20 protein-coding genes (1 of these 20 running past the window's edge) are annotated in these 45,699 nt (G+C 71.9%); 7 read left to right on the top strand and 13 right to left on the bottom strand.

Going from position 1 to position 45,699, the window contains the following annotated elements; genetic code table 11:
- Positions 1–516, top strand: the 3' portion of a protein-coding gene (locus ABEA87_RS04250; protein ID WP_345626206.1) for a response regulator transcription factor. 117 nt of this gene lie to the left of the window's left edge; the window shows 516 of its 633 coding nt (coding positions 118–633); its start codon lies beyond the left edge, outside the window; the stop codon is at positions 514–516.
- 35 nt (positions 517–551) lie between these two features.
- Here ABEA87_RS04250 and ABEA87_RS04255 read toward each other — a convergent pair whose 3' ends face one another.
- Both ABEA87_RS04255 and ABEA87_RS04260 read right to left on the bottom strand, forming a co-directional pair.
- On the bottom strand, positions 552–1,220 hold the full coding sequence (locus ABEA87_RS04255) for a hypothetical protein (RefSeq protein WP_345626207.1): 669 nt from the start codon (positions 1,218–1,220) through the stop codon (positions 552–554).
- Positions 1,221–2,214: 994 nt separating this feature from the next.
- Positions 2,215–2,955 (bottom strand): hypothetical protein, encoded by a 741-nt coding sequence (locus ABEA87_RS04260; RefSeq protein WP_345626209.1) that lies wholly within the window; start codon positions 2,953–2,955, stop codon positions 2,215–2,217.
- A gap of 119 nt (positions 2,956–3,074) precedes the next feature.
- On the opposite strand from ABEA87_RS04260, the gene ABEA87_RS04265 reads away from it, so the two are divergent.
- The 3 genes from ABEA87_RS04265 to ABEA87_RS04275 all read left to right on the top strand — a co-directional run bounded on the left by ABEA87_RS04265 (position 3,075) and on the right by ABEA87_RS04275 (position 14,182).
- Positions 3,075–3,206 (top strand): hypothetical protein, encoded by a 132-nt coding sequence (locus ABEA87_RS04265; protein WP_345626211.1) that lies wholly within the window; start codon positions 3,075–3,077, stop codon positions 3,204–3,206.
- A gap of 331 nt (positions 3,207–3,537) precedes the next feature.
- Complete coding sequence (locus tag ABEA87_RS04270; RefSeq protein WP_345626213.1) at positions 3,538–12,045, top strand: hypothetical protein; 8,508 nt, start codon at positions 3,538–3,540, stop codon at positions 12,043–12,045.
- Positions 12,046–12,076: 31 nt separating this feature from the next.
- Positions 12,077–14,182: a hypothetical protein gene (locus ABEA87_RS04275; RefSeq protein ID WP_345626215.1), complete on the top strand. Its 2,106-nt coding sequence runs from the start codon at positions 12,077–12,079 to the stop codon at positions 14,180–14,182.
- Between the two features lie 13 nt (positions 14,183–14,195).
- On the opposite strand, the gene ABEA87_RS04280 is transcribed toward ABEA87_RS04275, so the two are convergent.
- A complete protein-coding gene (locus tag ABEA87_RS04280; RefSeq protein ID WP_345626217.1) occupies positions 14,196–14,876 on the bottom strand; it encodes a hypothetical protein in 681 nt (226 codons plus the stop codon).
- Between the two features lie 21 nt (positions 14,877–14,897).
- Positions 14,898–16,043, bottom strand: coding sequence for a branched-chain amino acid ABC transporter substrate-binding protein (locus ABEA87_RS04285; protein ID WP_345626219.1), 1,146 nt, complete (start codon positions 16,041–16,043; stop codon positions 14,898–14,900).
- A 62-nt stretch (positions 16,044–16,105) separates the two neighbouring features.
- Here ABEA87_RS04285 and ABEA87_RS04290 point away from each other — a divergent pair, with 62 nt between their 5' ends.
- Entirely contained in the window at positions 16,106–16,582 is a 477-nt protein-coding gene (locus ABEA87_RS04290) for a COG4315 family predicted lipoprotein (protein ID WP_345626221.1), read from the top strand.
- Here ABEA87_RS04290 and ABEA87_RS04295 read toward each other — a convergent pair.
- The 9 genes from ABEA87_RS04295 to ABEA87_RS04335 all read right to left on the bottom strand — a co-directional run bounded on the left by ABEA87_RS04295 (position 16,548) and on the right by ABEA87_RS04335 (position 43,360).
- Complete coding sequence (locus ABEA87_RS04295; protein ID WP_345626222.1) at positions 16,548–17,870, bottom strand: sensor histidine kinase; 1,323 nt, start codon at positions 17,868–17,870, stop codon at positions 16,548–16,550. The two genes, ABEA87_RS04290 and ABEA87_RS04295, sit on opposite strands and share 35 nt — an antisense overlap.
- Positions 17,867–18,532 (bottom strand): response regulator transcription factor, encoded by a 666-nt coding sequence (locus ABEA87_RS04300; RefSeq protein WP_345626224.1) that lies wholly within the window; start codon positions 18,530–18,532, stop codon positions 17,867–17,869. The genes ABEA87_RS04295 and ABEA87_RS04300 overlap by 4 nt, the downstream gene beginning before the upstream one ends.
- 32 nt (positions 18,533–18,564) lie before the next feature.
- Positions 18,565–20,283: an RICIN domain-containing protein gene (locus ABEA87_RS04305; protein WP_345626226.1), complete on the bottom strand. Its 1,719-nt coding sequence runs from the start codon at positions 20,281–20,283 to the stop codon at positions 18,565–18,567.
- Positions 20,284–20,360: 77 nt separating this feature from the next.
- Positions 20,361–21,737 (bottom strand): EsaB/YukD family protein, encoded by a 1,377-nt coding sequence (locus tag ABEA87_RS04310; protein ID WP_345626228.1) that lies wholly within the window; start codon positions 21,735–21,737, stop codon positions 20,361–20,363.
- Between the two features lie 76 nt (positions 21,738–21,813).
- Positions 21,814–25,872 (bottom strand): type VII secretion protein EccCa, encoded by a 4,059-nt coding sequence (gene eccCa, locus ABEA87_RS04315; RefSeq protein ID WP_345626230.1) that lies wholly within the window; start codon positions 25,870–25,872, stop codon positions 21,814–21,816.
- Positions 25,869–28,598 (bottom strand): right-handed parallel beta-helix repeat-containing protein, encoded by a 2,730-nt coding sequence (locus tag ABEA87_RS04320; RefSeq protein WP_345626232.1) that lies wholly within the window; start codon positions 28,596–28,598, stop codon positions 25,869–25,871. Before ABEA87_RS04320 ends, eccCa begins: the two co-directional genes overlap by 4 nt.
- A gap of 226 nt (positions 28,599–28,824) precedes the next feature.
- Positions 28,825–29,148, bottom strand: coding sequence for a YbaB/EbfC family nucleoid-associated protein (locus ABEA87_RS04325; RefSeq protein ID WP_345626234.1), 324 nt, complete (start codon positions 29,146–29,148; stop codon positions 28,825–28,827).
- Positions 29,149–29,234: 86 nt separating this feature from the next.
- On the bottom strand, positions 29,235–42,725 hold the full coding sequence (locus tag ABEA87_RS04330) for a hypothetical protein (protein WP_345626236.1): 13,491 nt from the start codon (positions 42,723–42,725) through the stop codon (positions 29,235–29,237).
- A 17-nt stretch (positions 42,726–42,742) separates the two neighbouring features.
- Positions 42,743–43,360 (bottom strand): hypothetical protein, encoded by a 618-nt coding sequence (locus ABEA87_RS04335; RefSeq protein ID WP_345626238.1) that lies wholly within the window; start codon positions 43,358–43,360, stop codon positions 42,743–42,745.
- Positions 43,361–43,473: 113 nt separating this feature from the next.
- Here ABEA87_RS04335 and ABEA87_RS04340 point away from each other — a divergent pair, with 113 nt between their 5' ends.
- Together ABEA87_RS04340 and ABEA87_RS04345 are read left to right on the top strand one after the other, a co-directional pair.
- Positions 43,474–44,121 carry a hypothetical protein gene (locus tag ABEA87_RS04340; RefSeq protein ID WP_345626240.1) on the top strand — a complete coding sequence of 216 codons (648 nt, stop codon included), beginning with the start codon at positions 43,474–43,476 and terminating at the stop codon, positions 44,119–44,121.
- Between the two features lie 28 nt (positions 44,122–44,149).
- The coding region (locus ABEA87_RS04345; RefSeq protein WP_345626242.1) for a hypothetical protein at positions 44,150–45,699 on the top strand (1,550 nt) is incomplete at its 3' end.

Below are 45,699 nucleotides of genomic sequence, written 5' to 3' on the forward strand. Positions count from 1 at the left end.
GAGGACAATCAGGTCACGATCATCGACCTGCCGCAGGTGCCGTACCGGCCGGCGCTGGAGATCATCGCCAAGCTGGCCGTGAGCGGGCCGCCGCTGGTCTCCTCATCCTGGGATCAGCCGCCGACGCTGCTGGCCGCGATCCGGGCCGGGGCGCGGGGGCTCATCACGCGTTATTCGGACCATCGTTCGGTGACACAAACACTGCTGACCGTGGCCGACGGCGGGGTGGGGGTCTCGCCAGAGCTGGCCGACAGGTTTCTGGCCGAGGTGTCCCGCCCGGCCGAGGTGGACGACAGCGGGCTGGCACCGCGCGAGGTGGAGACGCTGCGGTGGATCGCGCTCGGCTTCACGCACACACAGATCGCCACCCGGATGGGTCTGTCGCCCGCGACGGTGAACACGTACGCCAAGCGCATCCGGGCCAAGCTGAACGTCAGCAACAAGGCGGAGCTGACCCGCGTGGCGATCGAACTCGGGCACCTGGCTCAAGGCCAGCGCCGATATCCCGCCCGCTGAGGGCCTCGCCGCGCTTAGCAGCTGGACGGGCGCGGTCAGGTCGGGTTGACGCGCAGGGCCCAGCGGGATCGGGCCACCTCGCCGATGATGACGGGCGTGGGACCGCCGGAGGCCCGGGAGAGGCGGGCGGCGTCGGCGTCCGGACCGGTGAGACGGCCGCATACGACGATTCCGGGTGAGTCCAGTCCCCCTACGTCGGCCATGCTCGCCACCCGCCGGCAGCCGGCCGGCAGCGTGTCGCCGAACAGTCCGTCGCCCACCACCGCGACACCGTGACCGCCGGCCAGCACCTGCCGGATCAGCCGCAACGCGTACTTCTCGCAGTCCGGTAGCGCGCCGGTCACGGTGAACACGTCGGGACAGCACCCGAGGTCCAGGTGCAGGCGACGACCGTCCCGGTCGCCGAGCACGACCGGCAGTGCCGCGGCCGGCGGCGCCTGTCCGCCCGACCGCCACCCGTAGGCCCGGTCGGGACGGTCGCCGGCCACTCCGACCAGCGAGACCGCCACCTGGCTGCCGTCCACGACCAGGTCCGCGACGAGATGGCCGGTCGGAGTGTCCTCGTCGGAGGGCGGCTGCCCCCCGACGTTCGTCCCGACCGAGCCGCCGCGCCCGGCGGGAGGCGGTCCGGTCGGGGACGGTTCGGCTTCGGGCGACTCGGCCGGCGCCGGTCCCGCGGACGATGATCCGCCCGGTTCCGGCACGTCGACCTTCCCGACACCGCCGGCGCCCTCCGAGGACCAGGCAACGTCGGGCTCGCCGGAGCCAGAGTCGTTGCCAGCCGGACGAGTTGGAGCCCCCGGGTGGCCCGCCGCGCCGGAGCCAGCAGCAGTGGCCGGTCGCGTCGGAGTAGTCGGAAGGGAATCCTCCGCCGAAGGCGTACCGCGCTCGGCCGGACGGGAAGACTCGCGGTCGGCGCCGCGCTCCCCGTTCTCGGACGGCCAGTCCGGCGCCGCAAGCCGCGCTGGCGGCTTCGACCGCTCCGGTCGCGCGGGCCGAGCCGGTGCACTCGGCCGCGCAACCGGCGATCCCGGCCCGGCCTCGCCCGGCCGCTCCGGTCCCCGGGGCCGATTCAGCGACTCCACAAGACCGTTCCCCCCGGGAGGAGGCGGCGACGCGGGCGCGAGCGGCGCAGCCGTTGCTTTCTGCTCCTCCCTCGCCCGCTTCGGCGCCGCCGCGCGCCGCCCGCCCCGCACCACCACCACGGCGGCGATGAGCAGGACGAGCGCCGCGCAGACGCCGCCGAACAGCACGAGCTGTTGCTTCTTGCCCGCGCCCGCCGTCGAGGCCGTCGACGAGGTTGCCTCCGACGGCGCCGGCCCGGCCGCCGGCGGCGACGCTACGGCCGACACCCTGGGTAACAGTCCAGTATGGACACCCGTACCCTTGGCGTCCGGCGGCAGAATCAGAATCCAACCCGGTGACAGTACGAGCGGATCGGTCAGCTTCCCGCCGTCTGGCTGCGTGCGCCCCTCGTTCAGATCGAAGATCTCTCCGGACCGGTTGCCGTTCCCGAGCGTGTTGGCCGCGATCTCGTAGAGGGATTCCCGCTGGCCTCCGGAAGGCTTGGCCACGACGTAATACCTCCCGGTCCCCGAAGGCGTCGGGCTCGGAGCTGCCACGGCCGCCCCCGCACCGAGTACCAGGCCGGCGAAGACCAGCGCCAGCAGGACGACGCCCGCGCGCGCTCTGCGACCCTCAGCCACCGCAGGTCACCCGCAACGCTGAGATAGCGATACGGTCGCCCGGCTTGGCCGGCACTCCGCGGTCGGTCAGCCGGACCGCGAACTCGCTCCCGCGCAGCGGGAACGTCCCCGCCGCGACCCACTGCCCACCGCTGCTCGACTGGTCGATGGTGAAGTCGGCGTAGGCCGCTCCGGCCCGGCCGGCCATCACCGCGTAGTGCACCGCGGTGGCGCCGGTGTCGGCGGCCGTGGTGCTGCGCGGCACGTAGAGCTCCACCCGGCACTGGCTTCCGGTCGTCGGCACGAACCACCACTGCACGTACTGCGCGTTGTCGTCCGTCGTCGCCTTGCCCGACATCGGAATGGTCTCGAACGTGCTGCGACAGCCGCTGGCCGACCAGCCGCCCTCGGCCACGGTCCTCCACTGCGCGCTCCGCCCGATCGCCTCGAAACCGTGATCAGTGGCGCCGGTGCAGTCCCAGCCGGCCACCGCGGTGTAGACGGCGGCGCCCGCCGAGGAGGATGCCGTGACGGCGCCGGCCGAGACTGGCTTGACGATATTCCAGAAGACACCGGCGACCACGGTGAGCAGTGACACGACCGCGGTGACGGTGATCAGCGTGGGCAGGGTGACGCTCCGCCGTTCGCTGGCCGGCACCGGACCGGCGTGTTCCACGAATGCGGACACGAACTCGGTGCGCCGGCGCACCGCCCGCCGGGCCGGCGTCTCGGCCGGCTCGCTGGTATCTATCATCAGTCGGGTACGACGGACGGGGCCCCGGCCGCGTTCACTCACCCGTCGCCTCGGCGTGCTGGCCGAGGTGCCCGCAGCGGCGTCGGGCCGGCCGGGGGCCTCGCGGCACAGCTGTGGAGATGCAGGCCGTGCAGTTCGGGATTTTCTCGGTGAGCGACATTACTCGGGATCCGGTGTCGGGGCAGACCCCGAGCGAGGCGGAGCGCATCGACGCCGTGGTGGCAACGGCTTCCGGCGTCGTTGGTGGGTGACCCCCGGCTTGCCACGAAGTGCCGAATACCTGAATTTCCGGCAGCGCACAGCCGTACCCGCGTGGCCCCTGGTGGGTGTCTCACCGCGACGACGGCGTTCGTTCGACGCTGTCCCCATGGGACGGTCATGCGACCACTGACCCGCGACAACGGTCGACGTGTGTCTCTTGTGGACTGACCTGATCCGTCGACGATCCGGATAGCCTCCGGCAGAGCGGGACACTTGATCAAGGCGCTTCGTCGCTCGGTGCCTCTGGCTATGCTCTCCCGTATCGACAGCCTGTGAGCTACGGGAGGCAGTGCGGTGCCCGGCGGTTGCGATGACATCCTGTTGAGTGCGACGCCAACCGGGGCGCTGGTCCTCACCGGCCAGCTGACTCAGACCGGCCATCCGGTGGCGGCGGCCATCGCGAACTCCGCCGATCCGGCCGGCGCCGCCAGGCTGGTCCACCTGGTCGAGGAGGATCCGCTGGCCGGGCACGGCCAGCGGTATCTGGGCGGCCAGCCCAACGGGAACGCCCTGGTGGTGGTCTCCTGGCTGGACCAGGCCTACCCCGACGAGGTGGGCCTCGCCGACCACGTGGCGCGGGTACAGGCGCGGGCGGATTTCTACGGCCTGCCGGTGCAGATCCCACCGGTACCGGCGGGGCTGCCCGACGGGCTCCTGCGGCAATCGCCGCGCCTGGTTCCGGTCGACGTCCGTGGCGAACAGGCGCCGTGGGAGGCGGCCCAGGCGGTATGGGTGCTGCCCCGCGCCCGGGCGGCGATGCGCGAGGCACTGCACGAGGCGCTGGACCTCGCCGCCGACGCGGACGGCCCCGAGCCGTCCGGGCAGCGCCTGGCGCAGTACCTGGAACGGGTGGCCGAGATCCGGCAGTCGCACGGGCTGTCCGGTCCGACCGGAGACGATGAGTTCGACTTCGCCTTCGGGGCGTACGTGGCGCGTTACGGCTTACCCGCCGGGGCCGACGCGGACGCGCTGCGACGCTCGGTGCTGCCGATGACGCCGCGACAGCTCGCCGCGGCGACGGGCGCCACCGACGGTTTCCGGCAGGTCGACGCGGGGGCACTGCTCGCCGCGCTGCGGGCCGCGCCCGGTTCGGTGGTTCTGGTGTCGCACCAGCTCAACACCATGGCCCGTCCTCGGGTCTCGATGCTGGTCTCCGGTGGTCTCGGCGCGGGGTTGCGGTGGGTGGAGCCGCGCGGCGGCAGCGCGGCGGTCCGGGTGAATCCCGCGGGCGACGACTGGCGGATGGTGGCGCTGAGGGACCGGGCGACCCGGGTCCTGGTCTTCGACCCGTCCGGCGCCCTCGCCGCCGAGGTACCCGTACCACCGCCGCCCGCGCCCGCGGTACCCGCCGATCGCCAGGCCGGAAGCGAGCCGACCGAGCCGCAGGCGCCCAGCGGCCCGCGACCGGCCTCCGGCGGGTCCTTCCTGGGCAAGAATCTGCGGCGGGTCGTGTACCGCCCGCCCCGCGCAGACGGGTTCGTCAAGGGCGGCAGGGCCCGCAAACGGGGTGCGCTGCCGCCCGGCGACCAGAACCGCGTGGCGCGGCTGCGGCGACGGTTGGCTGAGTTGCTCGCGCCGCGCCCCGATGCCGGACCTGGCATCGGCCCGGCCGACCTGGTCGCCGACCTGGCCGGCATGGGCGTGCTCAGCGACCAGGGCAGCCCGAAGGCGATCGCCGCCCAGGGCGACGCGCTGATTCGCCGGTTACCCGCCACGAGCGGCCCGGCGGTCGACCTCGTCTGGGCCCGGTTGTTCGACTCGCGCGCGGACACCAGCAGCGAGAAGGTCGTCCAGGCACTGGAGCTGGCGACCAACTCCTTCATCGATGTCACCCCCGACCTGCTGGGCGCCGAGGTCACCGCCGACGGTGAGAACCTCACGTTGCACCTGCTGACCGAGTCGGGGACCGTGCGGACCGCGGACCGCGAGGGTTTCGTCGCGATGGCGATCCGGCTCATCGACGACCCGAACGGGGAGATCGGTGCATCCCGGACCTCACCGGTCGAAGTACGGCGCCAGAACGACCAGCTCGAGCTGGTGGTACGGCGCGACGCCAGCGACGCGGCGCTGCGGGTGGGCGTGGCCGGGGCGCTGGCCCAGTGGCTGGCCACCCAGCCGGCGCCGGGTGCCGGCGCGGCGGCCCCAGCACCCGCGACACCGGACGACAACGAGGCCGCCGCGCGGCGCCACATCGCCGAGCTGACGGCGCTCAAGCAGCTCGGCAACGCCCGGTCCCGCTTCGGTCGGGCGCGCCGCGCGGTCTTCCCTGCGAAGTTCCACAAGCAGGTGATCGATCGAGCGGCGCGGGATGTGCTAGCCCGTGCGCGGACGTTGTTGGCCAGCCAGCAGCTCAGTGAGGGCACCGCCCGAGCCCTGGCCGACGCGCTGCACGGCCGGGTACCCACGTCGACGGCGAGCCCGCTGTCCACCGATCCCGGATTCGACCTGGCGCTGGCACGCCGGATGCTCTCGGCCATCCCATCGGTCGCCTCCACGGTCGTGTCCGGTCAACTCGCCGGCCGGAGCGCGGGTTTGACGGCGTCCGCCGCGGGGAGCAGCGGGGTCGGCGGGCTCGCCCAGGCCGGGGCCGACGCCGTCGCCCAGCGGCTGTTCAGCGGGGCGAAGCCGTCCGGACCGAGGCAGGAGTCCGAACCCGGGCTGGTCAGCCGCGCCCCGTTGCGCCAACCGGCCCGCGCGGGGCTGGTCGGCAACCTGGTCAAGCAGGCACCCGCCGGCCTGAGCCGGGCGCTGGTCAGCCTCGTCGCGCTGGGGGCCACCGGCTCGCCGACGGCGGGGGCGGAGGGGCTTCTCCTGACCTTCGGATCGGGTGGCGGCATGGGCCTGCTCGACTACCTGATGTTCCACGAGACCGCGGTCGGCGCGAAACGGTTCAAGCATGAGCTGGAACGGACCGTGGACCACGTCCGCAACGACGCCGTGGAGCGGCTGTACCACCTGGTGCGGGAGCTGATCCGCAGGCAGGAGCAGCGCAACGTGGCCGGCCAGGGCGGGGATCGGCCGGTACTCACCGCCCGGGAGCAGCGGAGCCTACGAGAGGCCCGGCTGCTGGTGGCGGACATGATGCGCGGGATCCAGCAGGAGGTGACCAGCCTGCTGGAGGAGAGGCAGGGGCTGCTCCGTCGACCGCTCAGCGAGTTCGCCTGGCTGCGTTCGAGGCGGACCGCCGGGAGCGGATCGGTCGAGAGCCCGCAGGGCCTGCCCGTCGCACCCGGCGCCAGCAGGTACGGCCCGTCGCAGACCTATGACCAGATGGTGCGGGGTGTCCGGCGCGAGTCGACGAACCCGTTGGTCGACGCCACCTGGTGGGGTGGATTGGCGACGGCGGGGCAGGTACCCCAGCTCATCCTGGGGATGCTCGAACAGAGCGCGGTCGGTCTGCTCGACGTCAACGTAGTGTCCGCCGCCATAGCCTCCGTCATCTACGGAGTGGGCTGGGGCGCCCTGCGCCCCGTGGAGGCGTTCCTCGCGCAGGTCGCGATGTCCTGGGACACCCGGCAGCGACTGTCCTACGTCGGCGACGGACTGAGGTACCTGCTGCAGGCCTACGGCGACGAACAGCCGGCCCGGTTCGACCGTGGCGAACGGATCGACGTGACCGAGGACGGGGCGAGCGCCTCCGTGCCGGGCACCGCGGCCACGCGCCCGCCGGGACGGGAGAAACTGGCGCCGCCGGTGCCCATCGATGAGACGGTCAAACTGAAGCAACGCCGGTACATGCGGCGGCTCGGCGCCGCGACCGCCTACGGCCGGGCCCTGCGAGAGGCAGGAAGGCCGGCGGAGGTCTCCAACCGGCTGCAGCTGCTCTACAAGCACCTGCTGTCGACCATGGTCTACGCCCCCACCTCCGCGCTGTTGGGCACCCTGGTGTTCCCTCTGGCCGGCCCGGTGCTCGCCGCGACCGTGGTGGGCGGGGTGGTAGGCCGGATCACCATGGCCGCCGGGGAGAATCTGGTACGGACCAGAGTCCCCACGTACCAGCTCTTCAAGCTCAAAAACACGATCGAGGAGCAGAGACGGCGACCGATCAACCGGTCGAAGATGGTGGCGCAGATCGAGGAGCTGGCCCAGGTCGCCGCCGAGGCCCACGAGCAGATCCAGCCGGTGGAGCGGGTGCCACGGTCGACCCGGCGATTCCTGCGGTGGACGGTGGCCCCGTACGCGCAACGCCGACTGCGACAGGGATACGGCCTCATGCGGTGGGCCGACCGGCGGGTCGCGGACGCGCTGCGCCGCCAGGAACCGCCGGTGCTGTCCCGGGGGCCGGCCCCGGCCGGAAACCTGCGGCTGGCTCCCCGGGACGTGTCGAACGCCTGGAAACTGCGGGAGTTGGCGCGCGAGTGGGACCGGGTGGGCGCCCCGGGGTACAGCGCGCGGGCCGACCTCGACCCGCAGCGCATCGGCGAGCAAGCCGTCGTCCTGCTCGACAGGCTGGGTCTGCGCGCCGAGCAGGATCCAGACGCGCGGCGGTGGAACGCGGCCGCCGCCTACCTGCGCCGCGGCCGGCTGGGCCACGACATTGACCGGTCCGGGCTGCGCGAGCTGCGCGGCCTGCGACCGGGCAGCCCGGCGGGGCAGATCGCCCCGGATGGCGTCGGGGCCGACGGGCTGGTGGCGGCGATCAATGCCGCCCGGGCCGAGGACCGGCTCGCCACCCAGTTGTGGGCCGCCATCGATACCGGACACGCCGGGCCGGCTCAGTTCCACGTACGCGGCGGCGGCCTGGTCAAGGTCTTCCCCCAGGGCGGGCACCGGTTCCTGCTGTCGGTGTCGGCCGGCACCGCTCAGACCGACAACACCCGCGCCGTGCTGCGGCCCGCCCACGACGACCTCCTGCACATCACCACCGGCACCTACCGCGACGAACCGCTGGCCCTGTCCATCAACCCGCGGGAGCTGGAACAGCCGGCCCGGTTGGCCGAGACCCTGGACTGGGCGGTGCGGCAGGCCGTCGCCGACCAGGCCCGGTCCCAGCGGGTCAAGGCGCTGCTGGAGCAGCCGGAGCCGGAAGACGTCCTGCTGTGGCGCACCGATCCGCAGGGCCAGCCGATCCCCGGCGGGGTGCACCTGCCCTCCTCCGCCCAAGGCACCCCCGCGGATTTGATCAGGGCCCAGGCGATCGGGGCCCTGCCGACCTTCGAGGGCTGGCGGGTACTGTCCGCCGACTACGATCCGGTCACCCGGAGGGCGAACCGTACCGTCACCGACCTGGACCAGCAGGGCCGCTCGGTGACGAGCCAGCAGACCATGACCGAGCAGGAGTTCATCGACTGGTACGCGAGCCTGCCGGGCAGCGCGGATCACCCGGTGATCCTGCTGCTGAGCAACGGCGCCCGGTACCGTGACCACCATGGCTCGCTGGCTCGCCGCTTGGGCCAACGGATCGGCCAGGACGTGGTCGCCAGCGCGGATGACGTGCTGCTGGACGAGGACAATCGGCTGCGCGCGGTACGGGTGCGGCCCCGGACCGGCGGCTCGGTCGACCCGGCGACCGCCCGGCCCGGCATGTGGTGGCACCTTCCCGCCGACCGCGGGCGCCAGGCGCCGCTGGGCAGCGAGCTGGCCACCGGCATGGCAGCGGTTCTCCACGTCGCCTCGCACCTCGATGACGTGCCGGCCACGCATCCCGCGGTGGCCTGGGCCGCACCCGACGCCCCACCCGAGACGCCGCCGCCGGGCCCGGGGTTCTTCCTGGACGACGCCCAGCGGGTACGCATCGGCACGCCCGCCGGCGTGCCGGTCGGCTGGTACGCGATCGGGGGCGCCTCGGCGCACCTCGCCCTGCGCTGGCTGTGGCTGGGCGGACCGGCCCGGCCGGTACCCCTGAACGAGCTGGCAGGCGACGACCTGCGCTCCCCCGGGCTGGACGCGGCGCAGTGGCCGTCGGGCCCCGACGAGCAGGTCAACCTGCTGCGGGCCATGCTCGCCCGGCGCACGAGACGCCCGGTGACCGTGCATCCGCACGACGCGCTGCCCCCGACGCTGGCCGAGGGTAGCCGGCTCATGTTCGCCGGCGTGGGCGGGCAGGTGGCCGCGGCCCTGGTCCGATCCGGCGGCGCCCTGCTGGCGTACCGGCCGGCGAGCCCGGACCGGGCGGCCATCGAGGTGTCCCGGGACGGCTTCGTGGCCGGCAACGGCCCCGGCCGGTATCTGGTGCTGGACCCGGTGCCGGGCCTGGCCACCGACCCGGACAGCGTGGTCCTCCCGTCCTGGTCGGATGACGGGCCGGCCGCCGGCCACGCGGACCTCGACCACACCCTCGCCCCGGCCGTGATGGCCAAGCGGGTCAAGGAGCACGAGCAGCCGGCGGGCGGCATCGACGTCAAGGGCGCGCTGGTGGCCGGCACGGAGGTGAGTCTCAATCCGGCCTGGATGCCACTGTCCGACTTCGCCCGGGAGGTGTGGGAGAAGCGCCCGGCGGCAAGGTGGCTGTTCGCCGTGACAGACAACGGCGAGCCCTTCATCGGCGTATTGAAGGCCGATGAAGCCCTCCTGCCGGAGGAGCGCGACGCGCTGCGGGGTGCCATCGACCCGGACCTGGACGAGTACCTCGGTTACGAGATGGGCCACGTCACGGTGGGTGCGCGCTTCGACGAGGCGGCTCTCGAACCGGACCTCGCCTTCGTGGGTAGGGTCCGGATCGCCGGTGAGCTGCTGCGCCGCGACGGAGCCTGGGTGATCAACGACCGGTCCGGCCGGTACATGCATTTCAAACTGCGCCCGAACACGACCCGGGACCAGGCCGTGGGGTGGCTGCGCGCCGTGGCCCAGCAGGTGGCCGACCAGACCGACGAGCCGGTGCGGCTGGAGTTCGTCCGGAACGCGGAGCCTCGCATCATCGAGGTGAGCACATACCTGCGGGGGCGATCGGCACTCGACGCGTCGCGGCCGGACGGCTCTGGGCCGCAGACCGTTGTGCGCTACCGGTTGGCGGCCCAGCCGAAGCTCTGGACCGCGCTGTTCAAGGTACATCTCGTCGCCGGCGACGGCGTCGGGGAGACCGAGCTGGACCAGGTGCGTCGCGATGCCCTCAGCGGCGTGCGGACGTTCCTCAACGCGCCCCGCTACAAGGTGGTGACCGGCGCCGACGGCACGAAGGCGTCGCTGAACATCCAGCTGGACTTCGTCGACGCGGCCGATGAGGCACACGCGGTGATCGACGTCGGCGCGGGCCAGGCATCGGGCAGGATGACTCAGCGCCGATGGTTGCCCGGCGCCGCGCCGGAGGCGTACGCCCAAGCCGTCGCCCTGTACCTGGGGATGCCGCGGTTGCCGCTGGGCGAGCTGGCCTCCGTGCAACTCGCCGGATTCCTCGACGTGGCCACCCCATTCGTCGCGGCTGACCCGCCCCCGTCCGCGCCGGCCGCCGCGGTCGATACCGGGGCCGTCGCTCCCGAGGTCGTCACACCGCGGGTTCCCACGCCCGAGGCGGCGCCGTTCCCGGCTCCCAGGGGCGCCAGATTGCTGGACGGCGTCATGCTGGTGGGTTCGCAGAGCGCCTGGGAGCCGTCGAGCAAGACCCAGGCGACGATCGTCGCGGCGGCCCAGGCATCCCGGCGACCGGTGATCGCGGTCAAGGTGCAGCCCGATGCCACGGTGGAGGAGCTGGAACCGCTCGACGAGTTGCTGCTGCGGTACTCGCGGTTCGGCACCCGGCCGGTGGTGGTGACCCTGGCGGAGTCGCGGGAGGCCCTTCGGGTGATGCAGCGGTACGAACCGGTGCTGATCCGCGGCCGGACCTCCAACTTCGATGAGTGGTGGGAGCTGCCCGAGCCGGACGGTACGATGCGACGCGCCGGACGGGGCCGGATTGACGAGCTGCTCGCCGCGGCCGACCCGGTGGTACCCGACGTGCACCGCCTGGCCCTGCCTCCGACGCTGGCCGGCCTGCTGGCCCAGAACAGCTGGCCGGAGCGGGAGCGGTACCTGCGCGCGCACGCGGACGACCTGCTGCAACCGGACGTGACGGACGCCCTGCGGGTGCTGCGCGACCGCTATGCCCGCCAGCGCGCGGAGTTCGTCGAAGAGCACCTGGACGAGATTCTCGACGGCGCGGCCAGCCAGGGGCGCGCGGAGTTCACCGACGAGCACCGGGCGGAAACCGTCGATGGCGCGGCCGGCGAGAAGTCGCAGCGGCTCCGCGAGAAGGCCAAGCGGATCAACCGCGAGCTGCGGCTGCACGACGTGCGGGCCGGACTGGTCGGGGCGACCCACGCGATCCTGCGACTGGTAGAGGCGGCGGGCGGGGTCGCGCCCGCCTCGGAGCCGAGGTTCGTGCTTCCGGAGGCGGCAGCCACGGCGCACACCGCAGCGCCGCAGGCCGGAACGCCCCGGCCCATGCCGAGAACGCCGCTGCGCGAGACATTCGCGTTCGACTTTCTCGCCTCGCCGCGCCCCACCCGCGCCCGGTGGTACGAAACCCTCCTGCGGGTCACCGCGGAGGGAATACTGACCGCCGCGCAGATGGCCGATCTGGCCGGTGGAGTCGTCGACGCGGGGCCGGACGATCACGGCCTGACCCACGCGAAGGTATTCCGGGCCATCCACCTGGTGATGCGGATGACCGAGCCGGAGCTGACCGCCCAGGGCTCCGGGGACCTCGTACGGCGGGAGGTCAGCGGTTGCCGGCTGACGCCGCAGGAAAAGTTGGCATGGGTGAACCAGATCGACGATTTCATCGCCGCGACCACGGGGGTCAGACCCCCCGGGTTCACCGGCTCGCCGCAGGACTCGAAGAAGACCGTGGACGCCGTCGGCGGGGCGCGCGCCGAACTGCTCAACCTCATCACCGAAACCCTCGCCACCTGTTAGCGAACGGCCCGTCGCATCGAGTGGAGGCACAATGACGACGACGCTCCCGCTGCTCGGGCTCGGCCTGAGTGACCTGTGCGGGGACGGCCGCACGGTGGTCGGCGAAACGGCGCTGCTTCTGCTGAACGAGCCGCCCCGGTCCGGGGACACCCGGGTACTCGCGCGGGACCCGGGCCTGTCGATGCCGGCGGTCTCGCAGTTCTCCCTGGTCGACCTCGCACCCGGCGCGGCGCTGGTGCGGCGGTTCCTCGAACTGCGACCGGTCGAGTCGCTGGATCGGCTGGTGGAGACCAGACCGCCCGCGGAACCGACCGATCTGGTGTCGCTGGCCGAACGCGCAGACCTGCTCGGGGTCCCGGTTCAGACCCGGGCGTCGAACCTGCCGGCCAACCGCGAGGCCAAGCCCCCACTGGCCGCGCACCGCGTCATCGATCTGGATGACTCGGGAACGATGACCGCGCCCGGCACGGGCGACGTGGTCCGCGTCGTCCCCACGAGAAGCCTGATCAGCCGACCCCCGTTTGCCGACCAGCCGGATGAGGCGATGGCCATCATCGCGGCGAAGCCGTACCTGTCCGGCCGGATCGCGTTCGTCGACCACGGCGTGGAGCTGGGCCTGCCGGCCAGACTGGTGGACAACGCGCATGCGGAGGCGCTGCGCCGGCACGGCATCGACGACGTGGTCCGCGGCCTCGACGGCCGGTTCGACGAGGTGTTCGGGCTGGCCGGGGTCGCCGGCGAGGCGCTGGACGGGTACGTGGACCTGCTCTACCGGATGGAGCGGGCGCCCGTGGGTACCCACGGGCTGGTCGCGGTGGAGGACGGCGACGACGCCCGGGTGTACCTGGCCGTGCGCGACCCGAACGGGGTGTCCGTCATCGATCTCGGAACCTCGTGGGCGGCCAGCCTCCCCACCGATCCGACCCGGGTGAGCCTCGCGATGCTGCCGGAGTCCCTGACGGTGGCGCAGCGGCTGGACTCGCTCGCCCGTGCCTGGGTCGATCCCCAGCGCAGCGGGTCGCGGTCGGGCGACCGCCCGGCGGGTGTGGAACTGTTCGGCTGGACCAGCGGTGACAGCCCCCGGGCGATCGAGGTGATCGGCTCCGTCGCCGATGAGCCGGCCGGCCTGATGCAGAAGATTGCCGAGGCCGCCGAGCAGATCGACCAGCCGGTCATCGTGTTGGGCGCACGGCGGTCTGGCGAGGCTCCGCAGGCGGATCAGCTGATGCTGCTGCGCGAGCGCCTGGAGGCGTTCGTCGGCCTGAACGGGCAGATGCCGGTCGTGGTCACCCGCGGCGCCGAACCGGACCGGCCGGTCGCGGGGTCGGAGGCCACGCTGGTCGACATCCTGGACCTGTACCAGGTCTCCGTGCTGTACCAGACGCCCACGCCCCCGGCGGCGCTGGGCGAGCGAGGTCCGGGCGCCGGTGCCGGCCTACTGAACCTCGGCAACTGGTGGGTGCTCCGGGAGCCGGGCGAGGCCGGGCACACCGAGTCTGCCGACACCTTGACCCCGGGTCTGCTGGCGCGCGGCGCCGCTCCGGACCGCCGTCCGGCCTTCGCGGTGCCCAGCCGGTCCGTCTCCTCGTTCCTGACCACCCCGCTGAGCGATCTGGCGGCGCTCGAGGCCAGCCTGGACAGCATCATGGCGAACTCGTCGGCCCGCCGTGCCGAGGTTCAGGCCGCCGTTGCGCGGGTACCGACCAAGGACGCGCATGGAGCCCTGGTGGAGTTGGCCGTCCTGGGGCAGGGCGAGGCCGCACTGAACGTGGTCCGCGCGAACGGGGGCCGGGGCGACGAGATCATCGAGCCGCTGCTGAACATCGGGCACCCGGACCCACAGGCCCAGGACGACAACACCTTCACGGAGGTGCTGTCGCAACTGGCCACGGTGGCCGGCGAAGGGCTCAACGACTCGGTCAGCCAGGCCATCCTGTCCTCGATCGCAAAGTTGATCGCGAAGACGATGACCGAGCCCCAGCTGAAGGTCGAGATCGCCAGGCACAGGGACCAACTGCCCCGCGAGGGGCACGTGCGGCCCGACTGGGTACGCCGGATGAACCGGCTGATGCGGTCCTGGCCGGCGCACCAGGAGATCCTGAGCTGGGTCGCGCAGGCCATCCTGGAGTGCCCCTAACCTGCGACTACGGCTAGATGGCAAGGGTCAGGAGGCGGCGAACGTCGGCGGCGCTGCATACCGTAACCGTGCGGCGGCCACGGGGGCACGGGTCCGTCGCGGCGGTGACGCCGAGGGTGTGGGCGGCTTGGCAGAGCATGTCGGCGGCGTACCGGACGGGGATGTGTAGCACGAACGCTCTGCCGCCGGTGGCGTTGCCAAGCAGCAGGGCCATCCGCCACAGCGCCACGGCCGCCGTCGGGTCGGCTGCGGTGGCCGGGAGCTCGGTGAAGTCACGGCGGTAGCGACGCCACGTGCCGGTCAGGGCGCGGCCGACCCGGTGGTAGTCGGCGCGGGCCACACCGACCCAGGGGCGCTCAGGACCATCGGCGACGAACGCCCAGGTGAGGCCGGTCAGGACGCGGACCAGGCGGGTGGCGACAAGATCGTTTTCCGGATACGCGATGGGTAGGTACGCGGGGGCGGTCGCGCCCCGAGCCATCGCCTCGGCCAAACGTTCCGCCTCCGCGCCGCGCGGACGCAGGTGCTGCCAGGCGAGAACGGCCTCGGCCAGACCGTGCTGGCCGACCGGCGCGTGGGCAAGTGCGGTCGAGGTCGTGCCGGGCGTGGGCAGGCGGGAGGGGACCGGCTCGACGATCGGACGCGGGCGGGACCGGGACAGATCGACGGGCGGGACGACGGCGGTAACGGTCATGGCGGCGGCCCTTCGGCTCAGCTACGGAATGGGACGGTCCGCCACGATGGCGTCGCCCCGGACCCGGTAGGTCCAGACGGTGACGGATGAGCCGACCAGCTCACCCGTTGCGGTGAACCGGATGGTGGTGGTGATGCCGGGCTGGTCGTAGCTGCGGACGTACGCGGCCAGCGAGGTCCGGCTGAGGTGGCGCGACCCGATCCCCCGAAGCAGAACCGTGGCCGCGTCGTACGCCTCGGCGCTGTCGGTCCCCGGCTCTAGCCCTCCGAACGCCGCGCGGTAGGCCCACGTGAACGTGGCCGGCAGCGTCTCGGGTGGGCGGCACGGGCACGTGATGATGGCGTTCTGCGCCGCGTTCAGGCCGGCCCGGGTCAGGAAGCCATCATCCTTGACGCCGTCGCCGGCCACGAACGTCGCGGTCACACCGGCCGCCCGGACCTGGCGCAGCAACAGGCCGGCCTCGTCGTAGTACCCGCCGAAGAAGATGGCGTCCGGGCCGGCCGCCTTGATGTGGCTGACGATCGTGGCGAAGTCGTCCTGCCCGGCCAGGACGGTGCCCGACTCCACCACCCGCTCCCCCAGCACGTTCATCACCTCGGTGGCCAGGCCGTGCCCGTATTCCGAACCGTCGTCGATGACGAAGACCTTGCGCGCCTTGAGCACGGTGGCGAGGTAGCGGCCGGCTGCCGGGCCCTGCACGGCCTCGCTGCCGATCAGGCGGTGGAACGTGGACCACCCATGGGCGCTGAGGCTGGTCTCGGTGGCCGACGGCGTGATGCTGGTGACCCTGCCCTGATTCAGCAGCGGCACGGCCGCGTCGGCCTCACCGGAGAAGGCCGGCCCGACCACGCCCAGGATCCGCGGCTGGGCGACGAGTTGCTGGGCCAGCCCGGCGGCCTGCTTCGGGTCGCCCTGCGAGTCGAAGTCCACCATGCCGACCCGGCAGTCCGGGTGGACGGCGTCGTACTGGTCGACGGCCAGCCGGGCGCCGTCTTCGAGGTTCCGCCCGAGGTTGGCAGACGCACCGGTGAGGGGCCCGAAGACGGCGATCTGAGCGTTGCAGCGGCCCACCGCCGTCGTTCCGAACGCGTCGGCCCGATCCCCGCACCCGACCAGAGGGGACAGCACAAGCAGAGCCACGACTGCCGAAGTGGCCGTGCGACGCATGTCACCCTCCCTTGCGCGAGCGCTTTGAGACATGGTGAACGAGGGAGGATGAGGTTTTCGTGATGTTGGTCAACCGTGCGTTGATTCCGGTCGCGGTCGTCGCCGCGCTGTTCCTGAGCGGTTGCGTCGAGTCCACGGTGCCGGTCGAGACACCGACACCGGCGCCCTCGTACGTCCGGGTGTCCGGGCTGTTCGCGGTGGCCACGAAGATCGAGGGTGACGTGGTGATCGACGGGCGCGGGTACGTGCTGTACCGGTCGGCGCTCGACCGGTCGTCGCCCACCCGATCGGTCTGCACCGGCAGCTGTACGGATCTCTGGCTGCCGGTCCCCTCGGCACCCAACCTGCGGCTGGAGGGGATCAACCGGGAGCTGGTCGGCACGTACCGGCGGCCGGATGGACGGACGCAGCTCACACTGGGTGGATGGCCGCTGTACGAGTATGCCGGCGACCGTACCCCTGGCGACACTGGCGGCCGAGGCATCGCCGGCAGCTGGTGGCTGGTCAGGCCGGACGGTTCCCTCGATGACGGTCACTGAGCTCGGGCAGGGTGAGCACGGCCGCCGCGCCGCCGCCCGCGGCCGTGCCCAGGCGCAGGCTGCCGCCGTGCTCCGCGGCCACCCAGGCGGCGATGTTCAGGCCCAGTCCCACACCGTCGGCCGCCCCGGTCCGGAACCGCGGTCGTGAGGCGTCCAGCGACCAGTCGGGCAGGCCGGGCCCCCGGTCCTCGATGCGCACCTCGCCCGGCCGTACCGTCACGATCAGCTCGCACGGCGCAGCCCCGATCCGGCCGTGCCGGATCGCGTTGGTCACCAGGTTCTGCAGGGCCATCCGGATGAGCGTCGGGTCGCCGTTGACGACCGCCGGAGCCGTGTCCACGACCGCGACGTGCGGTTCGGTGACGATTTCGGCGACCACCTCCTCGGCCAGCTGATCGAGCCGGAACGGCTGCCGTTGCAACTCGCGCAGGCCGGCCACCAGCCGGGCCCGGACCAGCAGCGCGTCCACCGAGTCGGACAGCCGCTCGGCCGAGCCCAGCACCTGTTTGAGAGTCTGCGGGCGCCGGGCCAGGTCGGGGTCGGACAGCGCGCCCTCGGCCAGCGCCCGGATCACGGTGAGCGGGGTGCGCAGCTCGTGCGCGGCGTCGGCCAGGAATCGTTCCTGCTGGGTCAGCGCGTCGGCCGCGGGCCGGGTACCGCGCCGGGCCAGCAGATGACCGCCGACGCCGGCCACAGCCATGAAGACGGCCCCGCCGATCAGCAGCCCCAGGGCCAGCTCGTGATGGGCCCGCTGGCCCGGCCGCGGGTCGCCGGCCACCACCACGGTTCCGGCCACGTTCTGCGTGACGGCGTTGCGAAACGGGACGGCGAGCAGGCGTACGCGATCGTGGTCGACGTCCGACACTTGGAGGCTCAGGTCTGCGCCCGTTTTCCACACCTGACGGGCCGGAGCCAGCAGGGCGGCCGGCGCGATGACCGGAAGGCCGGCCGGATGGGCGAAGACCAACGTCACATCCGTACGCATGCCCTCATAGACGAACACGCCGGTCGAGCCCTGGGCGGCCGGATCGGTGAACAAGTTGTCGAGATGCAGCGCGGCCGAATCGTAGGACAACAGCGCGACGGCCGTGCTGGCCGTGCGCTGCAATTCCGCCGCCTCGACCTGGGCCCGCTGCTGCCCGTCGATGACCAGCGCGACCGCGCCCATCCCGGCCAGCCCGGCCACATTCAGAACCAGCAGCAGCACGGTCAGCCAGACCCGCAGCGCCGCCAGCCGCGCCGCGGTCTGCAGCGGGATCGGCCGGCGCCGACGGTCCGCCACGGTCACGGCACGGAGAGCAGGCGGTAGCCGGCGCCGCGCACGGTGGCGATGAGCGCGGGCTCGCCCAGCTTGCGACGGAGCTGCGCGACGATGACGTCGACGACGTTCGAGGCCGGGTCGGCCAGCTCGTCCCAGCAGTGCTCGATGAGGTCGGCGCGGCTGACCACCGCCGGGTCCCGGAGCATCAGCATCTCCAGCACGGCGAACTCTTTCGGCGTGAGGATGAGCAGCACGCCGGCACGCCGAACCTCACGCCGGGCCGTGTCCATCTCCACGTCGCCGACCCGCAGGATGGCCGGGCGGGTGACGCCTCCGCGCCGGCACAGTGCGCGTACCCGCTGGACCAGCTCGGTGGTGAAGAACGGCTTGGCCACGTAATCGTCTGCGCCGGCCTCGAAGCCGCCCACCCGATCGTGCTCGTCGTCCAGCGCGGTCAGCATGAGCACCGGCACGGTCATCCCCTGCTGCCGGCGGCCGTACAGCTGGCCGGCCGAGTCGCCGTCGGTCAGGATGCGGTCGAGGATCAGGCAATCGTACGCGTTGACGGTCAGGCTCAGGTCGGCGTGCGCCCAGTCAGCCGCCTCGTCCACGGCCAGCCCGGCCGATCGCAGCGCGGCCGCGACGGCCGCCCGGACCTGGGCGTCATCCTCGACTATCAGCACCCGCATCGCCGGAGGGTACCGTCCTGGTCCCGCAGGGGTCAGGAAGCCACCAGCAACCAGCGCTGATCCTTGGCGTATGTCTGCAAGTCCCACTGCTCGACCAGGTAGCCGTTCCAGGTGCCGTCCGGGTTGGGCGCGCCCAGGTCGTCGCCGAGCAGGTCCATCACCTTGCCGGAGTGGTGGTTGGTGATCCAGACCTTGCTGCCGTCACCGGAGGCGGTGAGCTTCCATTGCTGGTTCGGGTCCGCCTTGTCGGTGTCCTCGACGATCAGCTTCGACTCGTTGCTGACCGAGTCGTTCTCCACCGCCAGCGACTTGTGCAGGAAGTTGTCCGTGATGATCACGTAACCACTGGCCGGTGCGGCCGAGATCTTCCAGTACTGGTCCGGGGCGTGCTGGTTGGTCCAGAGCTGGACCCGGGTGCCGGACGGCAGCGTGCTCACGTTGTCGCCGGGCAGATCCAGGATCGCACCGGCCCAGCCGTCCTTGATCTGGTACGTCTTGGACGGGTCGTAGAGCAGCTTGGCCGGCGGAGCTGGCGTGGCCTTCTTCGTGGCCGTGGCAGTGGCCGTGGCTTTGGCTTTGGGTTTGGCCGTGCGCGACGGCCTGGCCGTGGCCGAGGCCGGCGGTTTGGCCGACGGCGTGCCCGACGGTGACGCCGACGCACCCGGTGAGGGCGAAGCCTTGGTGCTCGGGTTCAGCTGGCTGTCCTTGCGGAAGACCGGGATGTACTCCTGCACGGCCTTGGTCAGCTGGGTCACCGTGCTCTCGGGCACGCCCCCGGCCTGCCGGACGGTGTCGGCCCCCCACTGGAAGGCGGCCAGCGCGAGAGTGTACGGGTCGGACCCGACGAACCCGGAGAACTGGCCGGCCAGGTCGCACATCGCGGAGCCCAGCACGGCGATCGACTGGTTCGCGTTCCAGACGGACTGGCTGCCGCTCGCGTACTCGTTCCACATGTTGGTGCTGAACTGGGCGATCCCGTCGCCGTTGTCGGTGTGCAGGTTGGCGTTGAAGTTCGAGGTGGCCTTCAGCTGTGCGGCGATCCGGGCCGGCGTGACCTCCGGGCAGATGCTGCCGGCCGCGTTGATCGCGCGGACCAGGTCGGACGGCGCGGTGACGGTGACTACGGGCGCGGTGGGCGCCCCGCTGGGCTGCGGTGACGGCGCGGCATCGACATCGAACTGGGGCTGGTCCGCGTACCAGGCCGCATACCCGGTGGCCTGGTTGACGAAGGTCTGCTGCGCGTCGGGAACGCCCTTGGCCTTGATGACCGCGTCGATGCCGCCGCGCTGGGCCGCGATTGCCGGACCCCACAGGTCGCCGTCCAGGCCGGCCGCCCGCAACTGGCCGACCATCTCGCAGGTCTGGTGACCGAGCGCGAGAATGTTGGCCTCGGGGTCGTCGCGCTGCGCGTCCGCCGCCGGCTTCCAGTCGGACCAGTCGGTGTCGGTCACGCCGGCCAGGTCGGAACCGGTGGCGGTGTCGATAAAACCGGTGAGCGCCATCAGTTGGCCGGCCACTCGTGCCGAGGTGAGCGTCGGGCACGACAGCGAGGCTGTCACGACCGAGGTCAGTTCGTCGGCCGGTACCGGCTTGCCGGTGATCTTCTGTGCGTCCGCGATGGCCGGCGGCACTCCGATGGCCACACCGGCCAGCAGGACGACGACCACGCCCAGGGCGGTCAGCTCCAGGCGGCCACGCCGGGCGGCGGTCAGCTGACGCCAGGCGCGCGAAAGGTTCCGACGACTCGTCACGCACGGTACGACGGGTGAGGAATCTTCCGCGTTCAGGGCTTCCTCGAGAATCTGCTCGGACCGTGCGCGGGCACGCGTCAGAACATCGTGCGGCCCATCGTGAGCAGCTTGCCGAAGACACCGAACACGCCCATTGCCAGTGGGGTCATCGCCATGGTGGCGATCACACCGAATACGTCCATGGTGGAGCGCCGGACCGGGCCGGGCTTGCCGGGACCGCGCGGCGGCTCACTGCCGACCTTCGGTGTCAGCAGGCACAGCGCGGCGCCGAAGCCCACCACCACAATGCCGGCCAGCACCAGGACCGTACCGATCCCGCCGGGCCCCACCCCGAGCTCCCGAGCGATCGCCATCAACAGGCCGAAGCACCCGATCGCGGTGGAGGCGCCGATCGCCACCACCTCGCTGGTGAACGCGGAGTGCCGGACCCGGACCAGCAGCACCAGACAGACCGCGGCGGTCAGGGCCAGCGCGAACGGGCCGCGCGACGCGGCCAGCATCGGTAGGGACACGGCCAGTGCGGCGGCCGGCCCGGCCAGCACCACCGCGAGCACCTGGCGGGAATGCCCGACCAATTCCACCGTCAGGTCGTTGCGCGAGATGCGGCGGCCCTGCTGGCGGCGCCGGCTCCACGAGGCCACGAACGCGGCCAACCGGCGGGCGATCGCCAGCACGCTCATGGCCACCACGGCGGTCACCGCGGCCGCGCCGACTCGGTCCGCGGCCAGCCCCCGGATCAGCAAGGCCGTCGCCAGGCCCAGCAGGAGCTCGATCTGGACGGCGAGCAGCGCACCCTCGGGCAGCGTCGCGAACGCCAGCAGCCCGGCCAGGTTGGCGCCGATCAGGCCACTCTCCCACGGGTATCCGTCGGTGGTGAGAATACGGCCGGCCAGCAGGCCGCCGGCCGCCACGATCGGCACCGCGGTCAGGGCCACGCAGAGGCGCAGCGCGTGCGCAACCACGTCGCGCTGCTGAGCCAGACCCCATGCGCCACCGATGAGCAGCACACCGGCCACGATCAGTGCGCCCGAGGCGCCGGCGCCACCACCGGTGCGCCACGCGGTCACCACCGCGGCGGCGGTCAACCAGAGCAGACCGGCGGCGATAGTCGCCGGGCCCGCGTGCAGTTTGGTCCCCCGCAACCGCTGGGTCTGCTCGGCCACCACCTCATCGACCTCGGCGACCACCGGCGCCTCGGCCGGTTCCCGGGCGGTGTCGCGCAGGTAGAGCACCTGGCCGTCCACCACGCCCACGTCGGCCAGCGCGCTGTCCAGCGGGAAAGCGGCCTCGCCGGCCACCGCGAGCGACCAGACCGGCGGCATCACGTCACTGTGTTCCTGGCCGCAGATGGTGGCGAGGCGGGTCGCGTACTCCCCGATCGGGGTCCAGGACGGTACCGCGACATCGACGCGCCGGCGGTCACCGACCACCGTGATCCGGCTCTGCTCACTCATGCTGGATCCTCGCTCCGCTGCGGTCCAACATGAGGCACGACCGCCCCGCAACTCTGGTTCGCTCGCTGGCGCTCGCTCACTGGTCCCCTTTGTCGTGCTCGGTATCTGGCGCGGCGTCGGATACCGCGACCTGGATGAGGCGGTTGGGCTGGCCCCGGTTGATCAGCACGCCCCGGCCGGGTGGGCGGGCCTCGGCCCGCTGGTCACCCAGGATCACGCCCTCGCGGTGGTCACCGGAGAGGATCAGGCCGGTGCCGCCCATGTCCCGGACCCGGGCGACGACGTGGTCGCTGACCGTGCGGCTGTTCCCGGTGACCCGGCGGGTCAGCACCAGGTGCAGACCGATCTCCCGAGCCTGCGGGATGAACGCGGCGAACGGGTTCATCAGCGCGTTCGACCCGCCGGCGACCAGGTCGTAGTCGTCCGCCACGACGTAGATCCGTGGGCCCTCCCACCAGGACTTCTCCTTCAGCTGCTGGGGAGTCACGCCGGGCGGGGGCAGCCGCTCCTTCAGCTTCTCGGTGACCTGCTGGATGTACGTCTGGGCGGTGGTCGCGTCTCCGGCGTACGCCCCGAGATGTTCCTTGGGCACCACGTCCAGCAGCGAGTGCCGGAAATCGAACAGCACGATCCGCACGTCCCAGGCCGACTGTCGGGCGGTCAGGCCGCTCAGATACGTGCGCAGAAACGTCGACTTACCCGACCCGGCGTCCCCGTAGACCAGGAAGTGCGGATCCTCCCCGGACAGGTCGAGCCACACCGGCCGCAGGTCGTCCTCGGCCACGCCGACCGGCACGGCGGTCGCCGGCTGCTTGCGGTCGATGCCCAGTTGCCGTACCCGGACCATCGCCGGCAGGCGCCGCACCTGCGGGGCCGGCCGGCCCGACCAGCCCGCCGCGATCTTGCCGAGCATGTCCTCCTGGGCTTCGCGCAGCCCGTCGGCGGTGTCCTGCCCATCCAGCCGAGGCAGCACGAACTGGCAGTACACGCCGGGGCTCATCAGGCCCCGGCCGGGCACGTTGGCCGGGAGCCGGGCCGCCGCCCGCCGGGCCACCTCGGACTCGGTCGGGTCGTTGAGCCGCAGTTCCAGCCGGGTGCCGATGCTGTCCCGCAGGGCCGGGCGGATTTCCATCCACCGACCGGCGGTGATCACCAGGTGGACGCCCGCGCCGAGGCCCCGGGAGGCGATCTCGGCGATCGCCGCGTCGGCCCATTCGTGCTCGGCCCGCATCGCGCCCCAGTTGTCGATGAGCAGGAAGACGTCGGCCGCCCGGGTGCCGGCCGGCAGTTTGCCGTCCCGCCGCTTCTCCCGGAAGTCCCCCACCGACTCCACGCCCAGCGTCTGGAACAGCTTCTCCCGCTCGATCACCAGGCGGCGCGTTTCGGCGACGACCCGGCTGACCAGTTCGGGGTCGTTGCGGCCGGCGACCGAGCCGACGTGCGGGGCGGTCGCGTACGGCTGCAGCGTGCCACCGCCGAAGTCGATGCAGTAGAACTGCATCTCTTCCGGGCTGTGGGTCAACATCGACGAGAGCATGATCGTACGCAGCAGCGTGCTGCGCCCGGTCCGCGGCGCACCGACCACGGCGAGGTGCCCGTGTGCCCCGCCGAAGTCCATCATCAGCGTCTCCTGGTCCTGCTTCAGCGGCAGGTCGACCAGCCCGATCGGGACGGCCAGCGTTCCGGCCACCGGCCAGTGCTTGGCGCCGTATCCGCGGTCGGCCTGCACCGAGACCGCGCCGAGCAGGTGGTCCAGGGCCAGTGCGGTGGGTAGCGGCGGCAGCCACACCTGGTGCACCGGGCTGAGCGCCTTCATCCGGTCGACCACGACCTGCAGCTCGGTCGGCCCGTCCCCGGTCGGGAACGGCGGCTCCTCGGGCTCGGCGGCGGCCGCTCCCCCGCTGGTCCGCAGGTCGAACGGCACCACGGTGTCGTCCACCTTGTTGGCCTCGGCCCAGCGCTGCTCGGCCGCGATGTACGGGGCGGACACGTGGGCGACCCGGAGCCGCTGGTAGATCGTCTCGTCGACCTTGAGGTAGGCCGAGCCGGGGATCGGTGGCAGCTTGTACGCGTCGGGCGTGCCGATCACCGTACGGCTCTCGGCCGCGCTGAAGGTGCGCAGGCAGATCCGGTACGACAGGTGCGAGTCGAGCCCGCGCAGCCGGCCCTCCTCCAGCCGCTGGGTGGCCAGCAGCAGGTGCATGCCGAGCGACCGGCCGACCCGGCCGATCTGCACGAACAGCTCGGTGAAGTCCGGCCGCCCGGACAGCAGCTCGCCGAACTCGTCGACCACGATCAGCAGGTACGGCAGCGGTTCCAGCGGCTCGCCGTTCGGCCTCGTGGCCCCGGCGGCCCGGCGGATCTGGTACTCCCGGACCGTGTCGAGGTTGCCCGCGTCGCGCAGCATCTGCTGGCGGCGTTGCTGCTCGCCCATCAGCGCGGCCAGCACGCGGTCGATCATCGCGGCGTCATCGGCCAGGTTGGTGATCAGGCCGCCCACGTGCGGCAGCCCGGCCAGCGGGGCGAACGCGGCCCCACCCTTGAAGTCGATCAGCACGAAGCTGAGCAGTTCGGGCGAGTGCGTCAGGGCGAGGCCGGTGGCCAGGGTACGCAGCAACTCGCTCTTACCCGAACCGGTGGCCCCGACGACCAGGCCGTGCGGACCGGAACCGTGCTGGGCCGACTCCTTGATGTCCAGCACCACCGTCTGCCCGTCGCCGTCGGTGCCGATCGGCGCGCGCAGCATCCGCGGGTCCCCGGCCTGCACCCAGTGGCTGGTGATGTCCACCGCCAGCACATCGCCGCCGAGCACCATCTCGGTCAGCGACGTGGTCCGGGTCAGTACCTGCTCGCGCTCGTCGGACAACCGCAACGGCGCCAGTTGCCGGGCGATGAGCTCGGCCAGGCCGGGCGTGACCATGTCGGGCAGGCAGTCGTCGGCCGGGATGGCCACCAGGTCGAGGTGGCCCTCGGGGGCCAGCCGGCCGTCGTCGCCGACCCGGATCCGCAGGTCGACCCGGCTCGGTTCGTCGGCCTCCTTCTCGACCAGGAAGATCAGCGTGATGCCGGTCCGCGGACCGGCCGCGGCGACCAGCGCGGCGAGCACGTCGGAGCGGCCCCACTCGGAGACCGGGGCGAAACCGGTGAGCACGACGACCAGCCGGGGCAGGTCGGGCGGGGCCTGCCGGTCGCCCAGCGGCCGGCGGTTACCGGCCAGCTCGACCCGCTGGCGCAGCGTCTCGCCCAGGAAGTCGATCAGCCCGGCCGGGTCCTCGGCGACCAGCGAGACCACGCCGGCCGCGGCCCGAGCCTTGGGCTGGATCGTGTGCGGCAGCCACTTGGCCCACTGCCAGCGTTCCTCGCTGCCCTCCACCCGCTGCTCACCGCTGGTCTCGACCGCGATCAGCACGTCGTCCGGCGCGTGCAGGGTGGCGATCTGGCAGAGCAGCGCCCGAGCCGTGTTCTCGGTGTCCAGGGCCGGGCCGAACAGGCTGACCACGCCGGCGGCAGCCAGGTCGATCACCATCGGCTGGTCCTCGACCCGGCCCAGGCCGTCAACCAGCCGGCGGGCCGAGCGCATCGACTCCCAGTCGTAGTCGGTCAACGGGTCCAGCTTCGGGTCCAGCTCGATCGGCGAGGCCAGCTCGACCAGGCCGCGGCCCAGCCGTACGCGCAAAAAATCGCCGTCGTCGCGTCGGCGCTCCCAGACCCGGTGCCGGTTGACGCTGATCGACCACAGCCGGCCCGGTTCCGGGTGCGCGATGGCGGCCACCTGGCGCTGCGCGGCGGAGACCTCGCGCGCCTGGTCCCGGGCCAGATTGAGGTGCGCCCGGTACCGGATCCGCTGCTTGCGGGTCACCTTGCCGCTGGCGCTGCGCTGCCGGATCCGCATGGCGACCACGGCACCGGTCGAGACGAGGAAGAACATGACGCCGATGATGATCAGCGCCGGGCGGCCGAAGGTCACCATGTACGCGGCCATGCCGACGCTGGACAGCAGCGGCAGCACCAGCGTCCAGGCGCCGCCGTTGGGCCCCTCGTCCGGCACCTCGGGCGGGGTGGGCAGCGTGTGCCGTTCGGTCGGCAGCTGCGGGATCAGCAACCGGGCGGGGCGGTGGAAGGCGAGCCGGGTCACCGCGGGTCTCCCTCCGGCAGGTCGATCGCGAGCAGGGTGCTCAGGTCGTCGTCATCGGCGTTGAGCAGCTGACTGATCCGGCTGGCGTGCCGCTCGGTCATCAGCTGGAACACCTTGCGGGCGAACCGGCCGTTGCCGAAGCCCTCGTCCCGGGGCTGGACCGTGAAGTAGGACAGCAGCGCGTCCCGGGCGTCGGAGTCCACCGCGTACTGGAACTGCTTGGCCTGGGTCTCGACGATCTCGACCAGTTCCTCCGAGGAGTAGTCGTCGAAGGTGAGCGTGCGGGAGAACCGCGAGGACAGACCCGGGTTGGCCGCGATGAACGTCCGCATCTGGTCGGGGTAGCCGGCCACGATGACCACCACCCCGTCGCGGTGGTCCTCCATGAGCTTGACCAGCGTGGCGATCGCCTCCTGACCGAAGTCGCTGCTGTTGCCGGCCGGCACCAGCGAGTACGCCTCGTCGATGAAGAGCACGCCGCCCAGCGCCCGGCGGAACGCGGCCTGGGTCTTCGGGGCGGTGTGACCGACGTACTCGCCGACCAGCGTGCTCCGGTCGACCTCGACCAGGTGACCCTTGGTCAGCATGCCGAGCGAGGCGAGCAGCTGACCGTACAGGCGGGCCACGGTGGTCTTGCCGGTACCCGGGTTGCCGGCGAAGACCAGGTGCCGGGACAGCGGCGGCGGGGCCAGGCCGGCCTCCCGGCGCCGTTTGACGATCTGGACCAGGTTGATCATCGTGCTCACGTCCTGCTTGACCCGCTCCAGCCCGATCAGGTCGTTGAGCTGGGCCAGCAGCGACTCCAGATCGGACTCGGCGGCGGCCGGCCCGGTCGGGGTCTCGGTGCCGGACGCACCCGGACCGGCCGGGGCACCGGTCACGCCCGGGGCGGCCGGGGCCGCAGAGGGGGCCGGGGCGGACCGGGCCGGCGGGTCGGACTGCGGGATGTTCACCTGGCCGACCCCGGTGCTCCAGCAGCCGGAGAACGTGGGTGCGGCGCCCTCGGCAAGGTTGAGGTCCTCGTCCACGTCGTGCACGTGGACCCGGTGCAGCAGCGGGTCGGCCCCGCCTCCGACGAAGACCGCCGGGTAGCGGGTCTTGGCGATGTCGCAGTCGATCAGCCGGCCGTGGGCGCCATCGGCCGCGTAGACGCCGTTCTTGGCGCAGCCGGTCACGGTCAGCCCGCGGATCTCCGGGGCGGCGCCCTCCCAGATGGCCACGCCGGTGCCGTCGACGCCGCGGACCGTGCAGTCCTGCAGCATCGGAGTGGCGCCGGAGTCGACCAGTATGCCGGTCCCGCCGACTGTCTCAATCGTGCAGCCGCGCGCGACCATCGACGCGCCCGGCGCGATCTCCAGGCCGCTGCGCTTGACCTCGCGGATCTCGCAGTTCACCAGCAGCGGCCGGTGCGGGGTATCGACCCTGACGCCGACGCCCGATCCGGTGACCGCCAGCGCCTGCATGGCCGCGTCGGCGCTGCCGTCCACCTGGACACCGCCGTAGCCGGCACCGCTGATCTCGCCGCCGAAGACCCGCAGCAGCGACCGGTCCGACGCCCGGATGCCGAACTCCGGGGTCTGGTCCACCGTGCACCGCAGCAGCGCGGCCACCGCGGTCCCGGTCAGGTGTACCGCGCTGTAGGCCGAGCGGCGCACCTGGGCACCGTCCATCAAGACCCGGGATTCGTCGGCGGCGAACAGCCCGTTGCCGGCCGAGTCGGTCAACTCGCCGCCGGACATCCGGATTTCGGCCCGTCCGCGCAGGGCCAGCGCGGTCTGCTTGCCGGCCCGCAGCGACGTGTCCAGCAGGGCCAGCCGCGCGTCGGCCAGGGCCAGCGCGCCGGCGCCGCCGCTGCCCTCGACCGTGCTGCCGATCAGCGCGACCTGTCCGTTGCCGCTGACCGCCACGCCGGTGCCGGCCGCGCGGGCGATGGTGCAGCGCTCGGCCCGTACGCCACCGGCCGCGCCCTCCTGGCCGGTCTTCGCGTCGCCGCCGCGCTCCGGCCGCAGCGGCGTCCACCAGTCCGATCCGAACGGGGCGCTGCCGGTGACCCGCAACCCGTCGGCCGCCGAGTCGTGCAGCACGCAGTCGGACATCCGGGCCTGGCCCGACTCGGCCACCTCCAGCGCCGCACCGGTCGTGTAACCGATGTCGCAGCCGGTCAACGTGACCACGGCGGACCCGGTGGCCAGCACTCCGCGACCGGCGACCTTCTGCATCCGGACGCGGTCCAGCGCGACCCGCGCGGTGTCCTGGGCGACCACCGCGTCGCCCCCGATCTCCTCCAGGATCAGGCCGGCGGTCTCCACCTGGGCGCCGCCGCCGACCCGGACCGCGGTCCCGGTCGTACCCCGCACCTGGCAGTCGGCCAGCCGGGCCGCGGCATTGCCATGTACCTCGACCGAGCCGCCGCTGACCACGGCCGACTCCAGATCGAGCCGGCCGCCGTGCACCGCCACGGTGACCCCGTCCGCCCCGGCACCGCGCAACGTCAGGCCGTGCACGGTGGCCGAGCCGGACCGGACCGCGACCGCCGGCCCCTCGCTGGCGACCAGCTCCACCGTGCCGTCGTCGCCGTCGGCCAGGACGGTCACCGATTTGTCGATCACCAGATGCTCGTGGTAGACGCCGGCCGCGACCGCGATGATGCTGCCGTCCCTGGCCGCCCGTACCGCCGAGCCGATCGTGCGGTGCCGGCTCCAGGCCCGGTTCGAGACCCGTTCCATCCGGGCTCCCGCGGAAGCGGCGGCCCTCCGGAATCCGGTGCCGCTCACGCCGCGCCCACCCCGCTCTCCACGACCAGCTGTCCCCTTCGCCGAGTCCCCTGTTCGGGGGATCACGCGATATCCGTCCACGGGTGCGGTGCACCGTTCTGGACGACGGGGTCGCGGGCCACCGCGTTCATCAGATCCGGTGGTCGGCTTCGGGCCGTGGGCTCAGCCGCCGGGCGCGTCAGCGGGTACGCAGGCCATCCAGCGCGGCGGTCAGCGGCCCGGTGCGCTCGGCGGCCCGGTCCCGCAGCTGGCCGGCGGCGTCACGCAGCGCCGTCAGCAGGAGCCTCTCCAGTTCATCGGCCTCACACTCATCGATCAGCGCCGGGTCGAGGTGCACGGACAGGAACTCGCCGCCCGCGGTCACCGTCACGGCCACGTCACCGCCGGCCGCCGTCCCGGTGACCTCGGTCCGGTTCATCGTCTCCTGGAAGTTGGCCACCTCGGCCTGCAGCGCCTGCGCCCGCCCCATGAATTGGCTCAGCTGTTCCCTGTTGATCGCCATGACCTCTCCCAGCCGCTCGGCAGTGCTGTCGCCACCGTTTCACCGCGCCCGGGGACGTCGGCCAGTCCCTGATCGGGGACGGCCGGTCAGCAGGTCACCAGCGCGACGCCGATTTCGCTCAGGGCGGCCCGCTCGGTACCGGTCACCGAGCGCCTGACGAGGGCGTCGATGAGCGGCTCGCGGGCCGGCATCTCGTTCTTCCAGGTCGCATGGATCTTTTCCACGGCCTCGGCCACGTTTCCGGTGAGCGCGAGGTGGACCGCCCCCACCGCGACCGAGACCGGATAGTCGCGCTCGGGGTGGGCCGAGACGCCCCTGATGAGGCGGCTGAAGGCGAGCAGCGTACCGGTCGGAGCCTCACGGACCGCGTCGACCAACAGCCGCTCGCGGTCGGACGCCTCGACCGTGTCGAGGAAGGCGACGCCCCGGTCCAGCCACTCCTCGCCGTGGTGGGCCAGGCTCTGCAGCGACCAGTGGACCGCCGCCCGCTCGCCGTCCAGGCTGTCCGGGAAGTCCTCCACCGGGGCGGGCGCGGGCACGGAGCCGAGCCGGTCGTACAGGTCGGCCCGGAACAGGTCCTCGGGATCGACCTCGATCGAGCCGGTGTCCAGCTCCAATCCGGACGGTGCCTCGGCCGGAGGCCGCGTGGCCAGCGGGGTGAGCTCGACCGGCGGCAGCGTGGTCGGCAGGTGCCCTATCGCATCGGAGGTGGTCGTGCCGGTCGTGGCCGTCGAATCGGCGTTCGGCGCGGTCTCGGAGGCCGGCGCCACGTCCGTCTCCACCCCGTCGACCTGCACCCCGAACAGCAGCGGCAACCCGGCCGCGACCGCACGCAGCGTGTCCGCGTCGTCGGTGAGCAGGCCGAGATCGACCGTGACGCCGGCCAGCGAGGTCGCGCCGGCCGCCGACTGCAGGTACGCCATGAGCAGTTCGAGCGACCCCGGCCCGGCCACCACCCAGAAGTCGCCCTCGGTGGCGGTCGGCCGGGCCGGCGGCCCGAGGTCGGTGCCGGCGGCCAGGTAGACGCCGTCGGCCGTAGGAATCAGCCGGCCGCCGGGCGCGTGGCCGGCCTTGGTGAGCTCGGTCCGGGCCGAGCCGCTCGCCTTGGGCCCGCTTTGGCGAGCCTCGGCGGCCACCGCGGCGGCAAGGACCGAGCTGGTCAGGTGGGCGATGCCGACCGAGGTCTTGCCGGCCACCTCGCGCAGGAACCGCTGGCGCAGCGGGTCGCCGACCCCGAGCCGGTCAGCGCCGGGCAGCGCGTCGAACTTGCCGGTGGCCGCGGCCAGCGCCTCGGCCAGCCGGCGCTCGTCGGCCAGCCGCTGCGAGAGGTCCCGGAGGAGCCCCTCGATCCGAGACCTGGCCTTGTCCACGGCCCGCTGGCCGAGGGCCGGGACGTCCGTCGCGTCCACGTAGTCGCGGAGCCCGCTGGAGATGATCGACTCGATCTCGGCGCCGACCCGGTGCAGCGCGGCCTGGTCGGCCTTGTCCGCGCCTGCGCGCCGCGTTGCCAGCCGCCGCCGGGCGCCCTCGGCCAACGCCTCGATCGGGTTCGCACGCTCCGGCGCACTCGCCTGCTCCGGAGCGACGGACTCCGGCTCCTCGGCCGTCTTCCGGTTGATGAGTTCGGCGACGACGTCGCCCTGCTGCCTGGCCGCCAGGTAATCGGCCTGGGCCAGCCGCTGGTCCTCGTCGGCCCAGGCGGACTGCCGGTACGCCCGATCGAACGCTTCGGCCACGGACGCCGACGCCTCGGCCGCCCCGGCCTTCCGTTCGCTCTCGCTGCGCCCGGCCTCCCGCGCCCGCTCCTGGTACGCGGTGGCCGCCCGGGTGGCCGCCTCGGCCCGGGTCTGGGCCAGCTTCAGGTGCGCCGGAAGGCTGTCGGCCAGCTCCGACTCCAGCTCGGCCCAGCGGTCGAGCCGGCCCAGGTCGAAGGGCCTGGTGTGCAGCAGCCGGTCGATTTTGGCGGTCGCGTTCCTGGTGAAGAGAGCCACCGCGGCTTCGGCGTCGGCCGTGGCCAGCCCCGCCGCCTCCGCGTCCGTCCGCAGCTTCCCGATCGCCGCATTGAGCCGGGCGATCTGGTTCTGCCGCATCACCGTGGTCCGCAGGCCGTCCCAGTACTGCCGGGACAGCTCGTCCCAGCGTTGCGCCGCGGCGTTCCAGTGCTCGGAGTCGACCGCCGCGCCGACCTGCACCGCGTAGTACCACACCCGGTGGTAGAGCTCGGTCAGCTCGCCCACCACCCGGTTCCGCCAGCCGAGCAGCTCGCCCGGGCCGAGGGCGTCGAGCGTCCGGAGGCGGTCGAGGTTGTCGTCGCCGACCCGGTCCCGGATCTCCTGGGTCTGCTCGGCCGCCCTGGTCACCGCGTCCGCGAACTGCCCGGCGAAGTCCGGCCTGCGGGTGGCCACCTCACCTGCGGTGGCCACCCGCGGTTTGTACTCGGTGATCAGCGCGTCGGTGGCCTGGGCGGCCTTGGCGCTGAACTCGGCCGGTTGCCGCTCCTGCTCGATCGACAACGTGGCCAGCCTGGCGCCGAACACGTCGGTGTCCGCCTTTTCCCGGTCCAGCCAGGCGTCGTACGTCTCCGGCGCGAGCCCCCGGCCGGTCAGGTACTGGTACGCCTTGTCCAGGCGGAACAGGTCGGCCAGCGCGGCCGAGGTAGCGGCGTCCGCGCCCGCATTGAGCGTGATGCGCCGGAGGTCACCGGCCGCGGACTCCAGGACCCTACGCAGGTCGTACGCGAAACTCAGCTGGTCGCGCACCCAGTCAAGGCTCGCCTTGAGCGCTTCCGGCCAGGGGGTCGGCTCCCGCTTGCGGGTGGCGTCGGCGATCGGGTCGGCCACGACTTCCAGGTACGCCACCTCGGACCGGAACGAGCCCGGCGGCACGTTCGCGAAGACCTTCGCGTAGTCGGCCTGCAGCCGCTGCTGGAACTGCTCGCGGTACCAGCCGGACTGGGGCGGCTCGGGCACGTCGCCCCGCTGGTCGCCACGGTCGTAGGCGACCGCGTCGAGCATCCGGCCGAACCACCGGCCGCCAGCCGACCGCACGAAGAGCTGGTCGCCCAGCCGCGCGGCGGCGGTGTCCATGGTGGACGCCCACTCGGCGGTCGGCGTCCAGCCGTCGTTCAGGCCGGCCGTGCCCGCGGCCGCCCTTCCCTGCTCGGTGAACGAGTCCCGCAGCCTGGCGTAGTCCTCGTCGCGCAGGTAGCGGCCGCCGAACAGGTCGCCGCGGCGGAAGTCGCTCACCACGCCGTCGAAGCGCTCGTTGCTCAACTCGTCGACCCGTGGGCCGGGCGGCGCCTCGATGGTTACCGGGGCGGTGTCCGCCGGCTTGGGACGCACGGCCTCGGTCAGCTCGGGACCGAGCGCGTCGACCTTCTCGGCGAGGAAGCCGGCGATCATCGTGCGCTGGTCGGCGGGCGACGGCAGCGTCTCCCGGACGGTGAGGAAGTGCTTGGCCGCGAGCCGGGCGATGCCCTCCTGCAGCCGCGCGATCCGGGCGCCGTCGAGCGTCGCGGCCAGCTCGGGGTGCTCCGCCCGCCACTCGTCCAGCTTGGCGGCGAATCGGGAGGCCAGATCCTCCCGGTCGGCGCGCAGGTCACGCTCCAGGTCGAGGTACGAGTTGTACGCGGCCTCGGTGGCGTCGATTTCGTCGCGCTCGGCCAACTGCTGGCGCATCCCGGCCTGGCCGCTCGTGGCGGGCTCGGCCACCTTGGGGACGCGGCGGGTGACGACCGTACCGTCCGACTCGAACACCTCGACCTCGGCGAAGCCCTGTGCCTCTTCACCGTCGGCGGGCTTCGGCGCCGGGGGCTTCGCGACTTCCCCGGCGGGTGGCGGCTCCTCCGGAGACTCGTTGAGCCGGCGCAGGCGGCGCATGAGCTCGGCGGTCGGATCGGAGTTGCCGCGCCGGCGGATCCGGCCCTCGGCCTGGGCCATCCGGAAGGTCTCCTCGTCGAATCCGTCCGGGTTCGGCGCGGGAGGCCCGTCGCCGGTCCAGCCCTCGTGCGGGGCCGTCTCCGGTATGTCCGGCATCTCGCGCCGCAGCGCCTCCAGCGAGCGCGGGGCGACCGGGTTGCGCGGATCGGTGTCCGGGACCCGCAGGGCGGGATCGGCGCGCAGCGCGTCGACCTCGGCGTCCTCGTCTTTCAGAGCGGCGAAGCGGTTCTGCAGCACGGCCAGCGCGGCGTCGTCGCCCGGCTCCCCGGCGGTCTCCGCGCTCTCGGTCGGGGTCGACGGGGTCTCGGTCGGGGCCTTGGGGATCTCCGTGGGCTTCGCGGCCGGTGGCGTCACGGGCTTGCCCGATGGGGCGTCGGCCCGCTCCAGCCGCGCGAAGCCGGCCTCCAGCATGGAATCCTTGAAGCCGTCGATGGCCTCGGCGAACGCGCTGCCGTCGCGGGCGGCGAGCGCGTCGGCCATGACCCCGACCGCCTTCTCCAGCGCGGCCTTGCCCAGGCCCGACCCGTGCGCCTCGTCGTCGGCCCAGGCCCGGACCATGCCGACCAGGTCGTCGTCGCCCATGGGTACGGCCGGCAGTGCGGCGAGCCTCGCGTCGGCGGGGTTGGCGCTTTCCACCGGCACCTTCTGATAGCCGGCCTCGCTCAGCCGCCGCTCGAACGCGTCCTGCTCGTCCAGCGAACCGACCGCGTCGAGCTCGCGGTCGTACGCCGCCGCCTGCTCCGCCGTGATGACCGGGACGTCGTCCCGGATGACCCGGTAGCCGTGCCGGGGCACGAACCGCTTCAGGATCGTCAGCTGCTCCTCGAACGACTTCGGCGTGACGGGTGCCGCCGCGGCCATCAGCTCGTCCCGGCGGGCGTCCAGCACGGCGTACGCCTCCTCCAGCTTCTCCGGGGCGGCGGCCTGGGCGATGTCCCGGCGGAAGCGGTCCCGTTCCGGCTTGGGAACGATCTCGTACTTCTCGTCGAAGGCGTCGAGCTGTCCGGCCGGCTGCGGCGCGGCCGGCTGCGGCTCCTGGACCGCCGGCCTGGGCCGGGCGGCGGCGATCCTGGCGGCCTCGGCGGCCTCCCGTTCGATGGCGGCGATCTCGTCGAACGTGGCCGCGCCGTCGATGCGCCGGGCGAACTCGTCGGCCCGGTTCGCGGTGAGGTCCGGGAAGCGTTGCGCGATCGACGGCTTGACCCGCTCGGCCATGGCCGCGTCCACCATTCGCTGACGGATGGCGGCCGACTTGTCCGGATCGTTGCGGAAGGTGAGCCACTCGGCCCAGAACTTCTCCCGGATCTTGTACGGCAGCGGCTTGGCGCTGTCCTGGAACCAACCCTCCAGCATGCGGCTCAGGCGTGCCTCGAGATCCCCGACCTCCCTGGTAATGGCCGGCGGCGGCAGCTTGGACAGCTGCTCCATGAGCTCGGAACCGGTCAGTGGCTTCGGGGTCGGCACCGGGTCGGGCAGGTCGACCGACGGGAACTCGGGCGGCGCGACCGGCTCCTCGGCGTGCGGGTTGAGCTCGCTCGCGGTGTCCTTGAACCGGCGGATCAGCGCCCCGAACGCGGCCGAGGTGACCCGCCCGGCCCCGGCCCGGGCCCACGCCTCGCCGGCGTCGCGGACCAACTCGGCCAGGGCGATGTCGTTGGCCAGCGGGGTGGTCACGACTGCGAAGAACCGCACGGCCAACGCGCGATCCAGCCTGGACCGGTCGGCGTCGTCCGCGGCCCCGTCGAACTTCTGCTGCCACTCGGCCCGCTCCGCCTCGGGCAGCCGTTCGATGCGCAACGCCCGCCGCTCGGCCGGGGTACTCGAATCCTTCAGCGAGGGCAGCTCGGCGAACTGGTGCTCGATCGCCGACGACTCGGGCCAGGTGAGCAGCTTGACCTCGGGGCCGTCGTCGATCGCGGGCCGCACCGGCTCCTCCGGCGGTGTGCGGGACAGCCAGGCGGCGATGTCGACGTCGGCCCCGTCGCCGAGCAGGACGTGGTACTGGCGGACGTACTCGCGCTCGAAGTCCCCGTAGATCCGCTGCTGGACCGGGGCGCGCAGCATCGAACCCGGCCCAGCCGCGTGCTGGTTGAGCGTCGCCACGGCTTCGGTGTCGCCCCGGCGCAGCAGCGCGTCCCGGACCGTGTTCGCGCGGACCCGACCGACCACGTCGCCGATGCCCCGCTCCAGCGCGGCCAGCTTGCCGGCCAGCTCGGACTCGGCGTACCGCTGGTCCGCGAACCGCTCGCGAATGTCCCGGACCAGATCGAACACCGCGGTACGGGCCTCCGACGGCACCCGGGACAGCGCGGCCGCCGGGTCCAGCCCGTGCCGTACCGCCTCGGCCGCGCCCTCGGCCGCGCCGGAGTTGATCTTGTCGAGTGCGGCCCTGGTCAGTTCGGCCGCCCGAGCGGCGAACGCGGCCCGGGCCGGGATCTGCTCGCGCAGGTCGTAGACGGCTCGCCGAATCACCTTGAGCATCGACTCGGTGACCTCGGGCGGCTCCTCCACGAACGGCGTTGCGCTGCTGTCGATGAAGGACTCGGCCTCCCGCTGGGCCATCCGGGCCGCGGCCTCCAGCTGCTCGGTGTCCAGCGGGCGCGGCATTCTCCGCGGCATGTTTTCGGGCCGGGTGATCCGGGCCATCCAGTCGAGGATCTCCTGGGTCTCGTCCAGATAGGACAGCCGGGTACGGATGGCGTCCGGGAACTCACGGAACCGGGAGTCGGCCCTCGCCACCATGCCGCCCAGGTCGCCGACGGCCTCGTAGATGCGGCTCGGGCGCCACCAGCGCAGGTACCGGGCGTATCCGGCGGCGACCGCCTCGGCCCGGGCCTGGCGCACGCGGTCCGGGTCGGCGAACGTCGCCGGCCGGGCGGCCACCAACTCGTCGAACAGGTCGCCGACCCGCAGCGCGGCCCGCTGGGCGCCGAGGTGCATGCCGAGGTAGACGTCGAGGTGCTCGACCTGCCGGGCCAGCGAGCCTTCGGCGTGGTCCCAGTTACGGCCGGCCCGCACCGATCGCAGGATCGCCCCGGTGTCCTCGGTCCAGTGCCGCAGCGCCTCGTTGTAGGCCGACGCCAGGTCGGGGTCGTTGGCCCGCCACCGGTCGAAGGCCCGGTTCGCGGCCGCGTCGATCTCGTTCCGGCCGATTTGCTCGCGCAGGTCGTCACCGAGGTCGCGGACCAGGTCGCCGTACCGTTGCTGCCAGGCCTCCCGCTCGGCCGCGGTGGGCGGGCGCACCTCGGCGAAGGCGGCCGACAGCGTCTCGTCGAACGTCCGGGCGGCCGCCGCGCCGAACCTCTCGAACTGCTCGACCAGTTGCGCCTCGCGCAGGCCGCTGCCGCCCGGGGTGGCGTGCCAGGTGCGGACGAAGTCGGCCTCCAGGTCGGGCACGATCCGGTTGACCGGGGCCGCGTTGCCGAGCCGGGTCATCAGGTCATCGATCATGTTCTGCTCGGCGCGCTGCCAGTCGCGCTGGCGTTCGGGGTCGCTGAAGCGCATGAGGTCGGGGTCGGGCGGCACCGCGCTCGACGGCAGCGTGGTGACCGGCGGCGGCGTGGTGACCGACGGCGGCGTGGTGACCGGCGATGGCTCCTCGTCGACGGTCGGCCTGGGCGCGGTCCGCGGCGGCGTCCCGCTCTCCACCGGCGGCATGCCGTAGGTGCTGCGCAGCGCATTGAACCGCTCGACCAGGTTGTTCGGGGCCACCGGCGTGGTCGAGGCGACAGGCTCAGCCGAGGCCTCATCACGCGGCGTAGGCGGCGAATTCCGCAGGGCCTTGAAACGCGCAACCAGCTCGTCCGGATCCACCGGCCGGGCGGCACCGACCGGCTCGACCGGAGTCTCAGCACGCGGCGCGGACGTCGGGTTCCGCAACGCGGCGAACCGTGCCTCCAGCTCCGAGATGTCGGCCGCCGCGATCGACGACGGCGGCGGCGTCTCGGTGTCCGGCCTCGTCACCGGCGTCGCATCCCCTGTGGTCGGCGGCACGGCCTCCGAACTGACGTCCAATGTGGTGGGTGACGTGGTCTTCGGCTCGGTGTCCGGCGTCTCCGGCGCCGTCTCGGTCGCCGGTTCCGTGGCCCGTGGCTCCACCGGTCGCGGCCTGCGTGGGCGCGGCGGGGGCGGCGACGGCCGGCGGAGCGGGGGTCTCCGCGCCGGCCGCACCGGCGCCACGGAAGGCTTCCCGGCCTCGGCCGCGTTCCGCTCCTCGGCCTGCAGGGCTCGCGTCAGGTCGGTCCAAGCCCGCAGGGCCACCGCCGACGCGCGGGCCGACGCACCGCGCACGGCCGGCTCGCTCGCGTTGAGCAGCGCCTCCTCGCGCTGGTAGAGCGCGGTCTGCTGGAAGTGCCGCAGGGTCCGGTCCCGGGCGTCGAGACCCTGCCGCTGCCAGGCCGGCAGGCGGTCCCACCGGCCGTGCACGGCGTTGTAAGCATCCAGCCACTCGGCCACGGCCTCGTCGGCGCGCGTCCCAGGGTGCGCGGCCACCCACTCCGGGTCGTCCGGCCGTGGCACGGGCAGGCCGTCCAGCCGGGCGATGGCCGTCCGCAGCTCGTCGATCAGGTTCAGTGTCTGCGCGCCGATCCGCTCCGGGTCCACGTCGGCCACCCGCGGCGGCTCGACCAGACCCTGCTCCTGGTACCGCTGGAACAGCGCGGCCTGGCGCGGATCGACCCGCGGAGCGAGCCCGGCCAGCCTCTTGTCGCGCAACGTCCGCAGCAACGTCGGCTCGTTGCCGGTCTCGGGGTCCAGGGCAGCATCGGTGCCGCCGGGCTTGGGTTGGGCGAAGAGTTCCATGGCCCGCCGCTCGGCCGCGTCGATGGCCTTGGCCTGGCGCGGATCGACCCACAACTCGAGCCCGACCAGCCCCTTGTCGCGGAACGTCCGCAGCAGCGTCAGCTCGTTGTGGGCCTCGGCGTACCGGGCGGCATCGGTACTGCTGGCCTCGCGCTGCGGGAACAATGCCATGGACCGCCGCTCGGCCGCGTCGATGGCCTTGGTCAGGTCCATCTTCAGGTTGCCGATGGTGACCCGCTCGGTGGCGATCGTGGTGAGCTCGCCGTCCGCCTTGGCCACGTGCGGGTCGGCCACGAGTCGTTCCGGTGTGATGTCGACCCCGAGCCGCTGTAGCGCGGTGGCCCGCGCCGGAATGCTCTCGAAGGGCTGGGCCGCGTAGTGCCGCCGCTCGCCGCCGAGGTACTGCCGGCGGATGGCCTCCCGGACCGCGTTGCGCTGGGCGGTGAGCCGGTCGAGGACCGCCTGCAGGTCGCCGGCCGTCCGCGCCTTGGCCGCGTAGTCGGCTCGCAACGCGTTGAGGTCGACCGACTCCGTGGTACCGACCTGGTCCAACCGGCGGACGGCCTCGTGCGCGCCGACCGTACCGATGCCCGGGGTGAGATCGCCCCGGTCGACGCGCGCCTTCCACTCGTCGTGGATCTGGTCCCGGATCGGCGATTCCGGGTTGTTACGCAGCCAGGAGTTGGCCCGGTCGAGCTCCTCGTTGCCGATCTTCTCGACGTGCTGCTTGACCGCGGCGGCGTCCGGCGGGGGCCCGTCCTTCGGCCCCCGGGCGAACCGGGTCACATCCTCGGCCACCTGCCGGCCGGACCGCGGCGGGATCGGTCGCCCGTTAGCGAATCCGCCGCCCTCCTGGCCCGGCCGCACGCCGTCGCCGACGGTGGCGCGCAGGTCGGCCTCCTGCTTGGCCATCGCGTTCCAGGCCCGCTCCCGCAGGCTTCCGTACGGATCAGCCTTCGCGGTCGGGTCGGCCACCGGATCGTCGAAGCGGTCACCGCCGGACCCCTTCGGCTCGGGCTGCCCCACCCGGCCCAGATCCTCCACCTGCTGGGCCACCGCGTCCCGCCGCTCCTGCCGGATCGCGTCCATCTCCCGGCCCACCCCGTCCATCGGGGTGTCCAGCGGCTTGGGCACGATCAGCCGGCGCTCGACCAGGTTTTCGGCCAGGTAGCGCGCGATGTCCTCGCGGCTCAGCCCAGGCGGCGGGTCGAGCCGGGCCGTCTCGTAGTCGGGCAACTCGTCGCCCCTGAGCATGTCCCGGTACGTCGGCGGTTCCCCGGTACCCGCCGGCGGCCGCACGGCCCCCTCGTCGCCTGTGGCTGGTGGCCGGCCCACGTCGCCGAGACCGTCCAGATCGGACTTGACGCTGATCCGGATCTCGTTGGCGGGCCGGACCACGTCGCCCTTTGCCGGCGGCAACTCGCCGAGGTGCGGGCCTGCGCCGAAGAGGTTTCCACCCTTGCCGCCGCGCAGCAGCTGATCGGGGTTGAACCGCGGCGCGTCCACCTCGACGTGAAAGACGTGGAAGTCGTTAGAGCTGGAGATCGAGGTCAGGTCGGAGACCGAGTCCCGGCCCCGGACCGAGGTCACATCGGAGACCGAGGCGGCATCGCCGTGCGGGTCCGGGCGCGGCTCGGACCGGGGCGCGGCCTCGGTGGCGAGGATGCGGTCGGCCTCGGCGCTCCGCGTGGACGCGTCGTCAATGACGGCTCGGCGGACTCCCCCGGTGATCCGGTTGACCCGGGTCCGCAGGATGTTCATCGACCGCTCGATTTCGGACGGCTTGAAACCCTCCTCCTCGAGCCGGTCCAGCTCGCGGGTGAACACGCCCCGCAGCCGCTCCTGCGCGCTCGCGATGGCCCGGTCGGCCGAGCCCACGTGGTTCAGGCCGCGTCCGAAGGCCTCCGCCTCCCCGGCCGAGGCTTCGCTCTTGATCGACGCCTGGGCGGTCTCGAAGAGGTGGCCGGCACGATTCCCGAGTCCGGTGCGCGCGGGCACCGACCGCACGAACTGCCGCAGGTACGCGTTGGCGATCACGGCCGGCCTCGGATGGATCTGCGCGGCGTAGTTGCCGGAACGGCTGTCAATCACTCCTTCGGCCTGGCGCATCATGGCGTCGTTCTCGGCCATCTGGTTCGGGTCGGTGTGCGGTCCGGTGGAGCGGATGTCCGCCTCGGCCTTGTCCAGCGCCGGCTGCGTCCGCTCCAGGTAGTTGAGCCGGACGTGGATCAGCTGATCGCGCTTGAGCAGCCAGCGCGCGGCCCGCTCGTCGAGCTTCTCGACGCCGGGCTTACCCCGGTGGAGGATCGACTTCGAACCCCAGCGAGCGAGATACGCGTTCCGGGCGGCGTCTCCCAGTTCGGCGCGCTGTGCGCTGACCCGGTCCGGGTCCGCCCGCACCGGCGTTCCCCGGTCGGACAGGATCTTGTCAAACCGGGCGACCGCCCGGTCTGCGGCCGCGTCGGCGCCGCGCTGGGCGGCGAGATAGCCGTCGAACCGGCCCTCCAGCGTCTTCAGGTCGCCGTCCAGCCGATCCCACCTGCCGGCCTTGACGGCCCGCTTGACCAGCCCCTTGGCGTCCGCGACCCAGGCATCGACGGCCCGCGTCACCTGCGGGTGCGGCTCGCCGGTGACCGGGTCCCGGTGCTGGCCAACGAACCTCTCGCGCAGCCGGGTCGCAGCCGCGTCGATCTCGTGCTCCGCGTGCGGCCCGCGCGAGCCGGGCGTGCCGCGATCGGGCAGCGGCGCCTGCGTGCCAGCACGCTCGGGCGATCTCGGTACAGCGGTCCGCGGTACCGACTCGTGCGGCGTGACGTGGGTACCGGCCCGAGTGGAGACGTGCCCGGTCGATCCACCTTCGGCGCGCGGCTTCGGCGACGACACCGAAGTCTCGGGGGGGTGCTCGTGCTGGACCGGCTGGTGGTCGTCCAGCCCCGAGGCCTCGGAGCCCTCGATAGTCGGCGGCTTCCGCAACCCGCCGCCACCCTCGGGGGTGGTGGTCGCAGGCGGCTTCCTCACCGGGTCGGCACCAGCGCCCCTGACCGTCGGCGGCTTACCGGTCGCGTCCGTGTTCTCGAACTTCGGCTTCTGCGCGTCGACGCCCCCGGTCTTCACCGTTGGCGGCCTGACGTTCGGGTTGGCATCGCCGAGGTGCTGGGACTTCGGGTCGGGGACCTGGTTACGCGGCGTGGCCGGCTGCGCCGACGGCTGGTTGCGCGGCGTGGCCGACGGCGTCGGGCCATGCCTACCCGGCGCCGGCTCGTTGTGCGGGATGCCCTCCGTGCTCTCCCGGATCTCGGGCGCCCGCAGCTTCGGCGTCGCCGGCTGGCTGGTATTGGGATGGGGCGCATTGCCGGCGTTCCCGGCCGGCGGCTGGGTCAGGTTTTCCAGGTGCTTCGTTGTGAACCTCGCGGACGGGTGCCCGCTGGCCGGGTTCGGGGTGGGCGGCGGCTCCGAGTGGACGCCGGCCGGCGGGCTGACCTCGGGAGTACCGTCCGGGATCTTCGACATGGTCGTCGACTTCACGGTCGGACTCTTGACCGACTCCGGTGGGGCCTGGTTGTGCGGCTTGAGGTCCGGAGTCCGGCCGTCGGTGCCCCCGATCTCGTCTCGCGGTACCGTGTCGGCCGGCGGCTTCGTGGTCGGTGGCTTCAGGGTCGGTGGCTTGAGCCGGACCGGGCTGCCGCCAGTCGGGCCCCCGCCGTGCTCGACGGTCTGCGGCGTGGTCTGGTGATCGAGGTCGACCGGCGGGTTCTTCGAGTTGGTGACCGACTTCGGGGTGACGGGGCGCGAGCCGCTCGGCGGTGGCACCCGCGGCGCGACCACACCTTTGCCGTTGCCCGGGTTCGGGTGGACGGTCTCGTTGACCAGGTTGCGTCCACCGACCGACCCGCCGCCCGGCGTACCGTCACGCGTAAAGGAGCTCTCGCTGATCTGGACGTCCGGCGGCACCCGCGGTTTGGTGCCCAGGTTGGCCTCGCCGTTGCCCAGGTCGGCAGTGGCCGGCGAGAACGTGATGGCGTCGGTCTTACCCAGGTCGGTGGTCAGGTCCGACCCGACCGGGAGGTTGTCGCCCGAGGTGAACTCGACGCCGTGGCTGCCGCCTGGGCCGTCGAACCCGCCCAAGCCCTCGCCGCCGAACCCCGTGGCCTCCGGATGCGTGTCGACGGGCGTGGTGATCGGTGGCTCGCCGACCTTGCCGTCGCCCCTGAACGGCAGGCTCTTCAGGTCGGCCATTGCCGCACCGCCGAGTGAGAACAGCCCGCCGGTGAGCGAGGCGACGAGGACGTTCACCCACTCGCTCGAGTTGAGCTCAAACGGCGTGCTCGTGATCGCCGAGGCGATGCCCTCGATGGCCATGTCCATCGCGAACTGCATTGAGCCGAACGCGAGAGCGCCGAGCGTGAACTCGAAAACCAGCGTGAGGATCGTGGCGAAGATCTCCGAGGCCCCGGCGATGGCGGCGGCCAGGGCGGCCGCGATGGCCGCGATGACCGGTCCGAGCGCCCACCCGACGAAGAGGCCGGCGAAGAGGCCGAAGATCGACGCCAGGATCATGATGATCGCGTTCTTGGCCTCCTCGGCCAGCTCGTCGCGAACCTTCTTCGCCATCTTATTGAGGTTGCGTGCCCACCGGCGGGCCAGCTCGGACGTGTTGCTCAGCTGCGAGGAGACCTTGTCCAGCAGGCGTACGGCGGCATCCTGGGCGGACCCTGTCCAGTTGGCATCGCCGATATGGTCCGGGCCGATTCTACGAAGCTTATCGACCTCATCGGCCTTGTTGAACCAGACCGTGGCCAGCGCGTCGAGGAGATCGGGATCGGGGTGGTAGTCGCCCACATCAGCCTGCCGGCCGGCTAGTACTGCACGTTGACGGGCGCGTAATTCCAGTCCTGGTTGGATTTCTTCGGGTCGAACGAGCTGTCGGAGTCGTCATTGCCGCCGTCCCCGCTGTCGTCCGTGTCCTCCGGGGGCAACGGCTTGTAGGGGATATCGTGGTTCATGTCGTCGAACATCTTGGTGTTCGCTTCCTCGACATTGCTGTAGTTCACAGCCGCGCTCGCGGCGACGCTCGACATCTGCCCGATGACGCCCGGCACGTCGCCCACCGGCTTGACGTTCGCGCCGAACAGCCTCTTCTGGATCTTGTTGAGCTGGTCGTTGAGCTCCTGCGCCGCGTCCGAGGAATCGCCGGCCCAGGAGATTTTCAGGCTGTTCCAGGTGTCGAAGATCTTCTGGAAACTGTCCGAAATTATGTTCAGCAACTCCGGGACGACGCCGTAGGCCGCGCCGTCGATCACCGCCTGCGGTTGGGTCGCGTCGGACAGGCCGTGCTCGTTCTTCTGGTAGAACGTGTACTCGAAGACCGCCGTCGGATAGACGCTGATGGTCTGCCCGTTGTCGTAGTTGTCGGGCGCTCCGGTCGGCGTCACGTTGACCTCTTCTCCCCCGCAGGCCTCGGAGTCGGCGGACACCGCGACGCTAACCCCGGGACCCCGGCCGCCGGCAGATCCGAATTCGGTGCACAACGCCGGTCACGCGAAGAGGGACGTTGGCCCGCACCGCCCGGCTTGGTAGAAGTCGGAGAATGGCCACACTCAGCGATCCCGGCAAAGACGGTCAGGTCAACGACTATGCCACGAGCGTCGACTACAAGCTACCGACAGTCACGGTCGAGAAGGGCTACTCCACGCCGCTGTCGCTCACCGGCGACAAGGACGCCATCATCGTCCTGTCCGACAAGCAGGACGACGGCGGCGGCTCCCAGGCCGACGTGCCAACCGCCTCGTGGTTCACGGTGACGCCGAGCGACATCAAGGCGCTCGAGAAGAAAATCATGGATGAGCTCAACACCCAGGTGGACGAGTTCGCCAGCTTCAAGGCGCTGATCGCCGACACCGAGGACTGGATCTTCCTGGTCCAGACCCCCTACGACTTGATCCCGCACGAGCAGGCCACCCCGACCGGGTACACGTCGCTGAGCGCGGGTTACACCCCCGACTCGGATCGCCCCAACTTCACCGACCCCAACCCCGACGACACCAAGAAGATCGTGAACACCCAGAACTCGATGGTCCAGATGGTGGCCGAGTCGTACCGGCTGATGGGTGAGGTCGTCGCGCTGTTCAACAACGCCGCCCAGCAGTACGTCGGCGCCGACAAGGCGGTCTTCAACGACGGTATGAACTTCGACGACCTGCCCGTTCCGCACTTCCCCGGCATCGTGATCGAGTAACCGCCCGCTTTCTACACGAGGAGCCGTGATGGCTGCCCAGACCCTGTCGGACGGCTCCGTAATCGAATACGGCACCGACGGCTCGATCCTCCGGGAATTTAGTCCGGACGGCTCGGTCTACACCCAGTTCGACGCCCAGGGCCGCGCTCACCACGTGCAGGTCCCGCCGTCGGACGACGCCCCGGCGACCTTTGCCGACATCGCCTACGTCGGCGACAACACCATTTACACCTATGCCGACAAGTCAGTCATCACCTACGACGCCAACAACCACATCATCGACGAAAAACTCGCCGACGGCACCGAATATACCCAGTTCGATGCGGACGGCAGAGCCCACCACGTGCAGATTCCGGCGTCGGCCGGCCATTCCGCCACGTCCGCCGACATCGATTACCACGGCACCGACACCGTCTACACCTACACCGACCACACCACCATCACCTACGACAGCAACGGCAACATCACCAACGAAAAACTCGCCGACGGCACCAACTACACAAACTTCGACCACGCCGGCAACCCACACCACGTCGACATCCCACCGGAAAACGGCAACCCAGCAACCTCAGCCAACATCACCCACGTCGAAAACGACACCGTCTACACCTACACCGACCACACCGTCGTCACCTACGACAGCGACGGGAACACCATCGACGAGAAACTCGCCGACGGCACCGACTACACCCGATTCGACAGCAACGGCAACCCACACCACGTCAACACCCCCGCCCACGACGACCAACCAGCAACCTCAGCCAACATCACCCACCACGGCACCGACACCGTCTACACCTACACCGACCACACCACCATCACCTACGACAACGACGGAAACACCATCGACGAGAAACTCGCCGACGGCACCGACTACACAAACTTCGACCACGCCGGCAACCCACACCACGTCAACACCCCCGCCCACGACGACCAACCAGCAACCAGCGCCGACATCACCTACCACGGCAACGACACCACCTACACCTACACCGACCACACGACAGTCACCTACGACAACAACGGCAACACCATCGACGAGAAACTCGCCGACGGCACCGACTACACAAACTTCGACCACGCCGGCAACCCACACCACGTCGACATCCCACCGGGAAACGGCAACCCAGCAACCTCAGCCGACATCACCTACCACGGCAACGACACCACCTACACCTACACCGACCACACGACAGTCACCTACGACAGCAACGGCAACACCATCGACGAGAAACTCGCCGACGGCACCGACTACACAAACTTCGACCACGCCGGCAACCCACACCACGTCGACATCCCACCGGGAAACGGCAACCCAGCAACCTCAGCCGACATCACCTACCACGGCAACGACACCACCTACACCTACACCGACCACACGACAGTCACCTACGACAACAACGGCAACACCATCGACGAGAAACTCGCCGACGGCACCGACTACACAAACTTCGACAGCAACGGCAACCCACACCACGTCAACACCCCCGCCCACGACGGTCAACCAGCAACCAGCGCCGACATCACCTACCACGGCATCGACACCGTCTATACCTACACCGACCACACGACGGTCAC

The sequence above is a fragment of the Rugosimonospora acidiphila genome (assembly GCF_039543385.1).
GTDB lineage: Bacteria > Actinomycetota > Actinomycetes > Mycobacteriales > Micromonosporaceae > Rugosimonospora > Rugosimonospora acidiphila.

Bases quoted from the DNA above. Each gene is read 5' to 3' on its own strand.
- ABEA87_RS04260 (WP_345626209.1), bottom strand. From the start codon at position 2,955: ATGATAGATACCAGCGAGCCGGCCGAGACGCCGGCCCGGCGGGCGGTG.
- ABEA87_RS04265 (WP_345626211.1), top strand. From the start codon at position 3,075: ATGCAGGCCGTGCAGTTCGGGATTTTCTCGGTGAGCGACATTACTCGG.
- ABEA87_RS04275 (WP_345626215.1), top strand. From the start codon at position 12,077: ATGACGACGACGCTCCCGCTGCTCGGGCTCGGCCTGAGTGACCTGTGC.
- ABEA87_RS04280 (WP_345626217.1), bottom strand. From the start codon at position 14,876: ATGACCGTTACCGCCGTCGTCCCGCCCGTCGATCTGTCCCGGTCCCGC.
- ABEA87_RS04285 (WP_345626219.1), bottom strand. From the start codon at position 16,043: ATGCGTCGCACGGCCACTTCGGCAGTCGTGGCTCTGCTTGTGCTGTCC.
- ABEA87_RS04290 (WP_345626221.1), top strand. From the start codon at position 16,106: ATGTTGGTCAACCGTGCGTTGATTCCGGTCGCGGTCGTCGCCGCGCTG.
- ABEA87_RS04300 (WP_345626224.1), bottom strand. From the start codon at position 18,532: ATGCGGGTGCTGATAGTCGAGGATGACGCCCAGGTCCGGGCGGCCGTC.
- ABEA87_RS04310 (WP_345626228.1), bottom strand. From the start codon at position 21,737: ATGAGTGAGCAGAGCCGGATCACGGTGGTCGGTGACCGCCGGCGCGTC.
- ABEA87_RS04320 (WP_345626232.1), bottom strand. From the start codon at position 28,598: ATGGAACGGGTCTCGAACCGGGCCTGGAGCCGGCACCGCACGATCGGC.
- ABEA87_RS04325 (WP_345626234.1), bottom strand. From the start codon at position 29,148: ATGGCGATCAACAGGGAACAGCTGAGCCAATTCATGGGGCGGGCGCAG.
- ABEA87_RS04340 (WP_345626240.1), top strand. From the start codon at position 43,474: ATGGCCACACTCAGCGATCCCGGCAAAGACGGTCAGGTCAACGACTAT.